Source organism: Pseudomonas sp. BGI-2, from assembly GCF_004310295.1.
Lineage (GTDB): Bacteria > Pseudomonadota > Gammaproteobacteria > Pseudomonadales > Pseudomonadaceae > Aquipseudomonas.
Window position 1 is genome coordinate 1 of record NZ_SISB01000013.1, and the last position, 56,047, is coordinate 56,047.

Annotated in this window: 53 protein-coding genes, 1 tRNA gene and 3 pseudogenes (1 of these 57 cut by a window edge); 41 read left to right on the top strand and 16 right to left on the bottom strand. The window is 59.1% G+C overall.

Annotation, left to right across the window (positions count from 1 at the left end; translation table 11 throughout):
- Positions 1-165: 165 nt before the first annotated feature.
- Complete coding sequence (locus tag EYC95_RS10965) at positions 166-987, bottom strand: HDOD domain-containing protein (protein WP_131060364.1); 822 nt, start codon at positions 985-987, stop codon at positions 166-168.
- 35 nt (positions 988-1,022) lie between these two features.
- Positions 1,023-1,964: a folate-binding protein YgfZ gene (locus EYC95_RS10970; RefSeq protein ID WP_131060365.1), complete on the bottom strand. Its 942-nt coding sequence runs from the start codon at positions 1,962-1,964 to the stop codon at positions 1,023-1,025.
- A 149-nt stretch (positions 1,965-2,113) separates the two neighbouring features.
- Here EYC95_RS10970 and EYC95_RS10975 point away from each other — a divergent pair, with 149 nt between their 5' ends.
- Positions 2,114-2,368, top strand: a complete 255-nt coding sequence (locus tag EYC95_RS10975; protein ID WP_007944081.1) for a succinate dehydrogenase assembly factor 2 — start codon at positions 2,114-2,116, stop codon at positions 2,366-2,368.
- The gene (locus tag EYC95_RS10980; protein ID WP_131060366.1) at positions 2,352-2,804 is read left to right on the top strand and encodes a protein YgfX; all 453 of its coding nucleotides are present in this window, start codon (positions 2,352-2,354) and stop codon (positions 2,802-2,804) included. The genes EYC95_RS10975 and EYC95_RS10980 overlap by 17 nt, the downstream gene beginning before the upstream one ends.
- Here the strand turns inward: EYC95_RS10980 and nadB are convergent.
- Entirely contained in the window at positions 2,773-4,389 is a 1,617-nt protein-coding gene (gene nadB / locus EYC95_RS10985; protein WP_131060367.1) for an L-aspartate oxidase, read from the bottom strand. The genes EYC95_RS10980 and nadB overlap by 32 nt on opposite strands.
- A 558-nt stretch (positions 4,390-4,947) precedes the next feature.
- Between nadB and rpoE the strand changes: the two genes are divergently transcribed.
- The 4 genes from rpoE to EYC95_RS11005 all read left to right on the top strand — a co-directional run bounded on the left by rpoE (position 4,948) and on the right by EYC95_RS11005 (position 8,722).
- Entirely contained in the window at positions 4,948-5,529 is a 582-nt protein-coding gene (gene rpoE, locus EYC95_RS10990; RefSeq protein WP_007944079.1) for an RNA polymerase sigma factor RpoE, read from the top strand.
- Positions 5,530-5,559: 30 nt separating this feature from the next.
- Entirely contained in the window at positions 5,560-6,147 is a 588-nt protein-coding gene (locus EYC95_RS10995) for a sigma-E factor negative regulatory protein (RefSeq protein WP_131060368.1), read from the top strand.
- Between the two features lie 8 nt (positions 6,148-6,155).
- Positions 6,156-7,112, top strand: coding sequence for a MucB/RseB C-terminal domain-containing protein (locus EYC95_RS11000; protein ID WP_131060369.1), 957 nt, complete (start codon positions 6,156-6,158; stop codon positions 7,110-7,112).
- A 182-nt stretch (positions 7,113-7,294) separates the two neighbouring features.
- Entirely contained in the window at positions 7,295-8,722 is a 1,428-nt protein-coding gene (locus EYC95_RS11005) for a DegQ family serine endoprotease (RefSeq protein WP_131060370.1), read from the top strand.
- A gap of 80 nt (positions 8,723-8,802) precedes the next feature.
- Here the strand turns inward: EYC95_RS11005 and EYC95_RS11010 are convergent, their stop codons facing one another.
- The gene (locus EYC95_RS11010) at positions 8,803-10,236 is read right to left on the bottom strand and encodes a M48 family metalloprotease (protein ID WP_131060371.1); all 1,434 of its coding nucleotides are present in this window, start codon (positions 10,234-10,236) and stop codon (positions 8,803-8,805) included.
- Between the two features lie 98 nt (positions 10,237-10,334).
- Here EYC95_RS11010 and EYC95_RS11015 point away from each other — a divergent pair, with 98 nt between their 5' ends.
- Together EYC95_RS11015 and EYC95_RS11020 are read left to right on the top strand one after the other, a co-directional pair.
- Complete coding sequence (locus EYC95_RS11015; protein ID WP_028621876.1) at positions 10,335-10,574, top strand: sulfurtransferase TusA family protein; 240 nt, start codon at positions 10,335-10,337, stop codon at positions 10,572-10,574.
- A gap of 31 nt (positions 10,575-10,605) precedes the next feature.
- Complete coding sequence (locus tag EYC95_RS11020) at positions 10,606-11,676, top strand: AI-2E family transporter (protein ID WP_131060372.1); 1,071 nt, start codon at positions 10,606-10,608, stop codon at positions 11,674-11,676.
- 125 nt (positions 11,677-11,801) lie between these two features.
- Here EYC95_RS11020 and EYC95_RS11025 read toward each other — a convergent pair whose 3' ends face one another.
- Both EYC95_RS11025 and EYC95_RS11030 read right to left on the bottom strand, forming a co-directional pair.
- Positions 11,802-12,275 carry a peroxiredoxin gene (locus EYC95_RS11025; protein ID WP_010462257.1) on the bottom strand — a complete coding sequence of 158 codons (474 nt, stop codon included), beginning with the start codon at positions 12,273-12,275 and terminating at the stop codon, positions 11,802-11,804.
- Between the two features lie 10 nt (positions 12,276-12,285).
- On the bottom strand, positions 12,286-12,846 hold the full coding sequence (locus tag EYC95_RS11030) for a glycine cleavage system protein R (protein WP_109628402.1): 561 nt from the start codon (positions 12,844-12,846) through the stop codon (positions 12,286-12,288).
- A 328-nt stretch (positions 12,847-13,174) separates the two neighbouring features.
- Between EYC95_RS11030 and dapA the strand changes: the two genes are divergently transcribed.
- The 5 genes from dapA (at position 13,175) to EYC95_RS11060 (ending at position 16,864) form a co-directional block, all read left to right on the top strand.
- Complete coding sequence (gene dapA / locus EYC95_RS11040) at positions 13,175-14,053, top strand: 4-hydroxy-tetrahydrodipicolinate synthase (protein ID WP_131060374.1); 879 nt, start codon at positions 13,175-13,177, stop codon at positions 14,051-14,053.
- 17 nt (positions 14,054-14,070) lie between these two features.
- A complete protein-coding gene (bamC, locus tag EYC95_RS11045; protein ID WP_131060375.1) occupies positions 14,071-15,186 on the top strand; it encodes an outer membrane protein assembly factor BamC in 1,116 nt (371 codons plus the stop codon).
- A 4-nt stretch (positions 15,187-15,190) separates the two neighbouring features.
- A complete protein-coding gene (locus tag EYC95_RS11050; protein WP_131060376.1) occupies positions 15,191-15,949 on the top strand; it encodes an MBL fold metallo-hydrolase in 759 nt (252 codons plus the stop codon).
- A gap of 28 nt (positions 15,950-15,977) precedes the next feature.
- Positions 15,978-16,691, top strand: coding sequence for a phosphoribosylaminoimidazolesuccinocarboxamide synthase (gene purC, locus EYC95_RS11055; protein WP_008034929.1), 714 nt, complete (start codon positions 15,978-15,980; stop codon positions 16,689-16,691).
- 83 nt (positions 16,692-16,774) lie between these two features.
- Positions 16,775-16,864 (top strand) — tRNA-Ser (locus tag EYC95_RS11060).
- A gap of 706 nt (positions 16,865-17,570) precedes the next feature.
- Here the strand turns inward: EYC95_RS11060 and EYC95_RS11065 are convergent.
- The 3 genes from EYC95_RS11065 to EYC95_RS11075 all read right to left on the bottom strand — a co-directional run bounded on the left by EYC95_RS11065 (position 17,571) and on the right by EYC95_RS11075 (position 18,792).
- The gene (locus tag EYC95_RS11065) at positions 17,571-17,984 is read right to left on the bottom strand and encodes a hypothetical protein (RefSeq protein WP_131060377.1); all 414 of its coding nucleotides are present in this window, start codon (positions 17,982-17,984) and stop codon (positions 17,571-17,573) included.
- A 3-nt stretch (positions 17,985-17,987) separates the two neighbouring features.
- The gene (locus EYC95_RS11070; RefSeq protein WP_131060378.1) at positions 17,988-18,269 is read right to left on the bottom strand and encodes a hypothetical protein; all 282 of its coding nucleotides are present in this window, start codon (positions 18,267-18,269) and stop codon (positions 17,988-17,990) included.
- Positions 18,270-18,501: 232 nt separating this feature from the next.
- Positions 18,502-18,792, bottom strand: a complete 291-nt coding sequence (locus EYC95_RS11075; protein ID WP_131060379.1) for a DUF3077 domain-containing protein — start codon at positions 18,790-18,792, stop codon at positions 18,502-18,504.
- 531 nt (positions 18,793-19,323) lie between these two features.
- Here EYC95_RS11075 and EYC95_RS11085 point away from each other — a divergent pair.
- The 4 genes and pseudogenes from EYC95_RS11085 to EYC95_RS30600 all read left to right on the top strand — a co-directional run.
- Positions 19,324-19,530 (top strand): annotated as a pseudogene (locus tag EYC95_RS11085) (toxin-antitoxin system HicB family antitoxin); the annotation flags it as partial.
- A 41-nt stretch (positions 19,531-19,571) separates the two neighbouring features.
- The gene (locus EYC95_RS11090; RefSeq protein WP_131060382.1) at positions 19,572-19,895 is read left to right on the top strand and encodes a hypothetical protein; all 324 of its coding nucleotides are present in this window, start codon (positions 19,572-19,574) and stop codon (positions 19,893-19,895) included.
- A 211-nt stretch (positions 19,896-20,106) separates the two neighbouring features.
- Entirely contained in the window at positions 20,107-20,502 is a 396-nt protein-coding gene (locus tag EYC95_RS11095; RefSeq protein WP_131060383.1) for a hypothetical protein, read from the top strand.
- On the top strand, positions 20,495-20,806 hold the full coding sequence (locus EYC95_RS30600; protein WP_256656949.1) for a hypothetical protein: 312 nt from the start codon (positions 20,495-20,497) through the stop codon (positions 20,804-20,806). Before EYC95_RS11095 ends, EYC95_RS30600 begins: the two co-directional genes overlap by 8 nt.
- A 97-nt stretch (positions 20,807-20,903) precedes the next feature.
- On the opposite strand, the gene EYC95_RS11105 is transcribed toward EYC95_RS30600, so the two are convergent.
- Together EYC95_RS11105 and EYC95_RS11110 are read right to left on the bottom strand one after the other, a co-directional pair.
- Positions 20,904-21,503 carry a cupin domain-containing protein gene (locus EYC95_RS11105; RefSeq protein ID WP_131060463.1) on the bottom strand — a complete coding sequence of 200 codons (600 nt, stop codon included), beginning with the start codon at positions 21,501-21,503 and terminating at the stop codon, positions 20,904-20,906.
- A 70-nt stretch (positions 21,504-21,573) separates the two neighbouring features.
- The gene (locus tag EYC95_RS11110; RefSeq protein WP_131060384.1) at positions 21,574-23,535 is read right to left on the bottom strand and encodes an FAD-dependent oxidoreductase; all 1,962 of its coding nucleotides are present in this window, start codon (positions 23,533-23,535) and stop codon (positions 21,574-21,576) included.
- A 216-nt stretch (positions 23,536-23,751) separates the two neighbouring features.
- Here EYC95_RS11110 and EYC95_RS11115 point away from each other — a divergent pair.
- Positions 23,752-24,254, top strand: a pseudogene (locus EYC95_RS11115) (ABC transporter substrate-binding protein); the annotation flags it as partial.
- A 60-nt stretch (positions 24,255-24,314) separates the two neighbouring features.
- Here EYC95_RS11115 and EYC95_RS11120 read toward each other — a convergent pair.
- A pseudogene (locus tag EYC95_RS11120) lies at positions 24,315-24,425 on the bottom strand (ABC transporter substrate-binding protein); the annotation flags it as partial.
- On the opposite strand from EYC95_RS11120, the gene EYC95_RS11125 reads away from it, so the two are divergent.
- The 13 genes from EYC95_RS11125 (at position 24,381) to EYC95_RS11185 (ending at position 40,986) form a co-directional block, all read left to right on the top strand.
- A complete protein-coding gene (locus EYC95_RS11125) occupies positions 24,381-25,124 on the top strand; it encodes a class II aldolase/adducin family protein (RefSeq protein WP_131060464.1) in 744 nt (247 codons plus the stop codon). The pseudogene EYC95_RS11120 and the gene EYC95_RS11125 overlap by 45 nt on opposite strands.
- Positions 25,125-25,377: 253 nt before the next feature.
- Positions 25,378-26,025 carry a TetR family transcriptional regulator C-terminal domain-containing protein gene (locus tag EYC95_RS11130; RefSeq protein WP_131060385.1) on the top strand — a complete coding sequence of 216 codons (648 nt, stop codon included), beginning with the start codon at positions 25,378-25,380 and terminating at the stop codon, positions 26,023-26,025.
- Between the two features lie 92 nt (positions 26,026-26,117).
- Positions 26,118-26,834, top strand: coding sequence for a response regulator (locus tag EYC95_RS11135; protein ID WP_131060386.1), 717 nt, complete (start codon positions 26,118-26,120; stop codon positions 26,832-26,834).
- Between the two features lie 5 nt (positions 26,835-26,839).
- Positions 26,840-27,613 (top strand): ABC transporter substrate-binding protein, encoded by a 774-nt coding sequence (locus EYC95_RS11140; RefSeq protein WP_131060465.1) that lies wholly within the window; start codon positions 26,840-26,842, stop codon positions 27,611-27,613.
- Positions 27,610-29,871, top strand: a complete 2,262-nt coding sequence (locus EYC95_RS11145; RefSeq protein ID WP_131060387.1) for an ATP-binding protein — start codon at positions 27,610-27,612, stop codon at positions 29,869-29,871. The genes EYC95_RS11140 and EYC95_RS11145 overlap by 4 nt, the downstream gene beginning before the upstream one ends.
- 186 nt (positions 29,872-30,057) lie before the next feature.
- The gene (locus EYC95_RS11150; protein ID WP_131060388.1) at positions 30,058-31,470 is read left to right on the top strand and encodes an amino acid permease; all 1,413 of its coding nucleotides are present in this window, start codon (positions 30,058-30,060) and stop codon (positions 31,468-31,470) included.
- A 377-nt stretch (positions 31,471-31,847) separates the two neighbouring features.
- Positions 31,848-32,639, top strand: coding sequence for an enoyl-CoA hydratase/isomerase family protein (locus tag EYC95_RS11155; RefSeq protein ID WP_131060389.1), 792 nt, complete (start codon positions 31,848-31,850; stop codon positions 32,637-32,639).
- A 53-nt stretch (positions 32,640-32,692) separates the two neighbouring features.
- Positions 32,693-33,853, top strand: a complete 1,161-nt coding sequence (locus tag EYC95_RS11160; protein WP_131060390.1) for an acyl-CoA dehydrogenase family protein — start codon at positions 32,693-32,695, stop codon at positions 33,851-33,853.
- Between the two features lie 18 nt (positions 33,854-33,871).
- On the top strand, positions 33,872-35,971 hold the full coding sequence (locus tag EYC95_RS11165) for an acetate--CoA ligase family protein (RefSeq protein ID WP_131060391.1): 2,100 nt from the start codon (positions 33,872-33,874) through the stop codon (positions 35,969-35,971).
- Between the two features lie 10 nt (positions 35,972-35,981).
- Positions 35,982-37,589, top strand: coding sequence for a 5-guanidino-2-oxopentanoate decarboxylase (locus EYC95_RS11170; RefSeq protein WP_131060392.1), 1,608 nt, complete (start codon positions 35,982-35,984; stop codon positions 37,587-37,589).
- A gap of 39 nt (positions 37,590-37,628) precedes the next feature.
- Entirely contained in the window at positions 37,629-38,819 is a 1,191-nt protein-coding gene (locus tag EYC95_RS11175; protein ID WP_131060393.1) for a pyridoxal phosphate-dependent aminotransferase, read from the top strand.
- A complete protein-coding gene (locus EYC95_RS11180; RefSeq protein ID WP_131060394.1) occupies positions 38,812-40,227 on the top strand; it encodes an aldehyde dehydrogenase family protein in 1,416 nt (471 codons plus the stop codon). The genes EYC95_RS11175 and EYC95_RS11180 overlap by 8 nt, the downstream gene beginning before the upstream one ends.
- Before the next feature lie 54 nt (positions 40,228-40,281).
- Positions 40,282-40,986 carry an NAD(P)H-dependent oxidoreductase gene (locus tag EYC95_RS11185; RefSeq protein ID WP_131060395.1) on the top strand — a complete coding sequence of 235 codons (705 nt, stop codon included), beginning with the start codon at positions 40,282-40,284 and terminating at the stop codon, positions 40,984-40,986.
- A gap of 110 nt (positions 40,987-41,096) precedes the next feature.
- Here EYC95_RS11185 and EYC95_RS11190 read toward each other — a convergent pair whose 3' ends face one another.
- Complete coding sequence (locus tag EYC95_RS11190; protein WP_010462174.1) at positions 41,097-41,288, bottom strand: DUF1508 domain-containing protein; 192 nt, start codon at positions 41,286-41,288, stop codon at positions 41,097-41,099.
- 277 nt (positions 41,289-41,565) lie between these two features.
- Between EYC95_RS11190 and EYC95_RS11195 the strand changes: the two genes are divergently transcribed.
- The 5 genes from EYC95_RS11195 to EYC95_RS11215 all read left to right on the top strand — a co-directional run bounded on the left by EYC95_RS11195 (position 41,566) and on the right by EYC95_RS11215 (position 46,735).
- Complete coding sequence (locus tag EYC95_RS11195; RefSeq protein ID WP_131060396.1) at positions 41,566-42,534, top strand: glycosyltransferase family 2 protein; 969 nt, start codon at positions 41,566-41,568, stop codon at positions 42,532-42,534.
- Between the two features lie 3 nt (positions 42,535-42,537).
- Positions 42,538-43,248, top strand: coding sequence for a bifunctional 2-polyprenyl-6-hydroxyphenol methylase/3-demethylubiquinol 3-O-methyltransferase UbiG (locus tag EYC95_RS11200; protein ID WP_131060397.1), 711 nt, complete (start codon positions 42,538-42,540; stop codon positions 43,246-43,248).
- Entirely contained in the window at positions 43,245-43,631 is a 387-nt protein-coding gene (locus EYC95_RS11205; RefSeq protein WP_131060398.1) for a GtrA family protein, read from the top strand. The genes EYC95_RS11200 and EYC95_RS11205 overlap by 4 nt, the downstream gene beginning before the upstream one ends.
- Positions 43,628-45,742 (top strand): DUF6311 domain-containing protein, encoded by a 2,115-nt coding sequence (locus EYC95_RS11210; protein ID WP_131060399.1) that lies wholly within the window; start codon positions 43,628-43,630, stop codon positions 45,740-45,742. Before EYC95_RS11205 ends, EYC95_RS11210 begins: the two co-directional genes overlap by 4 nt.
- 72 nt (positions 45,743-45,814) lie before the next feature.
- Positions 45,815-46,735, top strand: coding sequence for a LysR substrate-binding domain-containing protein (locus EYC95_RS11215; protein WP_131060400.1), 921 nt, complete (start codon positions 45,815-45,817; stop codon positions 46,733-46,735).
- Between the two features lie 48 nt (positions 46,736-46,783).
- Here EYC95_RS11215 and EYC95_RS11220 read toward each other — a convergent pair whose 3' ends face one another.
- Positions 46,784-47,488: a ribonuclease gene (locus EYC95_RS11220; RefSeq protein ID WP_131060401.1), complete on the bottom strand. Its 705-nt coding sequence runs from the start codon at positions 47,486-47,488 to the stop codon at positions 46,784-46,786.
- 220 nt (positions 47,489-47,708) lie between these two features.
- Between EYC95_RS11220 and EYC95_RS11225 the strand changes: the two genes are divergently transcribed.
- The gene (locus EYC95_RS11225; protein ID WP_131060402.1) at positions 47,709-48,074 is read left to right on the top strand and encodes a 5-carboxymethyl-2-hydroxymuconate Delta-isomerase; all 366 of its coding nucleotides are present in this window, start codon (positions 47,709-47,711) and stop codon (positions 48,072-48,074) included.
- 3 nt (positions 48,075-48,077) lie between these two features.
- On the opposite strand, the gene EYC95_RS11230 is transcribed toward EYC95_RS11225, so the two are convergent.
- Positions 48,078-49,013 (bottom strand): LysR family transcriptional regulator, encoded by a 936-nt coding sequence (locus EYC95_RS11230; RefSeq protein ID WP_131060403.1) that lies wholly within the window; start codon positions 49,011-49,013, stop codon positions 48,078-48,080.
- A 284-nt stretch (positions 49,014-49,297) separates the two neighbouring features.
- A complete protein-coding gene (locus EYC95_RS11235) occupies positions 49,298-50,482 on the bottom strand; it encodes a cyanate transporter (RefSeq protein WP_131060404.1) in 1,185 nt (394 codons plus the stop codon).
- Positions 50,483-50,992: 510 nt separating this feature from the next.
- Here EYC95_RS11235 and EYC95_RS11245 point away from each other — a divergent pair.
- The 4 genes from EYC95_RS11245 to rnd all read left to right on the top strand — a co-directional run.
- Entirely contained in the window at positions 50,993-52,375 is a 1,383-nt protein-coding gene (locus tag EYC95_RS11245) for a glutamine synthetase family protein (protein ID WP_131060405.1), read from the top strand.
- A 179-nt stretch (positions 52,376-52,554) separates the two neighbouring features.
- Entirely contained in the window at positions 52,555-54,204 is a 1,650-nt protein-coding gene (locus EYC95_RS11250; protein ID WP_131060406.1) for a phosphoethanolamine transferase, read from the top strand.
- Between the two features lie 73 nt (positions 54,205-54,277).
- Complete coding sequence (locus EYC95_RS11255; RefSeq protein ID WP_131060407.1) at positions 54,278-54,940, top strand: class I SAM-dependent methyltransferase; 663 nt, start codon at positions 54,278-54,280, stop codon at positions 54,938-54,940.
- Between the two features lie 123 nt (positions 54,941-55,063).
- Positions 55,064-56,047, top strand: the 5' portion of a protein-coding gene (rnd, locus tag EYC95_RS11260; RefSeq protein WP_131060408.1) for a ribonuclease D. 150 nt of this gene lie beyond the right edge of the window; only the first 984 of its 1,134 coding nucleotides appear in the window; the start codon lies at positions 55,064-55,066; the stop codon falls past the right edge of the window.

Sequence of the window (56,047 nt, forward strand, 5' to 3'; positions counted from 1 at the left end):
CTCTACAGACAAGGTCAGGAGCAAATCCTGCCTTCAGGAGCGATCGGCCTCCCCCAGAAACGCACTTGCTGTTGTATGAATCCTTAAGCGTAACCTCTCTCGTTGGAATCAGGGTCAACATACAAGGAGCGAGCGGTGCGGCGATCCGACTTGCCCGCGAAGCTTTTAATAAAACATCGACCGCGACTCTTCCAGATCCCGGCACATCGCCTCGTTCTCTGGATCGATCCCCAGTTTCTTGAAGGCTGGCACACTGAACGCGTCGACGCGGGCCAACGGATGGTCGGTGTCCTTGTGGCAATACAAGCTGGCCACCTGAACCAGATCAACATAATCGACCCGCTCGGACTGGCGCTTGAAATCCAGATACAACCCCGGCAACTGAACCAGCATTTCCGGAAATTCCCAGACCCTGAGCAGCTTGTCGCCGATCAAGGGGTGAATACGGTCGATGACATGATTGAGGCTGACCGGGTCAGAGAGCAATTCATAATGGTCTTCGGCGTAGGTCAGGATCGGCAGGACGCCAATCTGATGCACCAGTCCGCCAAGGGCTGCCTGATCAGGTTTGAGTTGCGTGTAGCTGCGGCACAGCGCATAGCTGACCCCGGCGATTTCCAGGCTTTTACGCCAGACATCGCGCATTTTCTGCTCCACCACTTCAGAACGGGCGTGGAAAATCTGTTCCATCACCAGGCCGATCGCCAGATTACTGCTGTAGTTGACGCCCAGCCGTGTGATCGCCGTGTGCAGGTCAGTCACTTCCTGAGTCGCGCGCAGCAGCGGGCTATTGACCACTTTGATCAGGCGCGCCGACAGCGCCGTGTCACGGCCGATCACTTTACTCAGGGCGCTGACACTAACCTCCGGATCTTCAGCGGCCTTGCGAATCTGCAGGGCCACTTCCGGTAACGTTGGCAGAACCAGGTCATCGTTATCGATGGCCTCAACCAAATCCTGTTGGACCTTATCCGCCAGCTCGCTCATTTCTTTTCTCTAGGGTGTTGCAACAAGTGCTGCGGTTAACGCTGGATTTCGCGATCGCGATCCAGTTGATAAGGCAGGTCTAGCAGGTGCAGGGCTGCCCCTTCGAGGGCGCCCAGATGAATATCGCCACCTTCTGCTGCTTCGGCTTGCAGCACGGCCAAGAGTTCAATGTTTTGCCCGGCGTTGGCGGCCAGCACCACTTCGCCGATAGAGCTGCCGTGGGACGGGGAAAACAGTTGCGTGCCAGGTTCGGGCAATTCGCTGGCATCCAGTGTCAGGCGATACAAGCGGCGCTTGAGTTTGCCCAGGTACTGCATGCGCGCGACGATTTCCTGGCCGGTGTAGCAACCCTTTTTGAAACTCACGCCACCGACGGCTTGCAGGTTGAGCATCTGCGGGATGAACAACTCGCGGGTGCTCGGCATGACCTGGCCGATCCCTGCGCGGATCTGGCCCAGCAGCCATTGATTCAGATTGCCTTCGGCCAACAGGGCGGACAACTTGCCCTTGGTGACGTCGGCCTGATCGGCAGCGACCCACAGTTCGGCGCGATCCGGCGAGACGCGAATGGCGATCAGACCTTCATGGCGCACGACGCTGTCAGAGTCTGCCGGCAACTCAAGACCCAGGCTGCTCAGTGCAGCATCGCCATGATCGAGGCCGAAGCGGACCCAGGCAGCGCTTTCATCGGTTAATTTCGACTTGGAGAACACGGCGTACTTTTTCAGGTCTGCCAACTGCGGTTCGAGCAGTTCGGTGGCCATCGCCAGCAGAACGCCGTCACCTTCCAGCACAATCCGGAAACTCGACTGCATCCGGCCTTTCTGCGTGCAGCGGGCGCCGAGACTGGCCTGAGTATCGCTCAGGTAATTGAGGTTGCAGGTCAATTGGCCTTGCAGGAATTTGCCGGCGTCCGCGCCGCGGACTGCAAGAACGCCTTCATGGGACAGGGTGCAGAAAAAAGCAGAATCGGCCATGGGTCATCGCAGGGTAAAGAGTCTGGGGGACATCATAAGGTGGCGCTCTCGAAATGGGTAGTTCACAAAGGATCGATGGCGCCCGACCAAAGCCGAGTGTTCGACCGGGCGTGGGGCTGTATACTTGCCGCCTATTTGAGGAGCGCTCCATGGTCGAAGATGTTGAACTGAATCGCCTCTACTGGCACAGCCGCCGCGGCATGCTCGAGCTTGACGTATTGCTGGTGCCGTTCGTGAAAGAGGTCTACCCGCACCTCAACGACGTCGACCGCGATTGCTACCGCAAGCTGCTCGAATGCGAAGATCAGGACATGTTCGGCTGGTTCATGGAACGCGCCGAATCGGAAGATCCGGAGCTTCAGCGAATGGTTCGCATGATCCTGGATCGTGTCCAGCCCAAGTAATGCGTTCGAATGCCGCTGGCATGCCTCGCGGCAGTTGCTGGCGGCGTATCTTGTAGCCCAGCTGTTCGCGCTGGGTTCATTGCTACTTCTTTCTATACCGGTCTGGGCCAGTCTGCTCGGCGTGACGCTGTGTGTGATTCACGGATTCTGGTTACTGCCGCGACAGATTTTGCTGACACATCCACAGGCATTTCGCGGCTTGCGTCGCGATGCCGATGGTTGGCAGTTGTGGAATCAGGCCTCCGGTTGGCAGTCCGTGCAGCTGCGACCGGACAGCCTGGCGTTGCCAATGCTGGTGGTCCTGCGTTTTCGACTGCGAGACGAACGGCGAGTCAGATCAATCTGCGTTCCCCACGATTCGCAGGCCGCCGATTTGCACCGACGCCTGCGGGTGAGGCTCACCTTCAGTCGACGTAGGTGGGCGGCACCAGAATAGTGTCCAGCGCGACCGGCAGCATGTTCGGGTAGTCGAGTGTGTAATGCAGGCCGCGACTTTCCTTGCGCTCCATGGCTGACTGAATCATCAGCTCCGCCACCTGGGCCAGGTTGCGCAACTCGATCAAATCCCGACTGACCTTATAATTGCTGTAGAACTCGTCAATTTCGTCCAGCAGCAACCGCACGCGGTGCTGCGCGCGTTGCAGGCGCTTGTTGGTGCGCACGATGCCGACGTAGTCCCACATGAATCGCCGCAGTTCATCCCAGTTGTGCGCAATGATCACGTCTTCATCGGAATCGGTGACCTGGCTCGCATCCCAGACGGGCAGGGCGATCGGAATCGAAACCTGCGGCAACTGTTCCAGAATGTCCGCCGCCGCCGAACGGGCGTAAACGAAACACTCCAGCAGCGAATTGCTGGCCATGCGGTTGGCGCCGTGCAGGCCGGTGAAGCTGGTTTCGCCGATGGCATACAGCCCCGGCACGTCGGTGCGACCGTTCTGATCGACCATCACGCCGCCGCAGGTGTAGTGCGCCGCCGGAACCACTGGGATCGGTTGCTTGGTGATGTCGATGGAAAACTCGAGGCAGCGTTCATACACCGTCGGGAAGTGGCTCTTGATGAATGCTTCGGGCTTGTGGCTGATGTCCAGATAGACGCAGTCAACACCCAGGCGCTTCATCTCATGGTCGATGGCGCGGGCGACGATGTCCCGGGGCGCGAGTTCGGCACGCGGGTCGAAGCGTTGCATGAAGCGCTCGCCGTTGGGCAGCTTCAGGTGCGCACCTTCACCGCGCAGGGCTTCAGTGATCAGGAAACTCTTGGCTTGCGGGTGATAAAGACAGGTCGGGTGGAACTGGTTGAATTCCAGGTTTGCCACCCGGCAACCCGACCGCCAGGCCATGGCGATGCCGTCACCGCAGGCGCCGTCGGGGTTGCTGGTATAGAGGTAGACTTTTGCCGCGCCGCCGGATGCGAGGATCACGAATCGTGCACCGTAGGTGTCGACTTCGCCGGTGCTGCGATTGAGGACATAGGCGCCGAGACAGCGATCGCCTTCGAGGCCCAGGCGTTTTTCGGTAATCAGATCAACCGCAACCCGCTGTTCCAGCAATTCGATGTTTGGTCTCTGTTTCGCCTGGGCGAGCAAAGTTCTGAAAATCGCCGCGCCCGTGGCATCGGCGGCGTGAATGATGCGTCGATGACTGTGACCGCCTTCGCGGGTCAGGTGAAATTCGAATCCGCCGTCTTCGGTACCGGATTGTTCATCGCGGGTAAACGGCACACCTTGGTCGATCAGCCATTGAATGGCTTCTTTACTGTGCTCGACGGTAAAGCGCACGGCGTCTTCATGGCAGAGTCCACCACCGGCATTGAGGGTGTCCTCGACGTGGGATTCGACAGTATCGGTGTCATCCAGAACGGCAGCGACGCCGCCCTGGGCCCAAAACGTCGAGCCGTTGGCGAGGTCGCCTTTGCTCAGTACGGCGATGCGCAAATGACCGGGCAAGGTCAGCGCAAGGCTCAAACCGGCAGCGCCGCTGCCAATGACCAGAACATCGTGTTGAAACTGTTGGCTCATTTCAGGATTCCGCTTAAAGCGACCCGGGTCGGGGTTGGCGCAAGACTCCTGGAACGGCGAGTCAAGGCAGCCACACAGCCCACTAGTATATAGAGGGGGGGAGCGGCACAATACCCGAGCGCATATGGCATTGTGAAACTACTGTGACGGAAAATACCTGACGCTTCGTCGGATGGTTTTTCGCCCGGTTCGGTGACAAGGCGACTGTATCAGCGATTTAACAGTTTTTTTCTGTTCACGGTCGCACAATGTCCCTTTCGCCCGGCTATAAATATTTGGAACTTTTGCCAAAGGCCCAAGATCAATAGACGGTGCCTGAAAAGAAGGACAGTGTCGGTTTCAGGTCGGGACGTGCGGTTTGGTCCTGGTCAGTGAATCCGACGACAAGATTATTCGCGCAGCCGGGTCATGCCGAGCTGCGCTTTTCGTGCGTGCCAAATCAGAGCCCGCAGGAAACTTGCTTGGAGGGGGAGAACTTTTGCGAAAAGCCCGAGTCTATGTTTGCAAGTCTGGTCGTTTAGTTATGCAAGCCTCCTCCGAGCTTATCGAGGAGTGTTCATGCTAACCCAGGAAGAGGATCAGCAGCTCGTTGAGCGCGTTCAACGCGGCGACAAGCGAGCTTTCGATCTGCTAGTGCTGAAATACCAGCACAAAATTCTCGGGTTGATCGTGCGTTTCGTGCACGACACCCATGAAGCCCAAGATGTGGCACAGGAAGCCTTTATCAAGGCCTACCGCGCACTTGGAAATTTTCGCGGAGATAGCGCGTTTTATACGTGGCTTTACCGCATCGCCATCAACACGGCGAAGAATTATCTGGTTTCACGCGGCCGTCGGCCGCCGGATAGCGATGTCAGTTCCGAAGATGCAGAGTTCTACGATGGCGATCATGGCCTCAAGGATCTCGAGTCGCCAGAGCGTGCATTGCTGCGGGATGAGATCGAAGGCACCGTCCATCGAACCATTCAGCAACTGCCAGAAGATTTGCGTACGGCTTTAACTTTACGTGAATTCGATGGTCTGAGTTACGAAGACATTGCGGCGGTCATGCAATGTCCGGTGGGTACCGTGCGCTCCCGGATTTTCCGCGCTCGGGAGGCCATCGATAAAGCCCTGCAGCCGTTGTTGCAGGAAAACTGAGACAGCGGCGATAGCCAAGAGAGGAACGCCATGAGTCGTGAAGCCCTGCAGGAATCGCTGTCCGCAGTGATGGATAACGAAGCGGATGAACTGGAATTGCGTCGGGTATTAAATGCCTTTGACGATGTTGAAACCCGTGAAACATGGGCTCGTTATCAGATCGCTCGGGCAGTTATGCACAAGGATCTGCTACTTCCACGTCTGGACATCGCCGCGGCAGTTTCTGCTGCTCTGGCCGACGAAGCCGTACCGGCAAAAGCCTCCCGTGGTCCATGGCGCAGCCTGGGTCGTCTGGCTGTTGCTGCTTCGGTGACCGTTGCCGTGCTGGCAGGTGTGCGTCTGTACAACCAGGACGAGATCGCTGGTGTCGAACTTGCTCAGCAATCCAGTCAACCGGGTCTGGCCGTTCCTCAGGTCAAGGGTCCAGCTGTATTGGCAGGCTATAGTGAGAGTTCGGAAGCCACTGGCCCTATGGCCAACGGCGTATTGCAAGGTCAACCAGGCTGGCACGATCAGCGTCTGCCAGGCTACTTGCGCCAACATGCTCAACAGGCTGCACTGAAAGGTACTGAGAGCGCTCTGCCTTACGCTCGTGCAGCAAGCCTGGAAAACCGTTAAGGAGGATCATGCGCGCCATACCTCTACTTTCGCTTCTGCTCGGTGGCTGGTTTGTTGTTCCAGCCCACGCCGATGAAGCCCAGGACTGGTTGACACGTCTTGGTCAGGCCGAGCAACAGCAAAGCTTTCGCGGCACTTTCGTTTACGAGCGTAACGGTAGTTTTTCTACCCATAACATCTGGCACCGCGTTCAGGATGGCAAGGTACGCGAGCGTTTACTCCAGCTCGACGGCTCAGCACAGGAAGTCGTGCGCATTGATGGGCATACTCAATGCGTCAGTGGCCTTCTGATAGCAGGGCTTGGGGATTCACCCAACTCCGCTGCTCGTGCACTCGATCCACAAAAGCTGAAAAATTGGTATGACCTTGCCGTCATTGGCAAGTCGCGTGTGGCTGGGCGTGCGGCAGTGATTGTCTCACTTAAGCCACGTGATCAGCATCGCTACGGTTTTGAGCTTCACCTTGATAAGGAAACCGGCTTGCCGTTGAAGTCATTGTTACTCAATGACAAAGGGCAGTTGCTCGAGCGCTTCCAGTTCACCCAATTGGATACTGCCAGCGTGCCTTCGGAAAACGACTTGAAGGCCGGCGACGATTGCAAGGCTGTGACCCTCGACGGTGACAAGGCTTCCCCCGTCAAGGCCGCCCAGCTCTGGCATTCGGACTGGCTTCCACCCGGTTTCGAGTTGACCAGCAGCAGCGCCCGCAAGGATACAGAGACGAAAACCCAAGTCAACAGTCTGATGTATGACGATGGTCTGGCGCGCTTCTCGGTATTCCTTGAGCCGTTGAACGGTGCGACCGTCACCGACACCCGCACCCAATTAGGCCCTACCGTTGCTGTTTCTCGGCGCTTGACCACCCCTCAAGGCGAGATGATGGTGACCGTGGTTGGCGAGATCCCGATTGGTACTGCTGAACGGATTGCGTTGTCCATGCGCACCGATGCCACTGCAACCAAGTAGTGAGCTGATGCCGAAATGTTTGGTGAGCATTTCAGTTTGCAAAAAAACCTGAATTTTTCTATAGGTCAGAGCCTCACGGCTCTGGCCTTGTTTTGTTGTTCCCGGAACAAAAATACCGGCGTATCTTTCCCGGTATTCCTTGCTCCATATCGCTTAACCATGCTCGTCGTAACGGGAGCCGTATGTCGATACCACGCTTGAAGTCTTATCTTTCCATTGTTGCCACCGTGCTGGTGCTTGGTCAGGCGGTCACTGCTCAAGCAGTCGAGTTGCCTGACTTCACTCAATTGGTCGAGCAAGCCTCGCCCGCAGTGGTGAACATCAGTACCACACAAAAGCTGCCGGACCGCAGAGTGTCAGGCCAGATGCCCGACCTTGAAGGCCTGCCACCAGCACTGCGCGAGTTCTTCGAGCGGGGCATGCCGCAGCAGCCACGCTCGCCTCGCGGTGATCGCCAGCGTGAAGCGCAGTCACTGGGCTCGGGTTTCATCATCTCGCCTGACGGCTACATCCTGACCAACAACCACGTGATCGCCGATGCCGACGAAATTCTCGTTCGTCTCTCCGACCGCAGTGAATTGAAAGCCAAGCTGGTTGGCACCGATCCACGTTCCGACGTGGCATTGCTGAAAATCGAAGGCAAGGACCTGCCAGTCTTGAAGCTGGGCAAGTCCCAGGACCTGAAGGCCGGCCAATGGGTCGTCGCGATCGGCTCGCCGTTCGGTTTCGACCATACCGTGACCCAAGGCATCGTCAGCGCTGTCGGTCGTAGTCTGCCAAACGAAAACTATGTGCCGTTCATCCAGACCGACGTGCCTATCAACCCGGGTAACTCAGGTGGTCCGCTGTTCAACCTGGCCGGTGAAGTGGTGGGGATCAACTCGCAGATCTACACCCGTTCCGGTGGTTTCATGGGCGTGTCGTTCGCGATCCCTATCGATGTGGCAATGGACGTTTCCAATCAGCTGAAAAGTGGCGGCAAAGTCAGCCGTGGCTGGTTGGGTGTAGTGATCCAGGAAGTGAACAAGGATCTGGCCGAGTCGTTTGGTCTTGATAAGCCGGCCGGTGCGCTGGTGGCCCAGATCCAGGAAGATGGCCCAGCTGCCAAGGGTGATCTGCAAGTAGGCGACGTGATCCTGAGCATGAACGGTCAACCGATCGTCATGTCTGCCGATCTGCCGCATCTGGTGGGCGCACTGAAAGAAGGCGAGAAGGCCAAACTTGAAGTGATTCGTGACGGCAAGCGCAAGAATATCGAGCTGACGGTTGGCGCGATCCCTGACGAAGGCAAAGAGCTGGACTCGAAACTGAAGTCAGGCGTCGAAACCAGCAGCAATCGTCTGGGCGTTGCCGTCGCCGATCTGACCGCTGAGCAGAAGAAGACCTACGACCTCAAAGGCGGTGTGGTGATCAAGGAAGTTCAGGATGGGCCTGCATCGCTCATTGGCTTGCAGCCCAATGATGTGATCACTCATCTGAACAACCAGGCAATCAACGACAGCAAAGAGTTCGCTGAAATCGCCAAGGCGCTGCCGAAGAATCGTTCGGTGTCCATGCGGGTTCTGCGCCAAGGTCGTGCCAGCTTCATCACCTTCAAACTGGCTGAATAAACCGGTTGTCGGCTGAATAAAAAACCGCCTCGAAAGAGGCGGTTTTTTTGTGCCTGAAGCTTTTGTGTTCCTGAAGCAGGTCAGCCCATCATGTCCTTGACCATGCGTTCCTGCTCCATCAACTCACGCTGCCGGGCGTCGATACGCGACGACAACGGGAAGTTGGTGCCGGCCTTGCGCTTGGCGAAGTCCAGTTGCTGAATGGCCTGACGATAGTCGCCAACCAGGGCGAAGTACTCCGCGCGAGCCTGATGCAGGCCGATGATGTTGCCTGACAGACCGCGCGTCTCGGCCACCTGATACCACACGTCCGGATCATCCGGACGCGACTTGAGCAGCCCTTCGAGCGCCTTCTCGGCATCGGCGGCGCGGTTTTGTTTCAGCAGCAGATCGACGCGCACCTGGTTCAGCGGGTAGTTGCCGGGGTACTGGGTCAGCATCCGGTCAACCCGTGTTTGAGCATCGGGCAGACGATTGTTGGTGATGTCCAGATCGACCTGCGCCAGGTTGTAGATGATCTCATTCGGTGATTTGGCCAGCAGCAGTTTGAGGTTCTCGCGAGCTTCATTCAACTGGCCGCCCTTGATCTGGGCGATCGCCAAGCCATACCGGGCGACGTCGTTTTTCGGGTTCTCGTCGAGTTGCGCGCGGAAACGCTTGGCGCCCAGGCCTGGTGTTTCTTCATAGACCAGCTGAACGCGTGCACGAATCAGCTGATACCGCATGGTGTCTTCGATGCCGCCCGGTTTGGCCTGTTCGGAGCGGTTGCGGGTGTCGGCGATCCGCGATTCGGTCACCGGGTGAGTCAGCAAAAATTCCGGCGGCTTGGCGTCGAAGCGGTACTGACGCATCAACCGCTCGAACATGGTCGGCATCGACCGCGGGTCGTAACCGGCCTTTTCCAGATTGAGGATGCCGATGCGGTCCGCTTCCTGCTCGTTCTGGCGCGAGAAGCGTCGCTGCTCCTGAATCGCAGCCGCCTGAGTACCCGCAATCGCCGCGATCCCGGCGTCACCGGCACCGGCAGCCGCAATGACGATACCGGCCAGCAGAGCGGCCATCATCGGGACTTGCATGCGCTGTTGGGCTTCAACGCCACGGGCAAAGTGGCGCTGCGACAAGTGAGCCAATTCGTGCGCCAGTACCGAAGCGTATTCGCCCTCGGTCTGCGCATTGAGGAACAGACCGCCGTTGACTCCGACAATCCCGCCCGGCGCCGCAAAGGCGTTGAGCTGCGGGCTGTTGATCAGGATGAACTCCAGGCGCCGGTCATTGACCTGGCTGGTTTCGACCAGTCGGTAAACGCTGGATTCGACGTAATCCTTGAGCTGCGGATCGTTGAGCTGCGAGACCTGGCTGCGCAACAGTGCCAGCCACGCACGGCCCAATTGGTATTCCTGTTGCGGCGAGACAATGGCAGAACTGGCGTCGCCGAGTGACGGCAAGTCGTCGGCGAAGCCCGGTGAGGCGAGCAGGCAAGCGAGCGTCAGCAGGGTAGGGCGCAAAAAAGTCATGCACAAAGCCTTAGTCGACAAAGACCTTACTGTAGCCGGACACTTCGCTTGGGACCAGATATTCTAGGCAACTCCACCACCTGACCCGGAGCGATGTAATGACCGACGCTGTAGCCCATGACGCCGAACTGGACGCCAGTGGCCTGAATTGCCCATTGCCATTGCTCAAGGCCAAGCTGGAGCTCAATCGAATGGCCAGTGGCGCGGTGCTCAAGGTGATCGCCACCGATGCGGGCTCCCAGCGCGACTTTCGCACCTTTGCCCGATTGGCCGGTCATACGCTGCTTCGCGAAGAAGATGAGGCGGGTGTTTACCGCTACTGGCTGAAAAAAGCCTGAAACCTGCTGCGTTCGTTTCTAAGGATTATTGATGTTCAAGGTGTTACGCGACTGGATTCAGCGCTATTTTTCCGACGAAGAAGCCGTGGTGCTGGCCGTGCTGTTGTTTCTGGCCTTTACCGCCGTGCTCACGTTGGGCGGCATGCTCGCACCGGTGCTGGCGGGGATGGTGCTGGCGTATCTGATGCAAGGCCTGGTCGTCACCCTCGAACGCCTGCGCATGCCCGGCGGGGTGGCGGTGGGGCTGGTCTTCGCGTTGTTCATGGGCGTGTTGCTGGTGTTCATCATTGTCGTGGTGCCGTTGCTCTGGCATCAGCTGATCACGCTGTTCAACGAACTGCCCGGCATGCTCGCCAAGTGGCAATCGTTGCTGTTGCTGCTGCCCGAACGCTATCCGCACCTGGTATCGGACGAGCAGGTGCTGCAGGCCATCGAAGTGGCGCGGGGGGAGATCGGCAAGTTCGGTCAGTGGGCGCTGACGTTCTCGCTGTCGAGCCTGCCGTTGCTGGTGAACATCATGATCTATCTGGTGCTGGTGCCAATCCTAGTGTTCTTCTTCCTCAAGGACCGCGAGATGATCGGTCATTGGGTACGAGGCTATCTGCCCCGTGAGCGGGCGTTGATCACCCGGGTCGCTCACGAGATGAATCGTCAAATTGCCAACTATATTCGCGGCAAAGTCATTGAGATTTTCATTTGCGGTGGTGTGACCTACATCGGGTTCGTCGTGCTGGGGCTCAACTACGCAGCGCTGCTGGCATTGCTGGTGGGCGTGTCGGTGGTGGTGCCGTATGTCGGAGCGGTGGTGGTGACCGTGCCGGTGCTGCTGATTGCGCTGTTCCAGTGGGGCTGGAGTGATCAGTTCATCTATTTGATGGCGGTCTACGGGATTATCCAGGTCCTGGACGGCAATGTGCTGGTACCGCTGTTGTTCTCGGAAGCGGTCAATCTGCATCCGGTGGCAATCATCTGTGCGGTGCTGTTGTTTGGCGGGTTGTGGGGCTTTTGGGGGGTGTTCTTTGCGATTCCCCTGGCGACGCTATTCAAGGCTGTGCTGGATGCGTGGCCGCGGAAGGAACAGGTGGTGGCGCCGTTGCTTTAACCGTCATCTCTAATTTTGCAGTGAGGCTGATGGCGTCTTCGCGGGCAAGCCCGCTCCCACAGGATTAACGCCAACCCTGTGGGAGCGGGCTTGCCCGCGATGGCGTCAGAACAGACGCCAGAATCTTAGGCTTTATTGAGAGCCTGAGCCGCAGCCAACACCGCATCCACATGCCCCGGCACCTTCACACCGCGCCATTCCTGACGCAGCACACCGTCCTTATCAATCAGGAACGTGCTGCGATCAACTCCCATGTATTCCTTGCCATACAGCTTCTTCAGCTTGATCACATCAAACAACTGGCACAGCGCTTCTTCCTTGTCGCTGATCAGCTCAAAGGTGAACGCCTGCTTGGCCTTGAAGTTTTCGTGGGACTTCAGGCTGTCGCGAGAAACACCAAACACTTCAGTATTGGCCGCTTTAAAGGCGTCCAGCTGATCGCGAAAGCCCTGACCTTGAGTGGTGCAGCCCGGCGTGCTGTCCTTCGGATAGAAGTAGATCACCACTTGCTTGCCTTTAAGGCCTGCGAGGCTGACGGTCTGTCCATTGGTGGCGGGTGCTTCGAAGTCGGCAACCGGTTGGTCGATGGCAACGGCCATGAAAGCTTCCTTACATTGGGTTTTGTGGGCGCCACGGTTCGATCAGCGCGTCCAGGTTCAGCGCGTCGGCGAAATCCAGAAATTGATCGCGCAGCCAGCTGATCTGCACGCCGGCCGGCAACGTCACGGTAAACGTGGCGTTGAGCATGGTGCCGCCGGTTTGCGGCGCCTGATACGTGTCGCAGGTCAGGTTTTCCAGCTCGACATTGTGGTCCATGAAGAACTGGCACAGCTCGTTGATGATGTCCGAACGATAGGCCGAGCTGACATAAGCGACGTAAGGCAGGGCCTGAGGACGATTCTCCAGCGCCGCGCTGCGCACCACATTGACGGTGAATGCGTGCTTCTTGGCGAGGCCAGACAGGCTGCCTTCCAGGCGCGCCAGGGCGTCCCAGCTGCCGGAGATCTCGAGGATCAACGCGCTGCACTCGCCGTGACGGGTCAGGCGAGAGGTGACCACGGCGCAGCGGTTTTCATGGCTGGCGCGGCACAGGACGTTAGTCAGCTCCATGGGGTTGGCGCCGAGGGCACTGATGACAAGGAATTGTTCGCGAACTGTGGGGGTGGACATGCAGCATTCCTAAAGCGATGAGCGGTCGATACTTTTACGGGCTTTTACTACCGGGGGCGAGCCTGCGGATGCGAATTCAGAAAACCCGGGCCGAAGGTTGCAACGTGCTCCATCAAGGCAAGAGCGAGGGGTGGCAACGCTGGATCGGGGCTTGTGATGCCGAAAATGGAGGCTGAAACCCGGCGTACGAGCTTATCAGTACCGATCAAAGTCTGAAGGGTAGCGAAAAGCAGCGCCAAGGGGAATGGCGGCAGCGCAGTACTTTGCTTGTACAAGCATCTTGGCGCCAGTACCATTACCGCTCTCTTTTTCCGGCAGGAGCGGTTGCATGATTGCGGGCAGTATGGTGGCACTGGTCACACCCATGGATGCACAAGGTCGTCTCGACTGGGACAGCTTGAGCAAACTGGTGGACTTTCACCTGCAGAACGGCACCCACGCGATCGTGGCGGTCGGCACTACAGGCGAATCGGCCACCCTTGACGTGAACGAGCACATCGAAGTGATTCGTTACGTGGTAAAGCAGGTGGCAGGGCGCATTCCGGTGATCGCCGGTACCGGCGCCAACTCGACGCGCGAAGCCATCGAGTTGACCACCAACGCGAAGACCGCCGGCGCCGATGCTTGCCTGCTGGTCACGCCGTACTACAACAAGCCGACCCAGGAAGGCTTGTACCAGCACTTCAAAGCCATCGCCGAAGCCGTCGACATCCCGCAGATTCTTTACAACGTGCCGGGCCGTACAGCCTGCGACATGCTGACCGAAACCGTGATCCGCCTGTCGACCGTGAAAAACATCATCGGCATCAAGGAAGCCACCGGCGACCTGACCCGTGCCAAAGCCATCATCGACGGCGTCAGCAAAGACTTCGTGGTGCTTTCCGGTGACGACGCCACCGCAGTCGAACTGATCCTGCTCGGCGGCAAAGGCAACATCTCGGTGACCGCCAACGTCGCCCCGCGCGACATGAGCGACCTGTGCAACGCTGCCCTGAAAGGCGACGCCGTTACGGCCCGCGCGATTCACGAAAAGCTGATGCCGCTCAATAAAACCCTGTTTATCGAATCCAACCCTATCCCCGTGAAATGGGCACTGCATGAAATGGGCTTGATGCCGGACGGTATCCGTCTGCCGCTCACCTGGCTCAGCGCTGCCTGTCACGAACCGCTGCGGCAGGCCATGCGCCAGTCCGGCGTACTGGTTTAATTGAGGAAGTACTACGCATGAAGCGATTGGCCGGACTTTCCGCACTTGCCTTGATTATCTCCAGCACCAGTGGCTGTGGATGGGTCTGGGGCCCGGAAGGTTATTTCCGTGACCGTGGTAGCGATTACCTGGAAGCGCAACAGACTGCACCTATGCAATTGCCAACGGATGTCAGCACCGCCAAACGTCTGGATCCGCTGCTGCCGATCCCGCGCAACGTGGCCGATGACACCGCGAAGGGCGAATACATCGTGCCGCGTCCGCAGCCATTGTCGGCAGGGGCTGACGCCAGCGCCTACTCCCTGCAGAAGACCGGTGATTCGCGCTGGATCGTCGCCCAGAACCCACCCGCCGAAGTCTGGCCAGTGGCTGTGCAGTTCTTCCAGGACAACGGTTTTCGTCTGGACGAACAGAAGCCGCAAACCGGCGAATTCACCACCACCTGGCAGCATGCCGACGAACTGTCCGCAGCAATGGCCAAGCGCCTGAGCGCCGCCGGTGTCAGCACTGACAGCGAAACCCGTGTTCGGGTGCGTATCGAGCCGGGCGTGCAGCGCAACACCAGCGAAGTCTACGTGGTCAGCGCCGAACGTCCTTCCGGCAGCACCGCCGACGTGGCCTTCACCAACCGTTCGGTCAACACTGGCCTGGACGCGGCACTGGTCGACGACATGCTCGCAAGCATGAGCCGCATCTCGGAGAAGGGCGGTTCGGTCTCCATGCTGGCTTCGCGTGATTTCGATACGCCGAGTCGTGTCAGCCTGAGCGAAGACGGCAGCGGCAACCCGGTTCTGAACGTCGGCAACGACCTGGATCGTGCTTGGTCGAGCGTAGGTCGTGCGCTGGAACAGGGCGAATGGCGCGTTGAAGACATCAACCGCAGCCTGGGCCTGTACTACATCAACCTCTCCGAAAAAGCCGAGAAGAAAGACGAGAAACCTGGTTTCTTCAGCGGCCTGTTCGGCAGCGCGCCGAGCAAGGAAGAAGTTGAAGCCCGTGCCGAGCGTTATCAGGTTCGCCTGAGCAAGGTTGGCGACAACGTCCAGGTCACCGTCGAGAAAAACATCAACACCGTGGCGCCGGCAGAAGTGGCGCGCAAGGTGTTGAGCGTGATTCAGGACAACCTGGGCTGATCACATGCGTTTTGCCGTTCTCGGCAGCGGTAGCCAAGGGAACGGCACGCTGATAGCCAGCGCTGACACGTATGTACTGGTGGATTGTGGTTTCTCCCTGCGGGAAACCGAAAAACGCCTGCTGCGCCTGGGTGTGAACCCTGCGCAACTGAGCGCGATACTCGTGACCCACGAACATGCCGACCACGTGCATGGCGTGGGTTTGCTGTCTCGGCGCTACAATCTGCCTGTCTACCTCAGTCGCGGGACCCTGCGCGGGATGCGCAAACCGATTGAACCGGCTGGCCTTCTGGCCGGCGGCGAGCAACTGCAGATCGGCGCACTGAGCATCGGCGTCATTGCCGTGGCCCACGATGCACAGGAACCGACGCAGTACGTCTTCAGCGACGGTGAGCGGCGCTTCGGCCTGCTGACCGACCTGGGCTCGTATTGCAACAAGGTGCTGGACGGCTATCGGGACCTCGATGCGTTGATGATCGAGTCCAACCATTGCCGTGACATGCTCGCTCGCGGTCACTACCCATACTTCTTGAAGCAGCGGGTGGGCGGTGAACTGGGACATTTGAACAACCACCAGGCGGCATTCCTGGTGTCTGAGTTGGGCTGGCAAGGCCTGCAACACCTGGTCCTGGCCCATCTGAGCAGCAAGAACAACCTGCCGCAGCTGGCCCGGCAATGTTTTGTCGACACCCTAGGGTGCGACCCGGACTGGCTGCAAATGGCCGATCAAGATTCAGGGCTCGACTGGCGACATATCGCCTAGCCCACCTACTTAGCAAGCGGAGCCCATCATGGAAAAACGTGAAGAACTCTACCGCGGCAAAGCCAAATCGGTTTTCAAGACCGACGACGCTGACCGCTTGATCCTGCTGTTTCGCAACGACACCTCGGCGTTCGACGGCAAGCGCATCGAGCAGCTCGACCGCAAAGGCATGGTGAACAACAAGTTCAACGCCTTCATCATGCAGAAACTCGAAGCCGCCGGCGTGCCGACCCAATTCGACAAACTGCTGGGCGACAACGAATGCCTGGTGAAAAAACTCGACATGATCCCGGTCGAGTGCGTCGTGCGTAACTACGCTGCCGGCAGCCTGGTCAAACGCCTGGGCGTCGAAGAAGGCATGAAGCTCAATCCTTACACCTTCGAACTGTTCCTGAAGGACGACGCCAAGGGCGACCCGTTCATCAACGAATCCCACGTCGTGGCATTCGGTTGGGGCACCGCCGAGCAACTGGTTCGCATGAAAGAACTGTCGCTCAAGGTCAACGAAGTCCTGAGCAAACTGTTCGACGACGCTGGCCTGCTGCTGGTCGACTTCAAACTTGAATTCGGCGTCTTCTCCGACGGCTCCATCGTCCTGGGCGACGAGTTCAGCCCGGACGGCTGCCGTCTGTGGGACAAGGCGACCGGCAAGAAAATGGACAAAGACCGCTTCCGCCAGGGCCTCGGTGACGTCATCGAAGCCTACGAAGAAGTTGCCAATCGTCTGGGTGTACCGCTTTAATCGACGCAAGCATCTGATAGCACGGAAAAATTTCGCTTAGGGGGTTCGCTTCCGGCGAAAGTGTTGTTATGATGCGCGCCGTTGGAGAGATGCCAGAGTGGCCGAATGGGACGGATTCGAAATCCGTTGTACCTTCACCGGTACCTAGGGTTCGAATCCCTATCTCTCCGCCATACATAGAAAAGCCCCATAGATCAAGGTCTTGGGGCTTTTTGCATTCTGGGATTGTACGTAGAGGTAGTACGTAAAATACCTATCGCTACAGACCCTCTCAGCGTGCCCAAAGCGGCTTCTCTATCATCCGCACCCCATCGCCAAAACTGAGTCAGCTCAGCGCCTCTATGGGGTTGTGAGCGTCAAGCGGTAACGGGTTCTTGGTGAGCAGAAGGTGGGCAGGCGGGCGTATTTAAAAAGCCTCAATACGCTGAGGCTTTCTTATTGCGATGCGTTTTAAGCGTAGGAGATCAGCTTCCACGTAACAGCTTTGCCGTTATGTGGCGGGAACACATTGCCTTCGGCGAATGGCCCGGTGGTAGAAGGTGAGTCTTGCGTTTCCCATACACCGCTTTCTGGTGACTTTTCGCCGGTTTTGCCGGTAGTTCCGATTGGTGACTTGCTCATTTTTCATATCCCCATGGCAGGTTGCTCAGGCTGTAACACGCAACCTCAAAGCAACAGGAGCCTAGCTTGGATCCAAGCAATAGCAATAGACCGCCCACGTCGCACAGCATCTGAGCTACACGGCTGGTCTTTACTAACCCGGCCAAACGTCGGTTTTTTGTAAGAAATGTTGTGACTTTTGAAATACGACAATTGTGAAAAATAAAGCGCGACAGAATAAAGAAGCCCGCATTGCTTCGGCTTGTTAAACACTCAATGTTACTTTTTTATACGCTTGGCTTTCGCTTCCGCTGCCTTCTGTACGACAGGGTAATACTCAATGTCTAACCGCCCCATCTTGGGTAGAGGCGTGGAGGCGTAGACGCTTTGATTCGGGGCAAACCAATCGGAATCAAAATAGACTTGGACTTCGTTGTTCAAGTCGAACTTCGTGCGCTGGGCCAGTCCGCTCAACGCGAAACCATCGTCCGCAGGGTCTAAAACAAATTCACCCGGAAACAATTTTTCTGTTTTTCGCGTAGTGCCGTAGGCGATTCTTACCGCGTGATCATCTTCGAAAACAGCGACTACCAATGCGGGGCGAGCTTTGGGGCCTGGATTCCCGATGACTTCGGGGAAATGACACCAGACAAAGTCGCCTGGTGCAGGCAGCGGGCGAAAAGGTACGGTCATTTTTCAGTAGAGCCTTTTAGTAATGCGCTCCTCCGGAAGGTCCGTAGCAGGGCTAGCTGCACGAATTGCGGAGACTTGAGCCGGGGTTAGAGGTCCATCGTCTAGCTCGTACTTGGGCAAATAGCGGTCAGCAAATTGCCTCAAAGCGAGGTGGGCGACTTCGGTTTTACTCAAACCGGTCTGATTCATAAGCAACTCGATTGTCGAGATGCTTACCCCTGTTGGCGTGTCCTGTTTGCGTAATCGCAGCAGAAAGCTTTCAGATTTTTCAGTGGTGAGGGTCATTGGGTACTCCAAAGCATATGTTTCTTGGTAGAGCGTCCGAGCTCTGACTATCCTTCAATCTAGAAGGTGATATAGATTCTATATCTCTCCAGTGAAAAAGCAATCACCCCAAGCCGTGGTATCTGTCAGCAAGTGGGTGGCAGCATAGGCGCCATGGGAGAGTCGCTAGCATCACTCCCCATGGCGGTCTGATACCCCTAATGCTCGGGGCACTTATCAGAAAGGCTAGCCGCTATTTCGCGGCCTTCTTGTCCTTCCGAGCAGGTCTGGGTGTAACCGCCTTCACCACATCATCAAGCAGCGCTTTACCCATCGCCGTTAAATAGTGCGCGGCCCAGGCATGACGGTCGGTGTCTCTTACGTATGCGGCATCCTCCGTGAACGCCTTGGCCAGGAACAGAAAATCAGATGCCTGTGCCAATGCAACACTCACGGGCACCCCTGCGCTGACGTGGAACATCGCTTTGCCTGAACAGTAGATAGGGGTGAAGCCGATGGTTTTTACTTCTGTTGGTTCGGTCATTTGCCACCTCCATTGACGGAGATGCAGCGGGATCGACAGTCAGAATTGAGGTGAGGGTAACGCAGAAATTTGTACGGATTTACAGTGTGCATTGTCTACTCCTTGACGTTAGGAGCTGCCGTTTTCGTTACCAAGCGAATGGGTGGCAGCTGCGCGCAGGTTGGTAAACCGGGAGTCAAGGAGACCGGCACGCCCGAAGGCGTCCCACGCACAGCCGCCATAGCACAAGATTACTGATGAAAAAAACCAGTATTGTGAAGGGGACGCTGTTGCGTAACTCGTCGGGTTACCAAGCCCGTTCGCTGAACTTTCAGCGACGGCTGGAGAATATCCCAGCGAAGATAAGGCCAACAAGACGGTAACGAGCCAAAACGCACAGCAAGCGCACCTCTTACGCAACTCTCGGATTTTGCCTACAACTTCATCGAGAGTCACCCGGATATTCTGGCACCGACCCCACTCCGACAAAGAAACTAAGCCCTACCAGGTTAGTGATGCTCGGGCTTTCCTTGAGCAAGCAGGAGCCACCCCGTGAACGAAATGAATTACCAAGACTATGTCGCCCGAATTGAATACAGCAACGAAGACGGCCTGTTTGTCGGCCATATTGCGGGTATCAAAGATGTGGTTGGCTTTCATGGCGAGTCAGTACTCGAGCTTCGAGATGCATTTGAAGAGGCCGTCACTGATTATCTGGAGGCATGCGAGAAAACAAGGCGCATCCCGGTCATTAGCTATCATGCAATAAAGAGCTAAATCACCGGATAGCGGGGAAGAGCATGAACAGATGGCGGCGGCTTTGGTTGATTATCAAGCTGATAGCAGCCCTTGCGGCCTGCGTGGCCGTCGCTATTCAGGCTTTTCTCTACATGCTGGAAAGCTCCGACGCCGTGCAAATTCACCCATTGAGCATTCTGGTTGTCGGGCTGATTTTTGGCTTCATTACTTTTGGACTTCTTTCACTGATTGAAAGGGGTGTGTTGGGGCTGGTGGTCCCGAACAATTCCAGAGCTCAAGCAGAACCTGAAGGCGATGCCGAGGCAACGCCGGAATGGCCACTGACCCTGCCAACTGAAGACCCCATTCATCAGAGAAATCTGTGACCCTGGTCAGCTTCGAAAAGAACCGCGTGGACGGATCTCACAGGAATAATTCCGGGCTGACAAAAACAAGCGAATCCTCCTACTTCGTACGCGGATACGTCCGAGATTGATCGAAGGTATATTCGGTTTTCAGCGAAGACATCAGTAGTGACTTCGCGGTCGAGCAGGTGGCTGGACGTTACGCACCATCTTCTGGTTGATCGGTTAATCGATGATTTATTCCCTCAAGGAGGAGGTAGCGATGTACAGCAGCAGTGAAGAGGGTTTTCAGGGTGATGATCAGACCGGGGGGGCAGAAGCCAAGCCAATGTCCAGGGATCTTCATCTGGATACCGGGCGGTTGGCCAATTTTTTCAAAGCGCGAATAAAGAATACCGAGTGCCCGTTTTGTGAGCATGATGAGTGGGAGTTGCCACTCCAAGCCGGGGCGACGGGCGTCGGGTTGCCTTGGGCGTGTGGCAAAGAGTATTTACGCTCCGGCACGCCGGCGGTGATGCTTAACTGCAAGTATTGCGGATTTGTTCGCTTGCATTCGCTGAGTGTGTTGGCAGATATCATCGTCGACGATGGGAGCAAAGCCCGTACGCTGGAGGTCTGCGATGAGTGAGCCTTTTGTGCTGGTAAACCTTGATGAGCATTACCCCGACCGCTTCCCGAGCAACAAAAGGAGTGGCGGAGACGATAAAGGACGAAGACCACCAGGTCCTCCAGGAGAAAACCCATTGGAACCACGTGTATCCCAACTAGAAACGCATATCGAATACGTCCGGCGTGACCTGGGTGACCTTCGCACTGATTTTAGTGAGCAGCGGAAAGACGCTCGAACGGATTTTCGTTTACTGTTTGGCGCTTTGATTACCGCCGCGCTGGGTCTGGCGGCAGTCATGGGGAAAGGGTTCGGGTGGTTGTAAACGAATGCGCAAAAAGAAAATCGGCCAGACGCCGGTTTTTTTTGTGCAGTGGTCGTGCCACCTGAATCTATCAAGCGCTGAGACCGCTGCCGAACCCTCAAAACGAAGGCGGCGTAATCACCCAAATCACCACCGCATCCACCTCCCCAGGGTTCCCATACCGATGCGGCTCCTGGCTGGAAAAGCTGAAACTATCCCCCTCACTCAGCTGGAAATACCGCTCACCCACCCACAGCTCAAAACTCCCCGACAGCAAATACCCAGCCTCTTCCCCTTCATGGCTGTAACTCTGCTGACTGTAAGTCCCGGGCGGAAACCGTGAATGCAGCATCTCCAACTGCCGATTCGGCTGCGGCGTCAGCAGCTGATCCACAATCCCGTCCTCATAATGAACACTCATACGAGTGTTCTTGCGCACCACAACGCCGTTATCTTCAGGCGCCGTATTGCCCTCGCTGGCAAAGAACCACTGAATGGTTACACCCAGACTACGAGCGATATTGAACAGCGCAGGTATAGACGGATACGCCAGATTCCGTTCCAGCTGGCTGATGTACCCCGCCGTCAGCTCGCTCTTCTGCGCCAATTCCGCCAAGGTCATGCCCCGACGTTTGCGCAACCCACGAATCCGTGTGCCGAGAAAATGCGGTTCTGCCGTGGCGCTGTCCTGTGTAGGCGCGCTGCTGGCAGGCGGCATCTTGCTGCTGTTGCTCATGGCGTGCTCCAAACCGGGGTGATGGGTAAAAGCCCTGGAGTATAAAACAGCCTCAAAGCTCCCAGGCGACTTTCAAACCTTCGTAGATGGCTTCTTCGGCGGTGCGCGGGGCGAGGCAGTCGCCGATGCGGCGAAACTCCACCAAGCCTTGCAATTCGGCGCCAAGGGTATCGACGGGTTGGTGGCCTTGGCAGAGCACCAGAGTGTCGATGTTTTCGATGAGCATTGGTTCGCCGCTGGCGGTGTGTTGCAGGTAGACGGTGTTGTCGTCGCAGCCGTACAGGCGGGCGTAGGTAGTGATCGGGATGCCGAGTTTGTGCAGTTCGCCGGCCAGTTGATCGCGCACGTACTGCGGCAGGTTTTCGCCGCAGTGGGTGCCGTTGACGGCCAGTTGCACCTGGTGCCCGGCGCTTACCAGACGTTCGGCGATGCCGGGGCCGATCCAGTCGGCGCGCCAGTCGACCACCACCACGGAGCGGCCGATTTGCACTTGATCGCGCAGCACTTGCCAGGCATCCACGACCTGCAATTCACCGCCGCGCTCGAACGCTGGCCAATACGGTTCGGCGCCGGTAGCGACGATCACCATGTCCGGGCGTTCGCGTTCGACGAGCGCCCGGTCGACGCGGGTGTTGCGTACGACGCGTACGCCGGCCAGTTCCATTTCGCGTTGCAGGTTGGTGCTGGCACCGCCGAATTCGGCGCGTCGCGGCAGCAATTGCGCCAGTAAGACTTGGCCGCCGAGTTGCGAGCTGGCTTCGTAGAGGGTCACGTCATGTCCACGCTGGGCAGCCACGGCGGCAGCTTTCATCCCGGCTGGTCCGCCGCCGGCAATCATGATGCGTTTGCGTTGAGCGGTGGGTTGCCGCTGGCCGAAGATCAGTTCGCGCCCGGTTTCCGGGTGCTGGATGCAGGAAATCGGCAGACCTTTGTGAAAGTGGCCGATGCACGCCTGGTTACAGGCGATGCAGGCGCGCACATCCTCGACGTGGCCGGTGTCGGTTTTGTTGGGCATTTGCGGGTCGCAGATCAGTGCGCGGGTCATGCCGCAGACATCGGCCTGCCCGCGCGCGATGATCAATTCAGCTTCCTGCGGTTGGTTGATGCGCCCGGTGACGAACAGTGGAATCGACAGCCTGGCCTTGAACGTTCCGGCCTCCTTGGCCAGATAAGCGGCTTCGATCGCCATCGGCGGCACAATGTGCACGGCGCCGCCCAATGAGGCCGAGGTGCCGGCGACGATGTGCACGTAATCCAGAATCCCTTGCAGCGATTGCACGGCAGCCAGGGATTCGTCTTCGGTCAGCCCTTCGGGATCGCGTTCATCGGCAGAAATGCGCAGGCCGATGATGAAGTGTTCATCGGTGTTGGCGCGTACTGCATCGATCACTTCGCGCAGGAAACGCAGACGCTGTTCCAGTTCGCCGTTGTAGCCATCGGTGCGACGGTTGACCCGTGGATTGATGAATTGCGCCGGCAGGTAACCATGGCTGGCGACCACTTCCACACCGTCGATCCCAGCCTGATACAGGCGTCGGGCAGCGGCCCCGTAACCGGCGACAATCTCGTCGATCATCGCTTGATCCAGCGCCCGAGGCATCACCCGAAACCGCTCGTTGGGCACCGCCGAAGGCGAGTAAGCGACAGCGAGCAAGCCATCGCTGGACTCCATGATTTCCCGACCCGGATGGAAGATTTGTGACAGCACCACGGTGCCGTGCGCATGGCAGCGCTCAGCGATTGTTCGATAGCCCTTGATGCAAGCGTCGTCGGTGGCCATGAGCACGTGCGAGGTGTACCGCGCGCTGTCATGCACGCCGGCCACTTGCAACACGATCAGCCCGACGCCGCCTTCGGCCCGCGCAGTGTGGTAGGCAATCAGTTGCTCGTTGACCAGGTTGTCGGTGGGCATCGAAGTGTCGTGACCGCTGGACATGATGCGGTTTTTCAGGCGTTTGCCACGCAGTTGCAGGGGTTCGAACAGGTGCGCGAAGGCAGGGGAAGCGGTCGACATGGTGCAATTACTCCAGGCAGGCTGAAGCCGAAAGGCCGGTTTTTTTGCGTTGTTGTTATTTGCCTATAGAAATTTACCTGTAGTAAAAAATCAACTTGTTTTTTTACTTAGGCTCGCAGTAGATTCATTTGGCGCCCGGACCTGAGGCGAACCTCACAACATTAAAAAAGGGTCACGTCGAGGTAATTCGCGTGGCACCTGCAAGAGGAACCACTGATGAAATCGAATACGCTCAAGCACGGTTTTTATCCCTTGTTGCTGTCCTTGGCCATGGGCCTTGGGAGCGCTCAGGCAGCACCGGACATGGTGGTGGTGGGTTACGGCGGCGCCGGCCAGAAAGCCCAGGATGTGGCGTTTTTCCAGCCGTTCAGCGTCGCGGATCACAGCAAGCTGATCTAGAGTGAATACAACGGTGAGATGGCCCGGATCAAAGTGATGGTCGACACCGGCAATGCCGATTGGGACGTGGTGCAGATTGAAGGCCCGGACCTGATGCGCGGTTGCGATGAAGGTATGAAAAACTCGACTGGAAAACCCTGGGTCGCATCGAGCAGTTGATTCCCGATGCGGCGCAGCCGTGCGGTTCCGCAGCGCTGGTGTGGAGCGTGGCGATTGCCTATGACACTCAGAAGCTGGCGCAGGCCCCGACCTCTTGGGCTGACTTCTGGGATGTGCAGAAAATCCCTGGCAAACGCGGGCTGCGCAAACGTGCGGTGTACAAACACTGAATAAACGTCATCGACCTTCACCCCGTCGGACCTTGAGTTCGCCTTGCTGGACGTCGAGGTCATCACCACATCCCCGGCCGTCAGCCATTGCGCCGGTTGCGCGCCGGCCTCCCACCACTGGATATAGGGTTTGAGTTCAGTGAGTTTGGCGAAGGCCCGGTCGCGCACTTTCGCATCACAGATCTGATTTTTACCCACATCTCGGTGCGCCTGCCGGGGCCTGAACATCACTTCCTGATCAATCCGTACGGGCTGATGTTCGATGAAATCACCGCGTCCAATCTGGTGAAAATCGGTCTCGATGGCCGGGCCGTGGAGCCGACGCCGTACCCGGTGAATCCTGCGGGGTTTGTGATTCACAGTGCCATCCACGGTGCACGTGAAGATGCACAGTTCGTGCTGCACACCCACACCCGATCCGGTTGCGCGGTCGCGGCGTTGAAATGCGGGTTGTTGCCGGTGAATCAGATTTCCATGGAGTTCTATGGTCGGGTTGCCTATCACGACTATGAGGGCGTGGCGCTGGACATGAGCGAGCAGCAGCGTCTGGTGCAGGACCTTGGCGACAAGCCGGTGCTGATGCTGCGTAACCACGGTTTGTTGACCGTTGGCGAGACCGTGAGCCAGGCCTTCTTGCGCATGTATTACCTGGAAAAAGCGTGCGAAATCCAGCTCGCCGCGCAGGCTGCAGGTGAACTGGTTTTGCCGCCGAGCAAAGTGTGCGAACACACCGAGCGTCAGTTCAACGATCCTGGCCGTCCGCTGGATGAAGGCGAGTTGAGCGACCCGGATGCCGTGCAGTTGGCTTGGGCGGCGTTGTTGCGATTGCTTGAGCGGGTGGCGCCGGGTTATCGGGACTGACCTGGGTTTTTGAATGGATGGACTACCTATATCGCGAGCAGGCTCACTCCCACAGGGTTATGTGTCGGGCGCAGATATTGGATTACTGCTCAGATCAGTGTGGGAGCGAGCCTGCTCGCGAAAGCGGTGTGTCAGTCATCCGGTTTCTGGGGCGTGCAACTGACTGGAGACTTCCCACTCTCTTGCTGTACAGTCGTTCAGCCCGCGGATTGTCCAGCCGCGCCCTAACGATTGTCCACGGAGAGTGTCGCTCATGAGTCAGGAAGCCCGTTTTTCCCGCATGGAGCCGGAGTTGCGCAAGGCCAACCTGATCGAAGCCACGCTGGTTTGCCTCAAGCGCCACGGCTTCCAGGGCGCATCGATCCGCAAGATTTCCGCCGAGGCCGGTGTCTCGGTCGGGTTGATCAGCCATCATTATTCCGGCAAGGATGAACTGGTGGCCGAAGCTTACCGGGCGATCACCGGTCGTGTCATGAGTTTGCTGCGCGACGCTATGGAGCATGCGGCGCCCAACGCCCGCGAGCGCTTGTCGGCGTTCTTCCGCGGGTCTTTCTCCGCCGAACTGCTCGACCCGCAACTGATCGATGCCTGGCTGGCATTCTGGGGCGCGGTGCGCACGGCGGAGTCAATCAACCTCGCGCACGAGCATTCCTACGGCGAGTACCGCGGCATCTTGCGCAAGGTCCTGACCGAGCTGGCGCAGGAGGAGGGCTGGGAAAACTTCGACGCCGATCTGGCCGCCATCAGCCTCAGCGCATTGCTCGACGGTTTGTGGCTGGAGTCGGGCCTCAACCCTGGCACCTTCACCCCGGAGCAAGGCATCCAGATTTGCGAAGCCTGGGTCGATGGATTGCAGGCCGGTGGTCGCCAACGGTTTTGCGTCCAGACGACGGGCTGTTGATCGGTCGTTCAGCTGTCGATACTCTCTGGCGCAAAGGCAACAAAACACTCTAATAAGAAACACGCCTTCGGGCATACGCGGGACACCTAGCGATGACTCCTCGAGTACTGATCGTCGATGACGATCCGCTGATTCGCGAACTGCTGCACGCCTACCTGTCCCAGGAAGGTTATGACGTGCATTGCGCGGCCACGGCGGAGCTGGCCGACACCTTTCTGGCGAGCCAGACGGTTGATCTGGTGATGCTCGATATCCGCCTGCCGGGTAAGGACGGCCTGACCCTGACGCGGGAGCTGCGGGTCCGTTCGGAAGTCGGGATCATTCTGATCACCGGGCGCAACGATGAGATCGACCGCATCGTCGGCCTCGAATGCGGCGCCGATGACTACGTGATCAAACCCCTCAACCCACGCGAGCTGGTGTCCCGGGCGAAAAACCTGATCCGCCGAGTTCGTCACGCGCAGGTGCCTCAACCGGTAGCGGCCATCGCAAAGCCGGTCAAACAATTTGCCGACTGGGCGCTGGACACCGATCGCCGGCGGCTGATCGACCCCACCGGCAGCGAAACCCTGCTGACCCACGGCGAGTACCAGTTGCTCAGCGTATTCCTGCGCAACAGCGGCCATACCTTGAGCCGCGATCAGTTGATGGATCAGATCCGCAACCGCGAGTGGGTGCCCAATGATCGCTCCATTGACGTGCTGGTCGGACGTCTGCGACGCAAGTTGCACGACGACCCGGCCGAGCCGCAACTGATCATCACCATCCACGGCGCCGGTTACCTGTTCACCGCCAGCGTGGCGGCTTGAGTTTTATGTGGCGGGTGTTTGCGCTGCTGTTGGCGGTGGTCGCGAACAGCGCGATGGCGGCGGAAAAGATTCGCTACTGCGACTATCCGGTTTACCCGCCGATCTCCTGGAGCGACGGCAAACAGGTGCGCGGCGTGGCCCCAAGTGTGGTGAAAAACCTCTTCGAAAAACTCGGCTACGAAGTGGAAATCGTTGTGCTCGGCAACTGGAAACGCTGCCTGCTCGACGCGGCCGAAGGCCGGGTCGATGTGGTGTTGGCCTACAACACCGCGCAACGGGAACGGAGCATGATTTTTTCCACGGTGCCGGTGCTGCGTGAAGAGGTCGCGTTGTTTATCAATCGTCAGCGTCCGGTGAAATTCGAGCGTCTGGAGGACTTGGCCAGTTACCGTGGCGGACTGTTGTTTGGTGAAAGTTACGGCGTGGAATTCGACCACATGGTTGCACAACACCAAAACATCGAGTGGGTCTCTGACAGCCGCCAGAACTTCGGCAAACTGATCCGCGGGCGCATCGACTTCATCACCTCGGAGCGACGCACCGGCGAGCTCTACGTCGAAAATCTGCCGGGCGCGCAGGACATCGTCGCATTGCCCACGTCCTTGAGCGTGGACTACCTGCGGATTGCGGTATCACGCCGTTCCCCGCTGGCCAGCCTCATGCCGGACATCGATGCGCAACTCAAGCGCATGGTCGATGCCGGAGAGGTCGACCGTTTGCTCAACGAAAGCGAAGTCACCTACCGCGACATGGTCAACCTGCCGGCGAATTCGCCATGATCCGCGCTCGACCCGGTGGACTGCTGCGGCGTCTGCTGCTGTTCATTCTGTTGTTCAGCCTGTGCTTCACCGTGTTGGCCAGCACCGTGCAGTTGTACTTCGAATACCGCCGCGAGATGCGCGAGATCGATTCGCGCATGGAGCTGATTCGCGCCGGGTATCTGGCCAGCCTGGAGCGCAGTCTCTGGGATTTGAACGAGGGACAATTGAATGTGCAGCTGCGCGGGCTGGTGGATTTTTCCGACGTGGCGCGGGTTCGTCTGACCAGCGCGGATTTCGATTTGCTGCAAGGCAATCCGAGCCCGACAGGACCGCTGCGCATCGAGCGTTTTCAACTGGACTATCAACCGCCGTCCGGGCCGCTACGGCATCTCGGGCAACTGGAAGTCAGCACTGATCTGGGCGCTGTGCATCAGCGTTTGTATGCCACCGGTTTGACCAGTTTGCTGTGGATGAGCATGTTTCTGTGCGGGCTGGCGGTGGCGCTATCGTGGTTGTTTTATCGCTTGGTGACCCGACACCTGCAAGTCATGGCCGAGTTTGCGCGGCGCATCGCCGCCGGTGACTGGTACGAGCCGATGCATTTGGACAAGCGCCGCAGCCCTCACCCGGATGAGATCGACACCGTCGCCTATGCGCTGGACGACATGCGCCGGGCCATTCTCAGTGACATCGACCGCCGTGAAAGCGATCGGCTGGCCCTGCAAGACAACCGCGATGAACTGTTCCGGATGGTCGAGCGTCGCACCGCCAGCCTGATGCGTGCCAAGGACGAAGCCGAAGCGGCCAACCTCGCCAAGTCGCGCTTTCTGGCGACCATGAGCCACGAGTTGCGCACACCGCTCAACGGCATCCTCGGCATGGCTGAATTGCTGCGCGGCGCGAGTCTGGATGAGCGTGACGGCAAGCGTCTGGATGCGTTGTACAAGGCGGGCGAAGGGTTGCTGTCGATTCTCAATGAAGTGCTGTATTTCGCTCGTTTGGAGGAAGGTGTCAGCCACCCGGAACCGGTGGATTTTTCGCTCCGCCAGTTGCTGGATGAGGTGCTGACGCTGCTGGAACCGCGCGCTTTGAGCAACGACACGACGCTGCATTGCCAGATGGATCCACAGGTCGCTGACCGGCACAACGGGGCCGAACAATTCTTGCGTCAGGTATTGAGCAACTTGCTGGCCAACGCGATCAAGTTCACCGAGGGCGGAGAGGTTGAAGTCGAGGTCGTGCTATTGGCTCCCATCCCGCAACAGACCGGGCAACGGCTGCGCGTGAGTGTGACGGACAACGGCATCGGCATTGCGGCGGCGGTGCAGGAAAAGATTTTCGAGCGCTTCACCCAGGCCAGCGAGGAAGTGGCGCAACGCTTCGGCGGAACCGGTCTCGGACTGGCCATTTGCAAACATCTGGTGGGGCAGTTGGGCGGGCAGATCGGCGTTGAAAGTGACGTCGGGCGGGGCAGTTGTTTCTGGTTCGAGCTGACATTACTGCCCTCGACCGGCACCACCGATGTGGCGTCAAGCAGCGAGCCCGGCCAGGCGCTGAAGATTCTGGTGGTCGAAGATGTGGCGCTGAACCGGGATGTGGTCAGCGGCTTGCTGCAACGGGACGGGCATCAAGTCTGGCTCGCCGAAGACGGCGAACAGGCGCTGACGCAATGCGCCGGGCAGGCGTTCGATTTGATCCTGCTCGATGTTCACCTGCCAGGCATCAGTGGCGTCGAGTTGTGCACACTGATCCGCCGCACCGACGGCCCGAACCGCCACTGCCGAATCTTCGCCCTGACCGCCAGCGTGCAACCGGCGCTGGTGCGCGGTTATCTGGATGCCGGGATGGATGGCATTCTCGCCAAACCGCTGAAACTCGACAATCTGCGTCAGGCGCTGGCCGGGAACTCACCCACACTTGCGCAGCAGCCTGATGACGAAACGATGGATTGGCCGCTGCTGGACACTCACCGCACCTTGCTCGGTGAGCAGAAACTTCAGGGATTGCTGGCGGTGTTGCGCGATTCGATCAGTCAACATCGCGAGGCGCTCACGGAAGCGATCGAGGCCGACGATTGCACCGAAGTCGCTCATCTGGCGCATCGCCTGGCCGGCAGCAGCGATTCATTGGGCTTTCGTGCACTGGCCAATGTGTTGCGCGCGTTGGAAGAGGCCGCGCTGGTCAACGACGAATCAAGGTTGCGGGCATTGGCGCCGCAGGTTCATGTGCAATTACGGCATTCGCAACAGACGCTGGCTGACCTGCTGCACACCTGACGTACAAGTTTGTTACGTCTTTTTACAACTTCGATCGTTACGGTCAACGTGAGCTTACATGGTCTTCCAATAATCGAGGCAACCGCCACAGCGCGGTCTTCGAAGCTTATTGGAGATAATAATAATGAACGGCCCTAAAGCTGATCCCTCCTCGCGCTCCGCGCACCTCGCTGATGGGGTGCGGACATGAGCGAATCTACCGAACGTAAAGGCATCCATCTGACCCGCGCCCTGAAGAGCCGGCACATTTTCATGTTGTCCCTGGGCGGCGTGATTGGCACAGGGCTGTTCATGGGCTCCGGGGTGACGATCAACCAGGGCGGGCCGGTGGGGGCGATTCTGGCTTATCTGGTCGCCGGTTTCCTGATGTACCTGGTGATGGTTTGCCTGGGCGAACTGTCCGTGCAAATGCCGGTGTCCGGCTCGTTTCAAACCCATGCGACCAAATTCATCGGGCCAGCCACCGGGTTCATGATCGGCTGGGTGTACTGGATGAGTTGGGCGACGACCGTGGGCCTTGAATTCACGGCGGCAGGCATGCTGATGGAGCGCTGGTTCCCGACCATTCCGATCTGGTATTGGTCGGCGCTGTTCGTGGTGGTGCTTTTCGGCCTGAATGCGTTGGCGACGCGCGCCTTCGGTGAAGCGGAATACTGGTTCTCCGGGATCAAGGTCGCGGCGATTCTCGGTTTTATCGTGGTCGGTGTGTTGGTGATCTTCGGTGCGATCCCGCTCAGCAGCGGCGCCCCGGCACCGATGATGAGCAACCTGATTGGTGACTCGCTGTTCCCCAACGGCATGTCCGCTGTGTTCGCGGTGATGATGACCGTGGTCTACGCCTTCCAGGGCTGCGAGATCATGGGCGTGGCCGCCGGCGAAACCGATCAGCCGGAAAAAAGCATCCCGCGCGCCGTTCGCAACGTGGTGTTCCGCGTGTTGATTTTCTATGTGCTGGCGATCGTGGTGCTATCGGCGATCGTGCCGTGGCAGCAGGCCGGGTTGATGGAAAGTCCGTTCGTGCAGGTGTTCGACATGGTCGGCATTCCTTATGCGGCCGACCTGATGAACTTCGTGATCCTCACGGCGATTCTGTCGGTGGGCAACTCCGGCCTTTACGCCTCGACGCGCATTCTGTGGGCGATGTCGAAGACCGGCATGGCGCCGAAAAGCCTGTCGCCGTTGAGCAAGCGCGGCGTGCCATTGCGGGCGCTGAGCATCACCTTGTGCTTCGCGCTGGTGTCGTTGATGACCAGCTTCGTCGCGGCGGACACGCTGTTCATGGTGCTGATGGCGGTGAGCGGCATGTCCGGTACGGTGACCTGGATTGTGATCGCACTGGCGCAGTACAAATTCCGCAAGGCTTACCTGCGCGATGGCGGCAAGCTCAGCGATCTGAAATACCGCGCGCCGTGGTTCCCGCTGCTGCCGCTGACGTGCATTGCGTTGTGCTGCTCGCTGTTCGTGTTCCTGGCACTGGATGAGACGCAGCGTCCTTCGTTGTATTGGGGCTTTGGGTTTATCGCGGTGTGCTACGCCGCGTATTTCCTGACCCAACGCAAACGCCAGGCGGTGCTGGCGCCGAGCTTGCCGACGGCGTAACCGCACACACCAAGACAAAACCATGTGGGAGCGAACTGTGGCGAGGGGATTTATCCCCGTTGGACTGCGAAGCAGGCCCATTTTTTGGGGGCGGCTGCGCCACCCAACGGGGATACATCCCCTCGCCACAGCTCACTCCCACAGTCGTTTGTGGAGGGCTGTAAATCGTCGATCCCGCACGCAGTTGTTCAAAGTTGTAACAGCGCGGTTGCTGCAAAACCGTATCTCTTGAATTAATTCAATAAAAACAATTACTTACTAAGTAAATGTGACTGTTACAGCCAATTTCCTCGCCAATTGCCGTCTTACTGAACACTCGTTTAGTATGACCTCAAGTCGCATCACCTCAGGCCAAACACAATAATTCGAGGATTCGCATGACTACTCACATTTCTCTTCTGTGCCAGGTAAAAGCCGGTGTGGCCTGGATCACCCTCGATCGTGCCGCCCAGCGCAATGCGCTGGACATTCCAACCCTGAAAAACCTGCACACCTTGCTCGATGAGTTCAACGCCGATCCCGCCGTTCGAGTCGTTGTGCTGACCGGCAGCGGCCGCAGCTTCTGCGCCGGAGCCGACCTCGCCGAGTGGGCGGAAGCAGAAGCTCGCGGTGCCCTCGAAAGTTACGGCTGGACCGAAACCGCCCACGCACTGATGAGCCGTTTATACAGCCTCGAAAAACCGACCATCGCCGCGATCAATGGCACGGCCGTCGGCGCCGGGATGGACCTGACGCTGTGCTGCGACTTGCGTATTGCCGCGCAATCAGCACGGTTCAAGGCCGGCTACACCAGCATGGCCTACTCGCCGGACGCCGGTGCCAGTTGGCATTTGCCACGCCTGATCGGCACTGAACAAGCCAAGCGTCTGCTGTTTCTCGACGAAATGTGGAGCGCCGAGCGTGCCTTGGCTGCCGGCCTCGTCGGCGAAGTCTGCGCCGATGATCAACTGCACGACGTGACCACTGAATTGGCCACGCGCCTGGCCAACGGTCCGACGTTCGCTTTCGCCCAGACCAAAAAACTCATGCGCGAAGGCGCCCAGCGCAGCCTACCGGAGCAACTGCAAGCCGAGCTCGCCGCCGGCCTGCTCTGCGGTCGCAGCCAGGACGGCGCCGAAGCCTTGCGCGCCGCCATCGAAAAACGCCCGGCCCACTTCAGCGGCCAATAAGCCCGGTGGCTTGCCCCGTACACCTACTCAGCACATGAACAACAGGTAGCCCCATGAATTTCCAACTGACCCAAGAACAAGAAATGTTGGTGGACGCGGTACGCAGCTTTGTCGCCAAGGAACTGCTACCTCATGAGGAAGCGGTCGACCGCGCCGACGAAGTCTCCCCCGAGTTGGCGGCACAGATTCGTGGCAAGGCGATTGCGGCGGGTTTCTATGCCTTCAACATGCCGGAAGAAGTGGGCGGTGGCGGCCTCGATTACCTGTCCCAGGCGCTGATCGAACGCGAGCTGTCCAAGGTGTCATGGGCGCTGCATGTGTTCGTCGCGCGGCCGTCGAAAATCCTCATGGCCTGCACCGACGAGCAGATCAACGACTACCTGCTGCCGTGCATCCAGGGCGAGAAGATCGATTGCTTCGCGCTGACCGAACCGGGCGCCGGTTCCGATGCCAACGCGATCAAGACCCGCGCCGTGCGCGACGGCGATGACTTCGTTCTCAATGGCAGCAAGCACTTCATCAGCCACGCCGGGCACGCCGATTTCGCCATCGTTTTCGCCGTCACCGACACCTACGAGCACAACGGCCGCAAACGCAACGCCGTGACCTCGTTCCTGGTCGATCGCGACACGCCGGGCATGACCATTCGCCGTGGACCCAAGTGCGTGAGCAACCGCGGTTACCACACTTTTGAAATGTTCTTCGACGACTGCCGCGTACCGGCCAATAAGGTACTGGGCGAAGTCGGCAAGGGCTGGGACGTGGCCAACGCCTGGCTCACCGCCGGGCGGGTGATGGTCGCGGCCAACTGCGTCGGCCAGGCACAACGCGCGCTCGACGTGTCGCTGCAATGGGCCGCGGATCGCAAGCAGTTCGGTCAGCCGATCGGCACCTATCAGGGCATCTCGTTCAAGCTCGCCGACATGGTCACGCAGATCCGCGCGGCCGAACTGCTGACCTTGTACACCGCCTGGAAAATGGACCAGGGCACCATGACCGATGGCGAGGCCGGTATGGCCAAGTTGTTCGCCAGTGAAGTGCTCGGCAAGGTCGCCGATGAGGCGGTGCAGATCTTTGGCGGCATGGGCCTGATGGATGAATGCCCGGTGGAACGCATCTGGCGTAACGCGCGGATCGAGCGTGTCTGGGAAGGCACCTCGGAGATCCAGCGTCACATCATTTCCCGCGAATTGCTGCGGCCACTGTTGCGCTGATCCGCCCGGAGAACTGCTATGTCGCAAACGATTCGTGACAACCTCAAACGCTTGCTCGCACCGCGCCACCTGGCGTTTGTCGGTGGCCGCAGCATGGCCCGCGCGCTCAAGCGCTGCGCCGAAGGTGGCTACCTTGGCGAGACGTGGCTGGTCAATCCGCAGCACGACACCCTTGAAGGCGTGCCCTGTGTGCGCAGCATCGCCGAACTGCCGTGCGGCCCGGACGCGGTGTTCATCGCGACCAACCGCGAACTGACCCTGACCTGCGTCGCCGAACTGGCCGCCAAAGGCGCGGGCGGGGCCATCTGCTACGCCTCCGGGTTCGCCGAAACCGGCGCCGAGGGCCAGGCCTTGCAGCAGCAGTTGCTTCAGGCGGCTGGCAACATGGCCTTGCTCGGCCCCAACTGCTACGGCTTGCTCGACTACCTGCACAGCTCCGCGCTGTGGCCGGTGGCGCATGGCGGCAAACCGGTGGAGAAGGGCGTCGCTGTCCTGACCCAAAGCGGCAACTTTGCTTATAACTTATCGATGAGCGACCGCTCACTGCCGGTGGCCTACATGGCCTCGGTCGGCAATCAGGCGCAACTGGGCGTTGCCGAATTGATGGACGTGCTGCTCGACGAGCCGCGAGTCACTGCCATCGGCTTGCACCTCGAAGGTCTGAAAAACGTCCCGGGTTTTGCCCGCGCCGCGCACAAGGCCTTGGAGAAAGGCATTCCGATCATCGCCCTGAAAACCGGCGTGTCGCAGATCGGTGCCGAACTGGCGCTCAGTCACACCAGCTCACTGTCCGGTTCTGATGCGCTGTACGACAGTCTGTTTGCGCGCCTCGGCGTGATCCGCGTCAGTGGCCCGGTGAGTTTTGTCGAAACCCTGAAAGCGGCGGCGTGCGGCAAGCTGCCGACGGGCAACAGTCTGATCGCGTTGGCCTGTTCGGGCGGTGATGCCGGGCTGATTGCCGACTACGCCGAACGCAACGACCTGACCTTGCCGACACTCGATGAGGGTCAGCGAGAAGAGCTGGCGCACGTGCTGCCAAGCTACGCCAACCTGGTCAATCCGCTGGATTTCACCACGGCGATCTGGGGTGACGGCGAAGCCTTGAATCGCATGCTCGACAGCGCCCTGCGCACCGAAGCCGATGCAGCGATGCTGGTGCTCGATTACCCGGCGCAATTTACCGGCGAACGCAAGGAATGCGACCTGCTGCTGGAGTTGTATTGCGCCGCCCTGGTCCGCCACGGCAAAACCGGTTTTGTCACCTCGGCGTTCCCGGAATTGCTGCCGGCCCATGCTCGCGAACGTCTGCATGCCCAAGGCGTGTCGGCGTTGCAAGGCGTGGAAGACGGGCTGACCGCGTGGGGCCGAATTGCGGGCTATCAACGCAATCGCCAGGCGCTGCTGGCGCTCGGTGAATCGGCGCTGGTTCCGCATTGCCCGCAAGCGCTGGAAGGCGAAGGTCGCTTGCTCAATGAATGGGATTCCAAAAAAGCCTTGCGCGCCTTTGGCCTGCCGACGCCGAACGGCGTATTGAGCACCCCGGACAACGCATTGAGTGACGCCAATGCACTGGGTTATCCGCTGGTATTGAAAGCGGTCAGTGCCCAACTGCCGCACAAAACCGAAGCCGGCGCCGTGGCGTTGAACCTCAAGGACGCCGCGGCCCTGAGCGCCGCACTGGAAAAAATGCGCGCGAGCATTGCCGATTACGCGCCGCAGGTGCCGTTCGATCAGGTGCTGCTGGAACCGATGGCCACACCGCCGTTAGCCGAATTGATTGTCGGCATCAAACGCGAAAACGACTTCGGCCTGGCGCTGGTCATCGGTGCGGGCGGGATTCTGGTGGAGTTGCTCAAGGACAGCCGCAGCCTGCTGCTGCCGACCACCGATGGCGCCATTCGCCAAGCGTTGTTGAGCCTGCGCAGTGCCCCGTTGCTGCAAGGTTTTCGCGGTCGTGAAGCGGCGGATCTGGACGCGCTGGTGGCGGCGATTCGTGCGGTGGCCGATTACGCCTGCGAGAACGCCGGGCAGTTGCTGGAACTCGATGTGAACCCATTGTTGGTCGGTGCCCATGGCACGACTGCGGTCGATGCGTTGATTCGCCTCGGCCACGAGTGAGGAAGTGAACATGCAAAGCACAACATTGACCGGCGGCCAGGCCCTGGTGCGTCTTCTGGCCAACTACGGCGTCGACACCGTGTTCGGCATTCCCGGCGTACACACGCTGGAGTTGTATCGCGGCTTGCCCGGCAGCGGCATTCGTCATGTGCTGACTCGCCACGAGCAAGGCGCCAGTTTCATGGCCGACGGCTACGCGCGGGTCAGCGGCAAACCGGGCGTGTGCTTCATCATCACCGGGCCGGGCGTGACCAACGCCGCGACCGGCATCGGCCAGGCGTATGCCGACTCGATTCCGATGCTGGTGATTTCCAGCGTCAACCACACGGCCAGCCTCGGTAAAGGCTGGGGGTGTCTGCACGAAACTCAGGACCAGCGCGCAATCACCGCGCCGATCACCGCGTTCTCGGCGGTGGCGCTCAGTGCCGAAGACCTGCCCGAGTTGATCGCCCGTGCCTACGCGGTGTTCGACAGCGAACGTCCGCGCCCGGTGCACATCTCGGTGCCGCTCGACGTGTTGTCCGCAAAAATCACCCGCGACTGGAGCAATGAAGTGGTGCGTCGCCCAAGCCGTGGCGTACCGGCAGCCACGGCGCTGGACCAGGCTGTGGCCAAGCTGCAAAGCGCGAAGCGGCCGATGATCATCGCTGGCGGTGGCGCATTGAATGCGCAGCAGCAAGTGCACGAACTCAGCACCCGGCTCGCCGCGCCGCTGTTCACCAGCGTTGCCGGTAAAGGCCTGTTGCCGCCGGATGCACCATTGAATGCCGGCTCGACCCTGTGCGTGGAGCCGGGCTGGCAACTGATCGCCGAGGCCGACGTGGTGCTGGCCGTCGGCACCGAAATGGCCGACACCGATTTCTGGCGCGAGCGTCTGCCACTGAATGCCCAACTGCTTCGCGTGGACATCGACCCGCGCAAGTTCAACGATTTCTACCCATGCACGGTGGCGCTGCAAGGCGACGCGCAACACACCCTCACCGCATTGCTGGAACGTCTGTCGCCCGCCAGGCGCGATGCCAGCGCAGCGATCGCGTCTGTCGCCGCACTGCGTGAAGCGGTGCAAAACAGCCACGGCCCGTTGCAGTCGATCCACCAGGCGATTCTCGAACGGATCGCTGCCGAGCTGCCGGACGATGCTTTCATCAGCACCGACATGACCCAGCTGGCCTACACCGGCAACTACGCCTTCAACAGCCTGGCGCCTCGCAGCTGGTTGCATCCCACCGGTTACGGCACGTTGGGTTACGGCTTGCCGGCGGGCATCGGCGCCAAGTTCGGCGCACCGCAGCGGCCTGGGCTGGTGCTGGTTGGAGACGGCGGTTTTCTCTACACCGCGCAAGAACTGGCCACCGCCGTCGAAGAGCTGGACAGCCCGCTGGTGGTGTTGCTCTGGAACAACGACGCGTTGGGGCAGATTCGCGACGACATGATTGGGCTGGATATCGAGCCGATTGGCGTGCTGCCGCGCAACCCGGACTTTGCCGCCCTTGGCCGCGCGTTCGGTTGCACCGTGAGCGAGCCGCAGAGCCTGGCCGAACTGCAAACCGATTTGCGCCATGGCTTCAAGCGCAACGGCGTGACCCTGATCGAACTCAAGCATGCGTGCGCGCTCTGACTGCCATTTTTTACAGGGCTTTTTTAAGGGGATGGGGCCATGCGCTTTTCCGATCTGACTCAACGTATCGCCGGTGACGGCGCCGCCGCCTGGGACATTCATTACCGTGCATTGGCGCTGCAAGAGCAGGGTGAGGACATTCTGCTGCTGTCAGTTGGCGACCCGGATTTCGACACGCCGGTGCCGATTGTGCAGGCGGCCATCGACAGCCTGTTGTCCGGCAATACCCACTACGCCGACGTACGCGGCAAACGTGCACTGCGTGAAAGCATCGCCCGGCATTACGGCAAACGCAGCGGCCAGCACGTCTCGGCGGAGCAGGTTACTGTGCTCGCCGGGGCGCAATGTGCGTTGTTCTGCGTGGCTCAGTGCGTACTGAATCCAGGCGATGAAGTGATCGTCGCCGAACCGATGTACGTCACCTATGAAGCGGTGTTCGGTGCCTGTGGCGCAGTGGTGATTCCAGTGCCAGCGCGCTCGGAGAACGGTTTTCGGGTACTGCCCGAAGACGTCGCCGCACGCATCACGCCGCGTACTCGGGCGCTGGTGCTCAACAGTCCGCACAACCCGTCGGGCGCCAGTTTGCCGCGCGCCACGTGGCAAGCGTTGGCGCAGCTGTGCATCACCCACGACCTGTGGCTGATTTCCGATGAGGTCTACAGCGAGTTGCTTTACAACGGCGAACACATCAGCCCGGCCAGTCTGCCGGGCATGGCCGAGCGCACCGCAACGCTGAACAGTTTGTCGAAATCCCATGCCATGACCGGCTGGCGCATCGGCTGGTCGATCACGCCACCCGCCCTAGCCGCGCACCTGGAAAACCTGGCGCTGTGCATGCTCTACGGTTTGCCGGATTTCGTGCAGGACGCCGCCGTCGTCGCGCTGGAAAGCAATCTGCCGGAACTGGAAGCGATGCGCGAAGCCTATCGCCAACGTCGCGATCTGGTCTGCGAATGCCTGGCCGACTGCCCCGGCGTGCGCGCCTTGAAACCCGATGGCGGAATGTTCGTGATGGTCGATGTCCGCGACACCGGGCTCAGTGCCCAAGCGTTTGCCGACCGCTTGCTCGACCGTCATGGCGTCTCGGTCCTGGCCGGTGAAGCCTTCGGCCCGAGCGCTGCCGGGCATATCCGACTGGGGCTGGTGTTGGGCGCAGAACCCTTGCGTGATGCCTGCCAACGAATCACCCGTTGCGCCACTGAACTGATGGAAGCCCAAGTCTATGCATAATCACAAGACGCTGTTTATCGATGGCCGCTGGCAAACGCCTTCGGGGCAAGGCATCGCCGAGGTGATCAACCCGGCCACTGAAGAAGTCGCCGGTTCGGTGCCGCTGGGCGATGAGCGCGATGTCGACAACGCGGTGGCCGCCGCGCGCCGGGCGTTCGGTCCATGGTCGCGCACACCGTCAAGCGTTCGCGCCGGTTACCTGCGCGCGCTCGCCGAGCAACTGCACACGCGGGCCGACGAGATGGCCGCGGTGATCACCACTGAACTGGGGATGCCGGTGCAATGGTGTCGCTCGGTTCAGGTCGACGGGCCCATCATCGGCCTGGAGCAATACGTCGAACTCGCCGGCTTGATGGATGAAGTGCGCGAGGTCGGCAATTCGCTGGTGATCCGCGAGGCGGTCGGTGTGTGCGCCTTCATCAACCCGTGGAATTACCCGCTGCATCAACTGATCGGCAAGCTGGCTCCGGCACTGGCCGCCGGTTGCACCGTGGTGGTCAAGCCGAGTCAGGAAACGCCGCTGCACGCCTTTTTGCTGGCGCAGATGATTGAAGCCATCGGCTTGCCGGCGGGGGTGTTCAACCTGGTCAGCGGACCGGGTTCGAAGGTCGGCGAAGCACTGGCCAAACACCCGGACGTGGACATGGTCTCGTTCACCGGCTCCACCGGCGCCGGGGTTCGCGTGGCGCAGGCGGCAGCGCCTTCGGTGAAGCGTGTGTGCCTGGAACTGGGCGGCAAGTCGGCATTGTTGATTGCCGAAGACGCGGACCTTGCTGCCGCGGTGCGCTACGGCGTGCAGGACGTGATGATCAACTCCGGGCAGACCTGCACCGCGTTGACCCGCATGTTGCTGCCCGCCAGTCGTTATGCCGAGGCCGTGGAACTGGCCATCGCCGAAACCCAAAGCCTGCGCATGGGCGATCCGCTGGACCCGCAGAGTTTCCTCGGGCCGATGTGTTCGGCGGCGCAACGGCGCACCGTGCGTGACTACATTCAGGTCGGTCAACAGGAAGGCGCGCGACTGCTGTGTGGCGGCGATACGGCGCACGCCTTCGAGCGCGGTTACTACGTCAGCCCGACGCTGTTCGCCGATGTCGACAACCGCATGCGCATCGCCCAGGAAGAAATCTTCGGTCCGGTGCTGTGCCTGATTCCTTACGCCGATGAAGCGCAAGCGATTCAGATCGCCAACGATTCGCCGTTCGGCTTGTCCAGCGGCGTCTGGGCCGCCAGCACTGAGCGCGCCTTGCACCTTGGGCGTCAGTTGCGCGCCGGGCAGTGCTTTCTCAACGGCGCGGCGTTCAATTATCAGGCGCCGTTCGGTGGCTATAAACAGTCGGGCAATGGCCGGGAATGGGGAGAGGAGGGGCTCAACGAGTTTGTCGAAGTGAAGGCGATCCAGGTGTGACGTGAAGCGTTATCGCCCTCAAATTCAAAACCTGTCAGCGTCTAGGGAATTGCCATGAAAGTATTGATTGTCCACGCCCATCCGGAGCCGAAATCCTTCACCGCCGCACTGCGTGACCAAGCGGTGGCGACACTCGAAGCCCAAGGGCATGAGGTCCAGGTCAGCGACCTGTACGCGATGAACTGGAACCCGGTGGCCAGCGCCGATGACTTTTCCTCGCGGGAAAACCCCGAGTACCTGGTGTATGCGCTGGAGCAACGCCTGGGCGTGAAGAGCCAGTCGCTGGCGCCGGACATCCAGCAAGAGCTCGACAAACTGTTGTGGGCTGACCTGCTGATTCTGAACTTCCCGATTTTCTGGTTCTCGACTCCTGCCATCCTCAAGGGCTGGATTGATCGGGTGCTGGTGTCGGGTATCTGCTACGGCGGCAAGCGCTTTTATGACCAGGGCGGGTTGAGTGGCAAAAAGGCGCTGGTGTCCATCACCTTGGGCGGCCGTGAGCATATGTTCGGTGACGGCGCGATTCACGGTCCGCTGGAAGACATGTTGCGGCCGATCCTGCGCGGCACGCTGGCCTATGTCGGGTTTGACGTGCTGGAGCCGTTCGTGGCCTGGCATGTGCCGTACATCAGCGACGAGGCTCGCAAGGATTTCCTGCAGAGTTTCCAGCAGCGACTGGAACACCTGAGTGATGATCAGCCGATGCAGTTTGCGCGGTTGTCGCAGTTTGATGATGGGTTGTATCCGTTGCCTGGCTAATGGGGGCTTTGACCAGGGTTGAGGGTGTTCTTTCGGCCCTCTTCGCGAGCTCAACCTAAAATGCCGAAGCTGTTCACAGTCGCTGAACAGTTTCGGCATTGGCCTCAGGTTTAGATCTCCTTCACCGGCGTCTCACCCTCGACCCCTTTGATCAACCCGATGGCGTGCAGGCAATCCGCCTTGTTCACATACGACTCGCCACTGGCGATCGTCTCGTGGTTCCCCGCCCTCAAGCGCCAGCGCCATTGTCCTTTTCCGGTGCTCGGCGTGCCTTTGGATTGCCTGTAAATCTCGAAATACATTCTGCTCGCTCCATGCGATGGGTAATTGCGACAACCTGTGTGACGCATCGGGGGCAAGCCTAGCGGAGCTGGCTTTTTTGACCATCAGGCATTTGTTTCCAGGCATTTGAAAATATTTCAGCACGCGCAACCGGGCCGGCGCGAATGGCCAAACCCCCCGCAGTTTCGCCCTTGCATCACCTCCCTCGGTCCTGCTTAATACGACACGGCTCATGGCGTCGATCAGCGGTCGGCGACCTCGGATTGTAGAAAAACCACTATAAAAAAGAGCAATCAATTGACTCATCAGCACGGAACGCAACTGGCCGGGCATTTGCAGCTTTCGCTCGTGATACCGGTATTCAACGAAGCGGCGACCATTGATTTGTTCATCGCGCGGATCACTGACGTCTTCAAGGAAGAAACGCTGGTCAGTCTTGAAATGGTGTTCGTCAACGACGGCAGCACCGACACCACGCTCGACCTGCTGCTGGAACGTCAACAGACCGATTCGCGCCTTCGCGTTGTCGATCTGAGTCGCAATTTCGGCAAGGAAGCGGCCCTGACCGCAGGCTTGCAGACCGCCACCGGCCAGGTGGTGGTGCCGATCGATGTCGATTTGCAGGACCCGCCTGAAGTCATCCTCGAAATGATCGCCCGCTGGCGTGAAGGCTATGAAGTGGTGCTGGGCCATCGTGTGAGTCGCAAGACCGACTCCTGGGCCAAGCAAACCTCGGCCAACTGGTTCTATCGCCTGCACAACAAAATTGCTGAGCAGCACCTTCCGGAAAACGTTGGCGATTTTCGGCTGATGGACCGCTGCGTGGTGGATGCCTTGCAAACCTTGCCCGAGTCCCGGCGCTTCATGAAAGGCCTGTTTGCCTGGGTCGGATTTCGCACCACCTACGTGAACTACGAGCGTCTCGAGCGGGTCGCCGGGGCGAGCAAATTCAACGGCTGGCGCTTGTGGAACTTCGCGCTGGAAGGCATCACCAGTTTCAGCACGGAACCGCTGCGCATCTGGACGTATCTGGGGCTGTTCGTTTCGCTGATCTCTTTTTCGTTCGCCATTTTTATCATCTTGCGCACCTTGATCTCCGGTGTCGATCTGCCGGGTTATGCCTCGCTGATGGTCGCCGTCACTTTTCTCGGCGGCCTGCAATTGATCGGCATCGGCGTGCTGGGTGAATACCTGGGCCGGACCTACATCGAGTCAAAACGCCGCCCGGTGTATCTGGTGCGGCGAGTCTATGACCCCAAGGACTGAACCATGGATCTCAAGGAAACCGACATCCTCGGTTCAAGCATCGACCAGCATTGGTATTACGCCTCCAAAGCGGCGGCCACGACGCGCATGCTGGGCAACACGCCGATCAAAAAGATTCTCGACGTGGGCGCCGGCTCCGGGTTCTTTTCCCACCATTTACTGACGCACTCAGCGGCCCGTGAAGCGTGGTGTGTCGACATCAGCTACGACGCCGATTCGGACGCCACAACTGTCGGTAAACCGGTGCATTACCGTCGCGGCATCGACTCGGTGGACGCCGATCTGGTGCTGCTGATGGACGTGTTGGAACATGTCGATGACGACGTCGAATTGCTCAAGGCCTACGTCGATAAAGTCCCTTCCGGCAGCCGTTTCCTGATGACGGTGCCGGCGTTCCAGTTTCTCTGGAGTGGGCACGATGACTTCCTCGAACACAAGCGCCGCTATACCTTGCCGCAGCTTGAGACAGTGGCTCGGGATGCCGGATTGAACGTGAAGCAGGGGGCTTACTATTTCGGTCTGGTGTTCCCGATTGCCGCCACCCTGCGCTTGCTGCCCAGCGGTGCGCAACCCTCGCCACCGCGTTCGCAGCTCAAGCAGCACCATCCGCTGGTGAATACGATGTTGAAGACGCTGTGCAGCGTCGAACTGCCATTCATGGGCGCGAATCGCCTGGCCGGGCTGACGGTGTTTGTCCTGGCGCAGAAGCCGTGACGTCAGCCGAAAAATCCGCCTTGATCCAGCGTGGCCTGCGTTTTGCCGTGACCGGGTTGTTCGTCACGGCCCTGCACGCGCTGGTGGCCGTGTTGTTCATCAACTACGTGTTGCCTCTGCCGCCCTTGGCCAACGGCGCGGCGTTCGCCGTGGCGACCGTGGTGTCTTACCTGATCAATACCACCTGGAGCTTTTCCGCCCGGCTGCACGGGCAAACGTTGCTGCGCTTCATGATGGTTTCAGTTGCCGGTTTTCTGCTGGCGATGCTGGTGGCCTGGGCCGCGCAAATGGCCGGGCTGCATTATTTGCTGGGGATCGGCGCGGTGGCGCTGACCATTCCGGCCTTCACCTTTGTATTGCATAACTTCTGGACGTATCGATGAAGGATTTCGCTAAACGCCTGCCGCTCAACCTGGTACCCCTGTTGATCGGTGTTGTGGCCTTTTTCCTCGTCGTCGGGCCTAGGGCGCTGAACCCGCTCAACATTGCGTGGCTGGGCAACGGTGACCCGGCGACGCATTATCTGGGCTGGGTGTTTTTCCGACAGTCACCCTGGAGCTTTCCCATCGGGCTCAATCCGTCCTACGGGCTGGAGCTGGGCAACGGCATCATTTTTTCTGATTCCAATCCGCTGCTGGCCTTCCTGTTCAAACCGTTCGCCTCGCTGTTGCCTATGCCTTTTCAGTACTTCGGCCTCTGGTTCCTGACCTGTTTCGTCCTGCAGGCGTGGTTCGCCTGGAAACTGGTCGGGCTGGTGACTTCGCACGTGGGTGTACGGGCCGTGAGTACGGCGTTGTTCCTTTTTGTTCCGCCGATGCTCATGCGCATGCCCTTTCATTTGTCCCTGGGCGGGCATTTTCTGGTGCTGGCCTCGTTGTACCTGGGGCTGCATCCGCAACTGCAGCGTCGACATCTGAAATGGGGCGCGTTGCTGGCGGCGGCCGCGTTGGTCCACGCGTACTTTCTGGCAATGGTTGCAGTGATCTGGATTGCCAATCTCGCTGCCGGTTGGTCCAGGAAAAAACTGACGCTACGGTCGGCGTTAACCGAATTCATCGCGCTGTTTTCGTTGGTCAGCTTCTGCTGTTGGCAGGCGGGCTATTTTTCGGTGGGCGGCGACAGCGCGGTATCCGATGGTTTTGGCATGTACGCCATGAACCTGCTGTCACTGATCGATCCGGGGAACTGGTCCTATTTACTGAAGGATCTGCCCGGTGTTCAAGGGTTCGGTGACGGCGAAGGATTTGCCTTTCTGGGACTTGGGCTGATCGCGCTGGGCATCTGTGCCATGGTCGGTTTACTGCAAGGCGATACCGGCTTCGGGCAACAATTGCGGCGCCGACCCTTTTTACTGTTGGCGATGGTGGGGCTGACTGTTTTCGCGATTTCAAACCATGTGGCTATGGGCTTGCTGGAGTTCACCTATCCGCTGCCGCCGGTGGTGATTTCCATCGCCAACATCTTCCGCGCCTCGGGGCGAATGTTCTGGCCGGTGTACTACGCGATTATCTTCGCCATCATTTTCCTGGTAATTCGCGCCAATACACCACGCACCGCTGTGAGCTTGCTGTCACTGGCGCTACTGATTCAGGTGCTGGACACCCACGCCGGCTGGGTGGCCGTTCGCAAGCAATTGATGGTTGAACCTGCTTCGAAGTGGGCGTCGCCCATGGTCGATCCGTTCTGGGAAAGCGCGGCGGCCCATTACAAGAACATTCGCTGGATCGTTCCACAGAATCTCTCCCCTCACTGGATGGCGTTGGCTGATTTTGCCGGTGCCCATGGCATGGCAACGAATGCGGTTTACCTTGGGCGAATGGATGCTGCCAATTGGAAACGCGCCGACCGGGAGACTGCTGGGGTAATGGCGTCTGGAAAGTATGATGCCGACACGTTGTACCTGCTGGATGAGCGTGCGCTGCTTCAGGCCGTGATGAACGTTGATACCCAAAAGGATCTGTTTACCCGAATAGACGGATTTACGGTGCTTGCACCGGGATGGAAACAATGCGGTGCTTGCTTGCAGATGAACACGCCAGTTAACCCGCTCGCGGTGATACCCGCCCTTGAAACCGGACAAAAAACGCTATTCAGTTACGGCAGCAAGGGGAGAGCGTTTCTGGCCAGGGGCTGGTCCGATTCCGAGCTCTGGGGCACCTGGTCCGAAGGTCCCGACGCCGAAGTCATGTTCCGGGTACCGGTGCCCGTGCATTCCTTGCGTCTGGAGGCCACGGCGTTTCTCCCTCCCGGGCATGCTGGCCAAAGTGTTGTCATCAGCATCAACGGCATTGCGGCTTTGAAGACCCAACTTCAGCAGGCCGATGGCAACATTGTCGATGTGCGCCTCACCACCGAAATGCAAGAACGGGTGTCGAGTCAGGGTGTATTGAGTTTGCACATGCAGTTCGCCGACGCCGTCAGCCCGAAACAGTTCGGGATAGGCGAGGACGCCCGACAACTCGCATTCGGATTGAAGACCCTGACGGTCAATTGAGAGCCGACGCACGTAGACGCCCCCGTCGCGCCTTTCTACACTGCCTGAAGTGTTGAAGAGCGGGGGCAAGGAATGAATCGCAACGAACTGCGCAAGGCTGACATCAACCTGATGGTGGTGTTCGAAACGTTGATGCTTGAGCGCAATGTCACGCGGGTGGCGGAGAAGCTGTTTCTCGGCCAGCCGACCATCAGTTCCGCGCTTAACCGCTTGCGGACGATGTTCAACGATCCGCTGTTCATTCGGGTCGGCCATCGCATGGAACCGACGGCGAGGGCCGAGGAGATCATTCTGCACCTGTCGCCGGCGCTGGATTCGTTGTCGGTGGCCTTGAGCCTGACCCACGATTTCGACCCGGCCAGCAGCACCATGACCTTTCGCATCGGGCTGTCGGACGATGTCGAGTTCGGCCTGCTGCCGCCGCTGCTGCGCGCTTTGCGCCAGGAAGCGCCGAAGGTGGTGTTTGTGGTTCAGCATGTCGATTACTGGCGCATTCCCGACTTGCTGGCCTCCGGCGATATCACGGTCGGCATCAGCCAGACTCGCGGCTTGCCGGCCAACGCCAAGCGCAAGTTGTTGCGGCACATCCAGCCGAGCATTTTGCGCGCCGATGCCTCGGACACCCCGCTGACCCTCGATGAATATTGCGCCCGCCCGCACGTGTTGGTGTCGCACACCGCCAACGTCAGCGGCTATGCCGATGAATGGCTGGCGGAGATCGGCCGCACGCGTCAGGTCGTGCTGTCGGTGCCGCAATACAGTTCGTTGCCGGCCCTGCTCGCCGGCACCGACCTCATCGCCAGCCTGCCGGATTACACTGCCGAGGCGATGGCGGCCTCAGGGCAACTGTTTAAGGAACCCTTTCCGTTCAAGACGCCGACGCTGGACCTGTCCATGGTCTGGCTCAGTCATGTCGATACCGATCAGGCCGAACGCTGGTGGCGCTCACGGTTGGAGGCGTTCATGAGTGAGCGTCTTGAGTCGCCGATCTGAAATTTGCCAGGCAGGGTCGCTGACTCATTCGGACCGATAGTTTAGTGATCAAGCCACCGGAATATGGATGTCCCGTGACTGACACTTTTCCCCTATTTGCAGCTTTTGATCCTCGGTGTACGGCTGCCCCTGCCGATCAATCAGATAGAACACCTCGAATAGATACTGTTTACCGCCCTGGCTGACGCAACGAAATGAAGTGTTGGGTGGAAACAGCGCTTTTAATGAGTCCAGATCCAGCGATTTACCCTGAAACTGGGTGAAGTCCGGATTGTATTTGACCGCGCTACGCAAATTCACAAAGTCCTCGAAATATTGTATTTGGCTGGTGCCATAGCAAGTGCCATGTTTCTTCCATTCGTGTTTCATCAGGTATTCGGGCGATTCGGTGACAATTTTAGAAAAAACCTTATCGGCCATTGCCTGGTCCTGGACTGTTTTGGACAGTTCGCAAACCGCCCCGGTCTGATCACACCCCACTGACTTGGTACAAAAGGAAGGGTGGCGATTGGCCGATTGGTCAGTGCTGTTGTAATAAGCCCAGATGCCGTGGGTGTAGAAGAGGTTTTTCGGTTTGTCGCAGCCTGCAGTGGCTGGCTTCAACATGCAAAATGTTGGCTGCCAAGTGACGGCATAGGCGAGGTAGTCAAATTTGGCGCTAGGTACTGCCTCCATGCTTTCTTCACCTGGATCCAGAGCGTGAGCGCAGAGAGAAATAGCAGACAGGGCCATTGAGGCATAAAGACGGTTCATGGTGTTCGATCCTTGAAACTGTATGTTTTCGGATTACCTCCTCACTGCTTGAGAGGACGCTTGCAGTGTCAGCGTCATGATCAATCAACGGCACACTTCTAATTTCAGACCTGATCTGGAAACACTAGTACAGTACGGGGCATTGGGAGATCCAAGTGGATGTACGGCTAGCGTCGCCACCCCTTTGTTTGAGTACTGCAATTTAATCAGGAGCCAAACCATGCCCCACCTGCACATGGAATACACCGCCAACCTGCCCGAGCTGAACGCCGACGTGGCGTTGATTCGGCTCAACAATGCATTGGTGGCTTCCGGTCAGTTTGCTGCGGAGTTCGACATCAAGAGCCGCGCGGTGAAGGTCGAGACCTTCAAGGTCGGCACGGCGATGGGGGAGCGGGCGTTTGTGCATGTGAAGCTGGCGCTGCTGAGCGGTCGCCCGCCGCAGATCAAACAGCAGTTGTCCGAAAGCCTGCTGACCGTGGTGCAGGAGCTGTGTGAATGGCCGACGGGGGTTGAAGTCCAGTTGTGCGTGGAGATCCTCGACATCGATCGAGAGTCCTACACCAAGACGGCCATCGGCCACTGAGTTTCAGGCCATTTCCTGCTCGGCGCAGGCCATGATCACTTGCTCGCGCAGCCAGGTGTTGGCGCTGTCCTGATCGACGCTTTGACTCCACAGCATGTCCAGGGTGAAACCCGGCAGGCCGTTGGGTGCTTCGCAGTGATTGAAGATCGCCTCGTTGGCCAGCAATTGCTGGAGGCGACGGGGCAATGTCAGGATGAAATCGGTGCCGGTGATCATTTTCAGCGCTGCGCTGTAGCTGTTGGAGCGCGCGACAATCTGCCGTTTGTGCGCCTGTCGCGCCAGCCAGCCATCGACCATGTTGGTGGTGGACGTCCACGGCGTCGGAAACACATGCCGGCGTTCGACAAACGCTTTCAGGCTTAAACGTGGCTCCAATGGTGTGGCGCGTTTGTCGAAGACGCAGACCAGGTCATCTTCCAGCAGCAGCCGGGATTTGAAGTCGGTGTGGCTGCGATGAAAATGCGGGCCGAAGCAAATCACCAGATCGAGGCTGCCATCGCGCAGGTCTTCGGTCGGGATATCGGTTTCGAACTTGTGCATGTTGACCATCACCGGCAGGTCGGCGAAATCGAAGCTTTTCAACAGGCGCGGCAGGATCAACTGCTCGAAGTATTCCGGCGCGCAGACATTGAACGTGACCGGTTGCAAGGTCGGATCGAACGCGTGAGCGCCGGCGTGGCAGAGGTTGATGCTTTCGAGGATCTTCAGCACATGCGGGTACATGGTGCTGGCTTTGTACGTGGGGCGCATACCCGTGCGGGTATTGATGAATAACTCGTCTTCAAAACTGGTGCGCAGTTTTTTCAGGCAGTAACTCACGGTGGACTGGCTGACGCAGAGCGCCTCCGACACACCGGTGACGCTGCTTTGCTCATACACGGCGACAAACACCATGAGGTCCTGCATATCGAGCTTTCTAAGCAAGTTACTGTTCAGCATCCGTTCCGTCTCGCTGTGCTCCTTGCGCTGACTGTGCGCAAACGTGTACGAATGATCCTAACGGAACGATGGTGCCAGGAGAATGCCCTGTAGGACGTTTCATGGTCGGTTGTGGGACAGAAAATGTTACGAACACGACGTGTGAATTTAATCCCACAAATCATGGCCGAAGGCCTTTACCCCTGAACGACGGCAGGCACCGCACGGCGGCTCGACATCAGCAGCGCCAACAGGCCGATGTGAGCGGCGGTGAATCCGGAGGATCTCAGGGGGGCGGTTGCGGGTCAGTGAATGTGTCGGGCGTAATGCCGCGGATTGAAGCGCAGGGCCATCAGAATCATCAGCGCCATGACACCGGTCAGGCACCACCAGGCCCATTCGAAACTGCCCAACTGATCGCGGACCATCCCGGCCATCAGCGGCGACAGGCCGGCGATCAGGTAGCCGATGCCTTGTACGAAGGCCGTCAGCCCACCGGCGCGTTGCGGGTTGTCGAGGTGATCCAGCGACACAATCAGGCTCATCGGGAACAGGCCGCCAATGCCCAATCCCAGCAGGCATGGCCAGAGCAGGCTGAAGTGTTGCGGGCTGAGGATCAGCCCGCAGAAACCGGCCATGATCAGCGCCAGCAACACCACCAGCACCAGGCGCCGGTCACGGCTGCGGTTGGCGATGGCGGGGGTTATCAGCCCGGACAACACTTCCATGGCCGTCAAAAAGCCCAGCAGCAAACCGGCATTCTGTTCGCTCCAACCCTTTCCCACGTAGTAGGGCGCCAACCAGGCCAGCACACAGGTGTAGGACGCGGTGCCCAAACCGAAGAAGATTGCGAGTAACCAGGCGCGGGAATTGGCGAAGAAGGATGTCTTTCGTGGTGCCTGCGCCTTCAGTGTCGGTGCCTTCTGGCGTCCGGCCGTCCAGAACAGCAATGCCACCAGGGCCAGCACCGCCCAGATTGCCAGCCCCACCCGCCAACTGCCGGTGCGGGTCATCACCAGGGGTGCAAACGATGCCGCTATCGCCGCACCGCCCATGATCGACGTCACGTAGAGCCCCATGCACACGGCAACGTTGTCGCTGAAGCGGGATTTGATCAGGGCCGGCATCAAGGCCTGGATCAGCGCAATCCCCATGCCGGCCAGCATGGCGCTGAGGATCAGTTCGACTGCGGAGTCCACGAACAACCGCGACACCGTGGCCAAGCCAATGATCAGCAGCGATATCACCACCGTGCGCTGTTCACCGAGGCGTTGGCTGATGCTCAGGCCAAAGAACATCGCCAGGCCCATGGCCATGACGGGCAGCATGGTCAGCAGCGAGGCCAGGCTGAAATTCAACGGGATGTCCCCGCGAATACCCGACAGCAACGGCCCGACGGCCGCCATCGACGGCCGCAGGTTCAGGCCGACAAGAATGATGCTGACCATCAGCCAGAGGGCAGGGCGGGAAGTGGCGCGAACGTTTTCCATCAATCGGACCTTGAATAATCAGGAGCCGATTAGGCGCGCGAGGTCTGAAGGCCGCAAATCAGATAGTCCGTAGTGGTATTTAAAAATTAAATACCTGCGCCACAACACAGTCCCCCTGTGGGAGCGGGCTTGCTCGCGAAAGCGGTGTGTCAGTCGACACATCTGCTGCCTGACACACCGCCTTCGCGAGCAAGCCCGCTCCCACAGGGATGGTGAGTGAGTCACGGATGATTGTTTAGTCAGCCCACACCCAAAGTTCGTCAAATCCCGATTTAACGACCTGACCGCCCGTGTGACGCTGCTCATCTGTTTCCTGCGGTCATTTCTATGGACGGTTGCCCCGTCGCACTTCCCTCCGAATTAGCCTTCTGGGCGCTATGGCACTGTCGCCACGCGCGCCCACCGGATTCCTGCCTTTCCCGTTGATTCTTCTGACAGGTCCCGCGCTGTGCGTCGGGACCAAACCGGCAGCGCCTGCGCGTTTGCCTGACGCGGAACAAGAGAACTTCCATGAGCAGTGCCACAACCTCTTTCGCCACCAAGCAAGAAGCCCTGACCTTTCTGGAACAGAACCCGGATATCGAGATGTTCGAGTTGTTCATCCTCGACAACAACGGCGTGCCTCGGGGCAAGTTGCTGCATCGCGATGAACTGCTGGCGGTGTATGAAAGCGGGCGGCCGTTGCCGAGCACCATTCTCGGCCTGACCATCAACGGTGACGACGTGGAAAACTCGGGCCTGGTCTGGGATGTCGGCGACATCGATTGCCGGGCGTACCCGATCAGCGGCAGTTTGACGCGCATGCCATGGCGGTTGATTCCGACGGCGGCGGTGCAGGTCAGCATGCATCCGAAGGAAGGCATGCCCGCGACGATTGCCGACCCTCGGCACCTGCTGGCGAAGGTGATCGAAGGCTTGCAGGCCGACGGTTATTACCCGGTGATGGCGGCGGAGCTGGAGTTCTATTTGCTCGATCAGCAGCGCGACAGCAACGGTCGGCCGCAACCGGCGCGGGACGTCGATGGCGGGCGACCGCGTTCGACGCAAGTTTACGGATTGCGTGAGCTGGAGCAGATCGAGCCGTTTCTGGCGGATCTCTACAGTGCCTGCAAATTGCAGGGCATTCCGGCGCGCACGGCGATATCCGAATACGCACCGGGGCAAGTGGAAATCACCCTCGAACACCGCACCGACGCCCTGCAGGCGATGGATGAAGCGGTGCGCTACAAACGGCTGGTCAAAGGCGTCGCGCACAAACACGGGATGGCCGCCTGCTTTATGGCCAAACCGTTCGATGACCTGGCGGGCACCGGTATGCACATGCACGTCAGCCTGGCGGACAAGAACGGCAACAACCTGTTCGCCAGCGAGTCCCCGGACGGCACGCCGCTGCTCAAACACGCGGTCGGCGGCATGCTCAGTACCTTGCTCGATTCGTTGCTGCTGTTCTGCCCGAACGCCAACTCTTACCGTCGATTCCAGACCAACAGTTACGCGCCGCTGGCAGCGACCTGGGGCGTCGACAACCGCACCGTGAGTTTGCGGGTTCCCGGCGGGCCGGCATTCTCCCGGCACATCGAGCACCGCATCTGCGGCGCCGACGCCAACCCGTATCTGGCGGCCGCGGCAATTCTGGCCGGCATCCATCGCGGCATTCGCGAACAACTCGACCCGGGCGCACCCGTGGAAGGCAATGGTTACGCCCAGGCCACGGAGTTGTTGCCAACCGATTGGCTGACCACGTTGCGGGCGCTGGAAGGTTCGAACTGGGCGCGGGAGGCGTTCGGCGGTGAATTCCTCGGCGTGTACCTGGCGGTGAAACGCGCCGAGTATCGGCAGTTCATGGGCGAGGTCGGCGAGCAGGATTGGCGTTGGTATTTGCATCAGGCCTGAACAAAAGCTGAACCATTCTCAAATAAGTTAAAAGTGTCGATCTAATACCTGGAGCCAACTAATCGTTGGCGTCTTTTTCACAAAAAATTGATGGTTGGCTGCCTAAAGTTGGTGCGGTCACGGTAAATGAAATTTTCACATTTACTGAGGGCACCTCTTTTCAGGAACAGCCAATCATTATGTTGAAGTTCAAACCTGTGCGCCCGGAATGGGTGACACTGATTGCCAGCGCCTTTCTTTTAACGGGCTTTAACTTTGTGCTCTGGCAACACCTGTTTGATATCACCGCTGCGGACGGTAAAGGCATCGTCATGCGCGTCGCGTTCGGCGTGATGATTCTGGCGGCCTTCAACATTGTGCTGACTCTTCTGGCGTTCCGGCGCGTGATGAAGCCGGTCTTGATCCTGATCTTTATGATCAGCGCTGGCGTGGCGTACTTTATGAGTCAATACGGTATTCTGATGGACATCGGCATGTTGCGCAACTTTGCGCAAACCAACGCGACGGAAGTGCGTGATTTACTGTCCTTGAAGTTGTTTGTTTATATCCTTTTGCTGGGTGTTTTTCCCTCCTGGCTGTTGTGGAAGGTTCCGGTTAATTATCGCCGCTGGCACCGTGAACTACTAAGTAAGGCCCTGGTGAGTGTCGCTTCGGTTGCAGTAATCGGTGGCATCGCGCTGGTTAATTATCAGGGTTTATCCTCGTTGTTTCGCAATCACCATGAACTGCGCCTGATGGTGGTGCCGAGTAACTACATCGGTGCGGCGTTCGGTTTCCTGCGTGAGCAAGTCGTCTCCGCCCGGCAGCCCTTCGTCAAGGTCGGTGAAGATGCCCAGCGAAATCCCGCCTGGCAGACCCACAGCCGTAAATCCCTGACGGTGTTGGTCGTCGGCGAAAGTGCCCGGGCCGAGAACTTCGGCATCCTCGGTTACGACCGAGACACCACGCCCAAACTGGACAAGGAAGCCGGGCTGATTGCGTTCACCGATGTGCATTCCTGCGGCACGGAAACGGCCGTGTCGGTGCCGTGCATGTTCTCGGACATGGGCCGCAAGAATTACAACGCCGGCAAGGCGAAGAATGCAGAGGGCCTGCTGGACGTGCTCAAACGCGCCGGTCTTGAGGTGATCTGGCGTGACAATCAATCAGGCTGTAAAAGTACTTGCGACCGGGTCACCCTCGACGACGTCAGCAATCTCAAGGACCCGGTGCTGTGCGCCAACAGTGAATGCCGCGACGAAATTCTCCTGCAAGGTTTGCAGCACTTCATCGACACGCTGGATAAAGACACCGTGCTGGTCCTGCACCAGATGGGCAGCCATGGCCCGGAATACTACAAGCGCTATCCGAAAGAGTACGAGCGCTTCACGCCCGTCTGTGAAAGTAACGCACTGAATAATTGCAGCCGCGAAAGTATCGTCAATGGCTACGACAACACGCTGGTGTATACCGACCACGTGCTGTCGACCCTGATCGATCTGTTGCGCAGCAATCAGGACAAAGTCGATACCGCCATGCTGTACCTGTCGGATCACGGCGAATCCCTGGGCGAATACAACTTGTTCCTCCACGGCACGCCTTACATGCTGGCTCCGGATCAGCAGAAGCATGTGGCGATGTTGGCGTGGTTCTCCGACAGCTACCAAAAGTCGTTCTCGGTGGACACCCATTGTCTGCAACTGAGCCGCGACAAGCCCCTGAGCCAGGACAACCTGTTCCATTCGATGCTCGGTCTGCTGGAGGTCAACAGCAAGGTCTACAACCAGGATCTGGACATGTTCGCCGGTTGCCGCGGGGCCGTGATCGACGGTGTGTTGGCCAAAGAGTAAGCGTTTCGACCTTTTTTTCACGTACCGGTGGTTAACCTGCGGCTGGTACCTATTCCTACAAGAGCCATTGCACATGTCCGCGCAGCCCCCATCCGCCATCGAGCTTGAGTTCGCCCGGCGCTACGATCAGGAACACAGCCGCGTCTGCCTTCAGCCGCGACCGCGTGGCCTGGCGGGGCGCTTGACCTTCTGGCGCGATGAGCAGTTGGTGCGTAACGCGCTCAAGGTCGCCGGCGAGCCGGGCTTGATGCTTGATGTGGCCTGTGGTGCCGGGCGCTTCTGGCCGGTGTTGGCCGAGCACGCGAACCGCGTGATTCTTGCGTCCGATCATTCGCAGGACATGCTCAATCACGCCCAGACTCACCATTCGCAGAGCGTGCTCCAGCGGATCAAGACATTCCAGAGTTCGGCCTTCACCCTCGGTTTGTCGGCGAGCGCGGTCGACAGCATTTTTTGCATGCAACTGTTTCAGCACATCACCAGTCCGGACCATCGATTGGCCCTGCTTAAAGAGTTCCACCGTGTGAGTCGCGATACCGTGATTGTGGCGGTACGGGTCGATGCGCATTTCAAACTCCGCCGACCAGGCGCAGCGGGCACTAACCCCCGGCAGCTGGCAGACAAGGCCCAGGTCGAAGCCGAATTCAGGCAGGCGGGTTTCCGCTTGCTCAGTCACCAGGACTTTCTGCCCGGTTGTGCACGGATGCGGGTCTACGTGCTGCGTAAGGCCAGTTAACCTCCGCTTGTCAGACATTTCGTGCCGTCTGGCAGGTCTTTTCGCTAAAGCTCTTGTTCAGTGGATGCGCGGAAATCGCCGGGGGCGATATATACTGCGCGCCATTCTTCAAGGGAGAGCCGTGTGGCCATCGATATTCACTGGATTCGCGACAACGATAGCCTCGGTCAGTTTTGCGCCGAGTGGCAGCAGTTGCCATTCGTTGCCCTCGACACCGAATTCATGCGGGTCGACACCTTTTATCCGATTGCAGGCCTGCTGCAGATCGGCGATGGCGTACGCGCTTACCTGATTGACCCACTGACCATCGACAACTGGAAGCCTTTGGCCGCGTTGCTGGAAAACCCGGCCGTGGTCAAAGTCGTCCATGCGTGCAGCGAAGACCTCGAAGTGTTGCTGCGCCTGACCGGCAGCCTGCCGGCGCCGCTGTTCGATACGCAACTGGCCGCCGCCTACCTGAACCTCGGCTTCTCGATGGGTTATTCGCGGTTGGTGCAGGAAGTGCTCGGTATCGACCTGCCCAAGGGCGAGACCCGTTCCGACTGGTTGCAACGTCCGCTTTCCGATACGCAAATCAGCTATGCCGCTGAAGATGCGCTGCATCTGGCAGAAGTTTTCGTACAACTGCGTCCGAAGCTTTCCGATGACAAGTACAACTGGGTCCTGGAGGACGGCGCCGAGCTGGTGGCCAACTTGCGCCGCGAGATCGATCCGTACGAGGTCTATCGCGAAGCCAAACTGGCCTGGAAGCTCTCCCGCGCCCAGCTCGCCGTGTTGCGTGAACTCTGCGCCTGGCGTGAACGCGAAGCCCGCGCCCGTGACCTGCCGCGCAATCGCATCGTGCGTGAGCATTCGCTGTGGCCGTTGGCGCGCACGCAGCCCGACAACCTCGGAGCACTGGCGAAAATCGAAGACATGCACCCGCGTACCGTGCGTCAGGACGGCGAATTTCTGCTTGATCTGATCAAGCGCTCTGGCAGTGTGTCGCCAGATCAATGGCCGCCCGCCGTGCCGGAGCCATTGCCGGTAGACGCCGCCACCCTGGTCAAACAGCTGCGTGCGATCGGCCAGGCCGAAGCCGAGCGCCTGAACATCGCGCCGGAGCTG

Excerpts from the sequence above, each read along its gene's own strand:
- EYC95_RS10975 (WP_007944081.1), top strand. The coding sequence starts at position 2,114 with ATGGTCGAAGATGTTGAACTGAATCGCCTCTACTGGCACAGCCGCCGC.
- dapA (WP_131060374.1), top strand. The coding sequence starts at position 13,175 with ATGATTGCGGGCAGTATGGTGGCACTGGTCACACCCATGGATGCACAA.
- bamC (WP_131060375.1), top strand. The coding sequence starts at position 14,071 with ATGAAGCGATTGGCCGGACTTTCCGCACTTGCCTTGATTATCTCCAGC.
- EYC95_RS11230 (WP_131060403.1), bottom strand. The coding sequence starts at position 49,013 with ATGCTGAACAGTAACTTGCTTAGAAAGCTCGATATGCAGGACCTCATG.
- EYC95_RS11250 (WP_131060406.1), top strand. The coding sequence starts at position 52,555 with ATGTTGAAGTTCAAACCTGTGCGCCCGGAATGGGTGACACTGATTGCC.
- EYC95_RS11200 (WP_131060397.1), top strand. The coding sequence starts at position 42,538 with ATGGATCTCAAGGAAACCGACATCCTCGGTTCAAGCATCGACCAGCAT.
- EYC95_RS11235 (WP_131060404.1), bottom strand. The coding sequence starts at position 50,482 with ATGGAAAACGTTCGCGCCACTTCCCGCCCTGCCCTCTGGCTGATGGTC.
- EYC95_RS11160 (WP_131060390.1), top strand. The coding sequence starts at position 32,693 with ATGAATTTCCAACTGACCCAAGAACAAGAAATGTTGGTGGACGCGGTA.
- EYC95_RS11020 (WP_131060372.1), top strand. The coding sequence starts at position 10,606 with ATGTTCAAGGTGTTACGCGACTGGATTCAGCGCTATTTTTCCGACGAA.
- EYC95_RS11015 (WP_028621876.1), top strand. The coding sequence starts at position 10,335 with ATGACCGACGCTGTAGCCCATGACGCCGAACTGGACGCCAGTGGCCTG.
- EYC95_RS11010 (WP_131060371.1), bottom strand. The coding sequence starts at position 10,236 with ATGACTTTTTTGCGCCCTACCCTGCTGACGCTCGCTTGCCTGCTCGCC.
- EYC95_RS11095 (WP_131060383.1), top strand. The coding sequence starts at position 20,107 with ATGATTTATTCCCTCAAGGAGGAGGTAGCGATGTACAGCAGCAGTGAA.
- EYC95_RS11180 (WP_131060394.1), top strand. The coding sequence starts at position 38,812 with ATGCATAATCACAAGACGCTGTTTATCGATGGCCGCTGGCAAACGCCT.
- EYC95_RS11030 (WP_109628402.1), bottom strand. The coding sequence starts at position 12,846 with ATGTCCACCCCCACAGTTCGCGAACAATTCCTTGTCATCAGTGCCCTC.
- EYC95_RS11150 (WP_131060388.1), top strand. The coding sequence starts at position 30,058 with ATGAGCGAATCTACCGAACGTAAAGGCATCCATCTGACCCGCGCCCTG.
- EYC95_RS11190 (WP_010462174.1), bottom strand. The coding sequence starts at position 41,288 with ATGTATTTCGAGATTTACAGGCAATCCAAAGGCACGCCGAGCACCGGA.
- EYC95_RS11075 (WP_131060379.1), bottom strand. The coding sequence starts at position 18,792 with ATGACCGAACCAACAGAAGTAAAAACCATCGGCTTCACCCCTATCTAC.
- EYC95_RS11220 (WP_131060401.1), bottom strand. The coding sequence starts at position 47,488 with ATGAACCGTCTTTATGCCTCAATGGCCCTGTCTGCTATTTCTCTCTGC.
- EYC95_RS11165 (WP_131060391.1), top strand. The coding sequence starts at position 33,872 with ATGTCGCAAACGATTCGTGACAACCTCAAACGCTTGCTCGCACCGCGC.
- EYC95_RS11170 (WP_131060392.1), top strand. The coding sequence starts at position 35,982 with ATGCAAAGCACAACATTGACCGGCGGCCAGGCCCTGGTGCGTCTTCTG.
- EYC95_RS11130 (WP_131060385.1), top strand. The coding sequence starts at position 25,378 with ATGAGTCAGGAAGCCCGTTTTTCCCGCATGGAGCCGGAGTTGCGCAAG.
- EYC95_RS11090 (WP_131060382.1), top strand. The coding sequence starts at position 19,572 with ATGAACAGATGGCGGCGGCTTTGGTTGATTATCAAGCTGATAGCAGCC.
- EYC95_RS11215 (WP_131060400.1), top strand. The coding sequence starts at position 45,815 with ATGAATCGCAACGAACTGCGCAAGGCTGACATCAACCTGATGGTGGTG.
- EYC95_RS11185 (WP_131060395.1), top strand. The coding sequence starts at position 40,282 with ATGAAAGTATTGATTGTCCACGCCCATCCGGAGCCGAAATCCTTCACC.
- EYC95_RS11065 (WP_131060377.1), bottom strand. The coding sequence starts at position 17,984 with ATGACCGTACCTTTTCGCCCGCTGCCTGCACCAGGCGACTTTGTCTGG.
- EYC95_RS11050 (WP_131060376.1), top strand. The coding sequence starts at position 15,191 with ATGCGTTTTGCCGTTCTCGGCAGCGGTAGCCAAGGGAACGGCACGCTG.
- EYC95_RS11140 (WP_131060465.1), top strand. The coding sequence starts at position 26,840 with ATGTGGCGGGTGTTTGCGCTGCTGTTGGCGGTGGTCGCGAACAGCGCG.
- EYC95_RS10995 (WP_131060368.1), top strand. The coding sequence starts at position 5,560 with ATGAGTCGTGAAGCCCTGCAGGAATCGCTGTCCGCAGTGATGGATAAC.
- EYC95_RS11225 (WP_131060402.1), top strand. The coding sequence starts at position 47,709 with ATGCCCCACCTGCACATGGAATACACCGCCAACCTGCCCGAGCTGAAC.
- EYC95_RS11135 (WP_131060386.1), top strand. The coding sequence starts at position 26,118 with ATGACTCCTCGAGTACTGATCGTCGATGACGATCCGCTGATTCGCGAA.
- rpoE (WP_007944079.1), top strand. The coding sequence starts at position 4,948 with ATGCTAACCCAGGAAGAGGATCAGCAGCTCGTTGAGCGCGTTCAACGC.
- EYC95_RS11110 (WP_131060384.1), bottom strand. The coding sequence starts at position 23,535 with ATGTCGACCGCTTCCCCTGCCTTCGCGCACCTGTTCGAACCCCTGCAA.
- EYC95_RS11105 (WP_131060463.1), bottom strand. The coding sequence starts at position 21,503 with ATGCCGCCTGCCAGCAGCGCGCCTACACAGGACAGCGCCACGGCAGAA.
- EYC95_RS10965 (WP_131060364.1), bottom strand. The coding sequence starts at position 987 with ATGAGCGAGCTGGCGGATAAGGTCCAACAGGATTTGGTTGAGGCCATC.
- purC (WP_008034929.1), top strand. The coding sequence starts at position 15,978 with ATGGAAAAACGTGAAGAACTCTACCGCGGCAAAGCCAAATCGGTTTTC.
- EYC95_RS11145 (WP_131060387.1), top strand. The coding sequence starts at position 27,610 with ATGATCCGCGCTCGACCCGGTGGACTGCTGCGGCGTCTGCTGCTGTTC.
- EYC95_RS11000 (WP_131060369.1), top strand. The coding sequence starts at position 6,156 with ATGCGCGCCATACCTCTACTTTCGCTTCTGCTCGGTGGCTGGTTTGTT.
- EYC95_RS11255 (WP_131060407.1), top strand. The coding sequence starts at position 54,278 with ATGTCCGCGCAGCCCCCATCCGCCATCGAGCTTGAGTTCGCCCGGCGC.
- EYC95_RS11005 (WP_131060370.1), top strand. The coding sequence starts at position 7,295 with ATGTCGATACCACGCTTGAAGTCTTATCTTTCCATTGTTGCCACCGTG.
- EYC95_RS11245 (WP_131060405.1), top strand. The coding sequence starts at position 50,993 with ATGAGCAGTGCCACAACCTCTTTCGCCACCAAGCAAGAAGCCCTGACC.
- EYC95_RS11070 (WP_131060378.1), bottom strand. The coding sequence starts at position 18,269 with ATGACCCTCACCACTGAAAAATCTGAAAGCTTTCTGCTGCGATTACGC.
- EYC95_RS11025 (WP_010462257.1), bottom strand. The coding sequence starts at position 12,275 with ATGGCCGTTGCCATCGACCAACCGGTTGCCGACTTCGAAGCACCCGCC.
- EYC95_RS10970 (WP_131060365.1), bottom strand. The coding sequence starts at position 1,964 with ATGGCCGATTCTGCTTTTTTCTGCACCCTGTCCCATGAAGGCGTTCTT.
- EYC95_RS30600 (WP_256656949.1), top strand. The coding sequence starts at position 20,495 with ATGAGTGAGCCTTTTGTGCTGGTAAACCTTGATGAGCATTACCCCGAC.
- nadB (WP_131060367.1), bottom strand. The coding sequence starts at position 4,389 with ATGAGCCAACAGTTTCAACACGATGTTCTGGTCATTGGCAGCGGCGCT.
- EYC95_RS11175 (WP_131060393.1), top strand. The coding sequence starts at position 37,629 with ATGCGCTTTTCCGATCTGACTCAACGTATCGCCGGTGACGGCGCCGCC.
- EYC95_RS11210 (WP_131060399.1), top strand. The coding sequence starts at position 43,628 with ATGAAGGATTTCGCTAAACGCCTGCCGCTCAACCTGGTACCCCTGTTG.
- EYC95_RS11155 (WP_131060389.1), top strand. The coding sequence starts at position 31,848 with ATGACTACTCACATTTCTCTTCTGTGCCAGGTAAAAGCCGGTGTGGCC.